Here is a 57,113-nt window from a genome sequence, read left to right on the forward strand (position 1 = left end):
AGGACTTCAGTCCTTCTAAAAAAGGATCGAGCGTGAGGACTTCAGTCCTTCTAAAAAAGGATCGAGCGTGAGGACTTCAGTCCTTCCTAAAAGGTTAGTAGTGAGGACTTCATTCCTTCCTAAAAGGATCGAGCGTGAGGACTTCAGTCCTTCTTGAAATTTTGTAATAAAGAAGGACTAAAGTCCTCACTACTAACCTTTTTTATTAAAGGTACTAACATAAATTTACCGTAATAAAAAGGACTGAAGTCCTCACTACGAACCTTTTTTGTGTAAGTTATTAACCTGAATTTACCGTAAGAAAGAAGGACTGAAGTCCTCACTACGAACCTTTTTTATGGAAGTTATTAACCTAAATTTACCGTAATAAAAAGGACTGAAGTCCTCACTACGAACCTTTTTTATGGAAGTTATTAACCTAAATTTACTGTGATAAAGAAGGACTGAAGTCCTCACTACGAACCAAGGTTATTAACATAGATTAACAGATATGGCTTGCAATTCTTTAGCCTTTTCTTCCGGTAAAGCATCGTTAGCAAACATTCCCGCGGCCAGTTCGGTTCCAGCTAGGTATTTTAGCCGATCGCTCGATCGATAGGGCGGATAAAACTCAGCGTGCAGATGCGCCTCCGGGTGAGGCTTTCCGTCTGTCGGCCCTTGAAACCAAGCCATCAAATAAGGGAAAGGGCGGTGCCACAAACCGTCGTATTTAAGGGTGACTGTTTTTAAGGCTTTGGCAAGCGATCGACGCTGTTTTTCGGTAAGATCGATAAATGTGGCTGCTGGTGCGATCGGCGCAATCCAGACTTCGTAAGGATAGCGGGCGCAAGCGGGGACAAAGGCGATCGCATCGGAGTCTAAATACAGAATGCGCTGTTTGTCGGCTATCTCTTTTTGAATCAAATCTTGCAGCAAACCGCTGTTATTTTTTTGATAGTAAACCGACTGACATTCTAACATCCGCGCCGGCACCGGAGGCACGAACGGATAAGCATAAATTTGACCGTGAGGGTGGTGCAAAGTTACTCCGACTTCGACACCGCGATTTTCAAAGGGCAAGACATATTCTATCTCGGGATTGCTGCCAATCGCGGAAGTGCGATCGGCCCACACTTCTAACAGTAATTCTAAGTGACTTAACTCCAAAGCACCTAACGAAGCCAGCGGATCTTGAGTAAAGACTACCACTTCGCAAATGCCCTTAGCGGGCAAAGTTTCCACAATATTTGTAGGTGCATTGTGTGCCTGCAAAGTCATCGAAGGAAAGCGGTTGTCAAAAACAGCTACGTCGTATTGGCCAGGGGGTAATTCTGTGGGAAACTTAGGGTTAATTGTCGCAGCCAGCGGGTTGTATTCCGGCGGCGGCATGAATGTTCTGCCCTGGCGGTGGCTGGCATATGCTACCCATTCCCCCCGCAAAGGATGCCAGCGAAAATGTGGGTTTGCCTTGACGGGTTCATTGCTGGGACTTACGGCCGCGATGCCTTCTGGGATTGGGTAGCGGCTGTACAGTGTCAGCGGGCGGCCGTCTGGTTTTTGCAATATTTGGGAGTGCATTTTGGTTGGGGCGGGCGATCGGCTTTTAAGAGATTTTAGAAGTATAACTTCGTTCTTTAAGGATTTGCCCCTACCTAAAGTCGCAAATTATATTGATAAGTCAAGTTAGGAGTGCCAACTTAGGGCGATTGTTCGGCAGGGGTAGAAACTCCTGCCAGACTGAAGGTTGAACATTAAGCTGATGCTTTAAAGCTGATTTTCCTTAATTTGCACCATTGCCATTGAGATCGAAGTTTTCTAGGATGGGAATTTCTGAAGGTGAGGATGCTACTATTCGCAGATTGATATCAACTATGATTTGATTTTTATCAAGAACTACATTGGCTTTTTTTATGATAAATTTTGCTGATAAACAATCACCTGATTCAGGTTCTGTCGGCTGGTATGTTTTATATCCTGCTTCCTCAAGCCATTCACAAATATTTCTCCAGTTTTCTACCTTTTCATCGCCCTTGCCTACAAGTTTTTTGACATATTGATAAATTGTATTGCAAAAGTCAACCGCAATTCCCTTAGCGTTTTTATTGAGTTGTTCGGCAATTTCGGCGGGACTGTGGCTGGAAAGCAAGCCGCGCAGGTGCAGCTTTTCGGTGGGGGTGAGGCGCTTGCCTTTAGCAGATGCGAGGTCTGTGTAGAGGGTTTCTAAATCCCAGTCGCGGGCAGCTTCGGGGAAGCGATCGCCGATCGTGCTCATAGGCGGAGTGTGTGTTTGGAGTTTTCCTAATGGGATTCTAACACGATTTCTAATGGTTATTAGTTTCTTAGCTAAGCTTGGTTAAGTTATATTAAAAAAAAGCAGGTTAATTCTCGATCTCTAGCTATCACGGAAAAGCTCACTTCTTGCGGGGTGTCGTTTTGTGCTGGACAGAGTTATCGACACAAACTCCTCATTATTACGGATTAACGAATAAATGTTTAAAGATGGATACAAGAAAGAGGCACTAGAAAGACTGCGCCTTGCAGTAGAAAATTACGAAAGATCGTGTCAGTATTTACAAAATTCCGCTGGAAGTCTTTATCAAACGCGAGTCAATCGTGGGGTCGAGATTATCCAACTATGCGAGAATTACATTAACACGCTGGCCAACTCACCAAAAGAATTTAGCAAAGTTGCTACAAAACTGAAGTTTCAGCTTAAAGAAATTACTGGGAAAGATTGGGATCTAGTTTATGCAGAACCCAATACCAATGTAGCAGGATCTACTGCTGGTGCAGGAGTCATGGCTGGAGCTGGAGTTGCCCTCTTTGGACCAACAGCAGCGATGGCAATTGCCACAACTTTTGGAACAGCCTCAACGGGTACTGCGATTGCTTCCCTTTCCGGTGCTGCTGCTACTAATGCAGCTTTAGCTTGGTTGGGAGGCGGTGCACTTACTGCAGGTGGTGGCGGTATGTTGGCTGGAAATGCACTGCTGGCACTAACAGGGCCGGTGGGCTGGGCGATTGGTGGTGTAGCTTTGGCAGGTGGTGGAATGATGCTAACTGAGCAAAATAAGAAAATTGGCAAAGAAGCTACTAACCATGCAATTGAAATTGAACGTGACACAGCTAAAGTCAACGCAACCAGGACAGAAGTAAACTTGCTGGAACAGGAAACTGTCAAACTAGCAAACCTTATTCAAAGTGAACTGCAATACTTCAAGCAGAATGCACCTTTGAATTACTTGGATTTTAGCCAAGGTCTCAAACAAAGGCTGGCGACTTTAATCAATTCCATTAATTCCCTGAGCAAGTCACTTAACAAGACCGTAGACCTGAAAATGTAATTATAATTTGGAGTGCAGCATTGTTCTCTAGCCATTGGGAAGCAATGCTGCTTTTTTTTAACATGGAAACAAGAGAAAACAGACATCAGACAACTCAATTTGTGGCTGTAATAGTAGCTGAGGAAAATCTGCGCGGTGCAGAACAGCTTGCAACGGAACTCAGTAAACAAGACCGAGCGTTTTTTTCAGCGGTCGGGGAGATTGATAAAGTTCGTGATTTTGTGGGTACTCCCGAAAACATTCTGGGAAACGCAAGCACGAAACACGGTGAAATAGCCGAGCAAGTAGAGGTTGGTATTCGCAATGCAAAATCTCTTTTGAAATCCTCTGAAATGCGCGCCACTTTTGAGGGAGTGGGTAGAACAGCACCCGAAGATTATTTAATTGATGGGGTTAAGGTACAGTCTAAATTTGTAAATGGGATGGGAAATAATTTAGACCACGTTCTCGACCACATGAAGAAATACGAAAACTTTGGTAGAGATGGGTCATATTACCATATTCCTAAAAACCAATATGAGACTATTGATAAAATATTGAAAGGGGAACAAGTCGAGGGAATAACAAGCCGTACCGCTCAAATAATACAAGAAAAAGCTCAAGAAATAGAGCAAATGTCTGGTCGTCCTTTCAATCATACTGTCAAATCTGCATCATCCAACTATGAAGATGTGCAAATAGGCAAAGTTGACGAGACGCTAGAGCGCAAAGAGCATGAATTAAAGCAAGAAAACAAACAAATTAAGGATGGGATACGCGACGACGCTCAGCCTACTCTGACTGATTTTGGTCATGTTGCTGTTAAAGGCGCGGTTATCGGAGGTAGCATTCGGTTTGCTACTAAGCTTTACGCTAAGCATAAGCAAGGTAAAAACGTTTTTAAGGGCGAGTTAACCCTTGAAGATTGGCAAGAGGTTGGACTTGATACCGTCAAAGGAGCAGCGCTCAGTGGTATATCGGCAACGGCTATTTATGGGTTAACCAATTTTGCCCAAATGTCTGCTCCTTTAGCTGGTGCTTTTGTTAGTGCAGGTATGGAAATTGCTAGTTTAGTTGGTAGTTTGAATCGAGGAGAAATTACTCGCGATCAATTCGTTGAGTTGAGTTTGTTCGCTTGTGCTGATTCAGCCATTGTTGCTGCTGGGGCTACTGTCGGACAAGCTTTGATTCCGATTCCTGTTGTTGGCGCAGTCATTGGTGCAATCGCGGGTCGAATCGTGACTGGTTTCTGTAAGCAATTCTTGGGAAAAGATACTCAAATTGCTCGACAAGTGGAACAATATTATCAACAGTCTCTGGCTAGAATTGACAGAGCTTATAAGGCAGCAGTTGCTAATCTTGTTGCTACCTATGAACGATTAGGGAACTTAGCTGAAGCAGCTTTTGATCCTAACTTAAACCTTGAATTGAAATTGCAAGCTAGTATCGAATTAGCTGAAGCTTATGGCGTTTCTGATTCCAAGATTATTCACAATGTAGATGAGCTTGACTCTTTTATGCTGGGTTGAGCGAATACAAAGGAAATCAAATTTAGTATTGTTAACGCACATTTAGTATAAGGTGCGCCGAAGCGCACCCTACAGAAGCACTTATCAAGTCTGCGGCTTCAGCAGCGGTTCAATCTGCTGTCTTTGATACTGCAATTCATCCGCTAAAGGCTGGTAAATTTCCCGATCGCCCGATTCATTGCAATAATCCCACAAACCATTGTAACAGTGCCTGTCATCGTCCCAACCCGGATGGTTGACGATCGGATACAAGCAAACTCCCTCGATCGGCACTCCTGCTTTCAGCGCCGCCGCTACCTGATTGCACACATAATTAAACCAGACAGGTCTAAAATCGTCTTCAGTGCCTGTTTCTGCGACGAATAAGGGGCGGCCGTAGCGATCGAACACTTCTTGCAGCATCTCGCCAAACGGGCGGTATAGCGGATCGGTGTATTTCATCGGGTGTTCGTTGTGAATCCACTGATTGCGATCGTAATAATTCACCCCAATAATATCGAGATATTTTTCCTGGCCGCCGAGCTCGGGGAGAAAGCGTCCCGCCAACATATCCCAAGCTTGATATTGAGATAAGCGATAACCTTCTGCAAGCTCTCGATCCTCGGGTTTGTCAGGAGCGGCAATAATATTAATTACGGGGTCGATTTGCACGATGCGGCTGCGGGGATTGATTTCCCAAACAGATTCTATCGCTGCGATCGCAGCTTTGACTAGCTGAATTTTTAGTTCATCTCCCCGCCCTCTAGCAAAGGGATTGATGTAAGCGACATCGCCGCCGCCCCAGGCAATAAATGAAATTTCATTGACAGGTGTCACGAAAGGTGTTTGGTCTGTTTCATTGGTTAGGACTTGCATAAAAGCGCCCGCCATCTTGGCAAACCTCGACACGAATTCGGGGCTGAAAATATCAATATCGTCCGGCCAGCCGTAGTGAAACAAATCCCAAATTACCTGCATTTTGGTATCGCGGGCGGCGCGAATTATGGGCAGGGCGCTGGAAAAATCGTATTGTTCCGGCGACTGTTCGATTAAGTGCCAGCGGAGGCCTTCGCGGACTGTGTAAATGCCTTGCTGTTGCAAGCGCTGGTAGTCGGCGATCGCAAATTTGTCGTGGCCGGTGGCGGCTGTGACATCAAGGCGTTTTCCCGATCGCAATTTGTGCGTAGAACATTCAAAACCGCCCATGAAAAAACTTTGAAACATCAATCTAATGGGGGATGGGGAATGGGGAATTGGGCATGGGGCATGGGGGATGGGGCATGGGGGATGGGGCATGGGGGATGGGGAATTGGGCATGGGGGATGGGGAATTGGGAATTAGCCAAACAGGGAATTGGGAATTGGCAAAACAGGGAATTGGCCAAACAGGGAATTGGTAATAGGTAATTGGTAATAGGTAATTGGCCAAACAGGGAATTGGGAATTGGCCAAACAGGGAATTGGTAATAGGTAATTGGCAAGATCTGAAAACTAAGAGCTAATCAAAAAAAGCACCAATGCCCAATGCCCATGCCCAATGCCCATGCCCAATGCCCAATGCCCCATTCCCAATGCCCCATTCCCAATGCCCATGCCCAATGCCCAATGCCCCATTCCCAATGCCCCATTCCCAATGCCCAATGCCCAATGCCCCATGCCCCATTCCCCATTAGCACTGAGTAATAGTTGGCGGCTGCGAACTTTCTTCGGGAATATCCCAGCCGAGAGTTGCCGCCGCGATCGCCTGTAGGGGAAACTTAGGAGTGCGATCGGCATACAGCAAACCATTAGCTTCTTGGAAAGTATCAGTCAACTGCGTGTAACAAAATCCGCTGAACATTTCCACTCGGTTTACCACGTGCAATAGCGCCGTGTAGCGCTTTTGCAGTTCTGATGTGTCGGACGCCCGCACGTAGCCCCAAACCCGGTGAAAATCGGGGTTTTCCCGCCCCGCGCAGGCGATACCGCCGAATTCCGTCAGCATCACCGGCTGTCCTTGGTGCGGGTGCCCGTCCAGAGTGAGGACGCGCCCTCCGGGACGCCCGCGATCGAACAAATCGACTAACTGGACTTCGGGCCCGTAGCGCTTGGCTACGGTTTGCGGGTTGTTGTCGTAGTCGTGAATCGCCAGGATGTCGGTATCTGTGCTTTCCCAGCCGTCGTTACCGATGACGGGGCGAGTCGGATCGAGGGTTTTGGTCAAGAAATACAGCGCTTGGACGTAGTTGCGGTGGGCGGGCGCTTCGACTAAATTGGGAACTCCCCAAGATTCGTTGAAGGGCACCCAGACTACGATACAGGGATGGCTGGAGTCGCGATCGATCGCTTCCGTCCACTCCCGCGTCAACCTGTCAACGGCCTTGGGAGTGAAGCGGTAGGCGCTGGGCATTTCTTCCCAAACTAGCAGCCCCAGCACGTCGGCCCAATACAAAAATCGCGGATCTTCGATTTTTTGGTGTTTGCGGACACCGTTAAAACCCATTGCTTTGACTAATTCGACATCGCGGCGCAAAGCTTCGTCGGAGGGGGCCGTCATCAGGGTGTCGGGCCAATAACCTTGATCGAGCACCAGTCTCAGGTAGTAGGGGCGGCCGTTCAGCATGAAGCGATCGCGCTGGATGCTGACTGTCCGCATGGCGGTGTACGATTTAATCTCGTCGAGCAGTTTGCCGTCGGCCCACAACTGCACTTGAGCGTTAATTAATGTCGGTTTTTCGGGACTCCACAGCAGTTCGTTGCGGTAGTCGTCGATCCCCGGGTCTGAAAGGGCGATGCGGCGGTGGATTTCGCCGTTGATGACTTCGTAGGTGTCGTTGACGAGCAGCAAACAGCCGATCGACAGTTTAACTTTAATTTGAATCCCAGATTGGCGATCGCCCGCCACAAACGCCTCAAAACCGATTTCCCAGCGTTCAAACTGCGGAGTCCAGCGGATGCGATCGATATAAGTGTGAGGCACCAATTCTACCCACACCGTCTGCCAAATGCCAGTCGTGCGCGGATACCAAATGCTGTGCGGTTCAACTTGCCAATCTTGCTTCCCGCGCGGTTTCGCCAAGTCTTGCGGGTCGTCCTGGGCCCAGACTGTCACCCGCTGCGGGCCTGTGGGGTTAATAACTGCTGTAATGTCTGCGGTGAAAGGAGTGTGTCCGCCTTCGTGTTCGATGACAAACTGACCGTTTACCCAGACGCGGGCGCGGTAGTCTACGGCGCCGAAGTGGAGGAGAACTCTGCTTTCTGTGTGGGGTACGTCAAATTCGCGATCGTACCAGCAGTTAGCGTGAAAATTCGTGTCGCCGATCCCGCTTTTTGGCGATTCCGGAGCAAACGGCACTTCTATAGTGCGATCCCACTCAGAAATGTCGATCGGCTGCACGCAGCCTCCCGCGTCGTCATAAGCAAACCTCCACTGACCGTTCAGACAAATCCAGTTGCTGCGGCGCAATTGGGGGCGCGGATAACCTGTTTTGCGCCCTTGAACAGTCATCTTGTTGTCTAGAGTGGAAGACTCTTCAATATCGCAATTTTCTAGTTCTCTACCTAACCAACTCATCGGCACATCTACCCGAAGTTATATTTATAGGTTAACGACAATTCCCCCGACTTTGACAAGTTTTTTGCGATCTAATTTATCCCTCAATAATTAAAAAGTTTCACTTCAAACAGCCTGAACTTTAAATCAAACAAACTGAGCCTTAAGCGAACAAATTATTCAGTCGTAGGGTGCGTCGCCGTTAAAAATCCCTAAAAAAAATCGACTTTTCGAGTAGCGACGCACCTGATTTCTTAAATGGTTCGTACCCAAAAATCCCACAATTATAGCCTTGCTCAAAAAGATGAGGTATGCTTGTTTTTTAAGTAATGAATTAAAAATAAAATCGGCAATCATAAAAAAGCTTGGGGTTTGAAAGCCCAGAAGCCCCTCACCAATTACCACAAGCGTGCCTCATCTATCTGAAAAAAGCTATAGGGATTGTCTGGCTTCGATGTACCCTAGAAATACTCCCGCTCTCTCCTAGCTGACAACACTTTGCAAACCTCCTAACGGTTCAGTTAGCTCACTTTTGATGGCAAGTTCTTCCGGAGGCGGCAAACACTGAAATATCTGTTCTAGTCCCGTGAGTTCAAATAGCATTCTAACTTGTTCGCTCATGGCAGACATCAAAAGTATACATCCGCTGTCTCTAACTAATTTCACGATCGCCACTACAGCCATTAACTCAGAATTTTTCAAGAACTTGATATTTGAGAAATCGATCATCAGAATTTTGCCGTCGCTTTCAATTAGGCGCTCTATTTCTTTCTGAAACTGAGGAAATTGAGAACCTTCCAAAACCTGATGAGACAAAATAATTTTCACGATCACGCTCATTTTTACCTCAACGCTTGCTTGAATTGTTAAAGAACTTTTGATGAAAACCAAGTAGGTGCGCACTGCGCACCTTACATTTTCAACTATCGCCGTAGACTTTTTGCCCCTTACAAACTCAAAGCTTCCAGCTACTTGCTAGCAAATTTCCCGTTCCCGTTGACAGCAGCGACTTCTAGAGAAGCGGGGGCTGGGTTCTCGGCAACTGCATTCGACGAGCTTAAATTAGAGGCCGACTCGTTAAGATTTGCCACCAATTCAATCACCGGCTTGGTCGTAATTTGAGTATAAGTTGTCAGAGCTTGAGCGACAACTTGATCCATGTTGTAATACCTGTAAGTCGCCAGCCTTCCCACGAAAGAAACTCCCGGAGTTGCATCAGCCAAAGCCTTATATTTCTTGTAAATTTCCGCATTTTCTGGACGCGGAACCGGGTAGTAAGGGTCTCCCTCAGCTTGGGGATATTCGTAGACAATGCTCGTTTTTAGATGTTCTTGTCCGGTGAGGTATTTAAACTCCGTGCAGCGAGTATATAAATGCTCGTTGGGGTAGTTTACTACTGGTGCTGCTTGATGTACCGGTACGTTCAGCGTTTCGTGCTTGAATTCCAAGGAACGGTAAGGCAGTTTGCCGTAGCAATAATTGAAATAGGAATCCACAGGCCCGGTGTAAATCATTTCACCGTAAGGAATAAAACCTTCAATCTCGCGGTAGTCGGTATTCAGCATCACCTTGATGTTTGGGTGATCGAGCATCTTTTCAAACATCCGAGTGTAGCCGTGCAGGGGCATTGCTTGATAGGTATCGGTGAAATAGCGATCGTCCCGGTTAATGCGAGTGGGTACGCGGGCAATCACTGATTTGTCGAGTTCCGACGGGTCCATTCCCCACTGTTTGCGGGTGTAGTTGCGGAAGAATTTCTCGTAAAGTTCGCGGCCGACTTTGCTGACAACGACATCTTCGGAAGTGCGAATATAATCCTTTGGTTCGGCTACCTTCGCGAAGAAATCTTCTACTTCAAATGATGTGAGATTCAGTCCGTAAAGTTTGTTGACGGTGTTGAGATTGATGGGAATTGGCAGCAGTTGACCGTCAACGCTGGCAAGGACGCGGTGTTCGTAAGGCCGCCACTCGGTGAACTGCGAAAGGTACTCGAAAACTTGGCGGGAATTGGTGTGAAAAATGTGGGGGCCGTATTTGTGGACGAGGATGCCGTGATTGTCGTAGTGGTCGTAGGCGTTGCCGCCGATGTGGTTGCGGGTATCAATTATCAAGACTGTTTTTCCCGCCTGATTTGCTAGTCTTTCGGCAATAACGCTACCTGCAAATCCTGCTCCGACAATTAAATAGTCAAACATTAAAACACCTCTGAATTTTGGTAATTGGTAATTGGTAATTGGTAATTGGCAAGCTAGTATTTTTGAGTGTTAAACCTCAAAAATCCTAACTTAAAACTTTCATCCTGCCTTCTGTTTTCTGGCTTTTGCCTGCGATCGCACTTTCGATCAACCCCAGCATTTCGCCCCAGGTATTGTCCCAAGAATTGTCTGCTAAAAAGGCATCTACTTCGCCCAGCCACTTGGCGCGTGCGTCCGAAGTTTCGCCCATGATTTCTTCAGCAGCAGCAACGAATTCTGCAACATTGCTCGCAATCCGAACCAAGCCGTTTTCTCCGTAGGGGCGCACCACGTCGCGGATGGGAGTAGAAATCACCGGTTTGCCGGCAGCAAGGTATTCGGGAGTTTTCGTGGGACTAATAAATTTAGTCGATTCGTTAATCGCAAAAGGCAGCATTGCTATATCCCACCCGCCAAGATACGCGGGCAATTCTTGATAAGATTTGCCGCCGAGATAGTGGATGTTTGGGTTAGTTGGTAGAGTTGCCGGGTCGATTTTCACCACCGGGCCAATGATGACTAAATGCCAGTCCGGCCTCGCTTCGGCAATCCCGCCCAGCAGTTCGATATCCATGCGTTCGTCTATAACGCCAAAAAATCCCAAACGCGGGTGAGGAATGTCTTTTTGATCCGCCGGTTCTTCAGAAAGATTCCTGGCTGTAGCAAAGTGTTCTTTTTCGATGCTGCTGGGGAAAGCATGAATGTTTGGGTGCTGGTGCTGTTTGGCTTCGTAGAGGCTGTGTCCGCCTGTAAATACGACGCTGGCGCGCTTTAATAGTTGGGTTTCATTTGCTTTTAAATTCGGGTGCGCGCCCTGAAAAGCTGACAGTTCGTCCATGCAGTCGTAGACTACAGCTAGCGGCTTTAAGTGGTTGGTGAAATTGACAGCCATTGGTGTGTAATACCAGAGGATGTACTGGCTAATTTCTGCTGCTTGAAACAAATCATCTAGCATGGCTTGCTGAGCAGTTTGCGCAGTTTCTTCGCTGATTCCTTCGCTCAGGTGCGGTACTATTATCCAGACTCCGGTTTCGTGAATGCTGACATCAAGCCGCCAATCTGTAGCCGAGCTGAAAACAGGTTCTTCTATAAAGAAGACGCGGCGATTTTTGGCACAGCGGCCTAAGAGATGTTGCGGACGCTGATAGACGAAATTCCACCGCAAATGAGACAGGCAAACTAAATCCGGTGCATCTAAAGCAGCAGCTTTTGATAAGTTAGCGCGCAATGCGGGTGAGGGTGCGAATTGAGAGGGAGATTTTGCGGGATCTATCGAGGTAAATCGGATCTCCCATGCTCGACCTTTATTGCTATAATTTTTGTTTACTGAGTTTTCTGGGGGGGACATAATTAGCCTCTGAAATTTGTCAATGAAAATTGGTCAATGCAAATTGATCCGGGAAATTTTGTCAATACGATATCCTTCCCAGCAGTCTCTTGCTGAAAGTCGCAAGCATCAATCTGAGAATTTTTAGGGGCCAGCAAGCGCCGCATTTATTGGCTCAAACAAAGCAACTGCTTAGGTGCGGAAAAACACGCTTATCTGCTTTTTTCAGAATTGAAACTGGAGATAAGTTAATATTCTTAGACTTGCTATTGTTGTTAAATCTAACTCATTTTTTCTGCGATTACTTCTATCTGAAGGATGACTTCGATCGCAGGGCGTGCCTCGCTTGCACGCTTTTCAAAAGCGGTTAAAATGCCGATCGCTCTTGTAAAATGACTCTTAACTGGCAGGTACGGGGATCTACCAGTTTAGATTTGAGATTTGAGATTGAAGAATTGAATAATTGGGAATGACTGATGAATTAAGGGTTTGAAGCTTGCCTACCGTTGCATTGTTTTTTTGAACAGGTGTTAAAACTGAGCGAGTTTTAGGGCTTTATTTGGAGAGGATAGAAAATTTGCGATCGAGCTTTTGTTGCCTTTTGATTTGACAAACCTCGCCTTTCTTACACTCATCCGATCGCAAATTTCCTAAATTTGTATCTGAATATACAAGTTTTTTGCCGAGATTTATGACTTCCGATAGATTAACAATTGACAGTTTATGTATTTGGGCTCAACCCACATCTGGTACCCTTCTCAACTATACCGGAGAAACCAGGTAACAGCCACGAGAAACCTAGGATTTTACGCGAGTCTGCTACAAGAAACCAAGGTGACGAGATTGGTGCAAGATGTGAGGTTAAACTGACACCCAGAGTACAAATCTCAATCATCCCTCTAAGGGCGGGTTTGCCCATATCTGCGATTCCCGCACCAAATATCGACGCAAACCCGCGACTAGAAGATAGCAGCAACTTTACAGTCGGCGGCTGTCTATTTTGGCGATTCCCCCTCCAAAGGCAAAATCTTGCACCATCGAACTCTTTAAGAAATCGTGGGGAAAACCCAATTCAATGGCACTTACTTTGTCTAGCTGCTGCATTTGTTCGGGAGTTAATTCAAACTCCAAACAAGCGAGATTTTCTTGAAGTTGCGAGAGTTTGCGGGAACCGACAATGGGAATCACATCGATTGGTTGCTGGCGCAGCCAATTTAGGGCTACTTGAGAAGGAGGTTTGCCAATTTCGGCTGCTATTCTACCAACTTCAGCAGCAATATTTAAATCGCGTTCGCTAATTTTTCCAGATTCAGGTGAATTAAGCCGTTTGGCTTCGCCGGCGGTTTCTGAAATGTTGTATTTTCCGGTCAGCAAACCGCCTGCTAGGGGGCTCCAAGCTGTGACGCCAATATCGAAGGCTTTTGCCATGGGGAGCAAATCCCGTTCGGGAGTTCGCTCTTTTAAAGAATACTCGATTTGCAAGCCGATAAATGGTGTCCAGCCGCGCAGGTTGGCGAGGGTATTTGCTTGAGAAACAATCCAAGCCGGTGTATCGGAAATGCCGATGTAGAGAATTTTGCCTGCACGTACCAAATCGTCAAAGGCGCGCATTACTTCTTCGACGGGTGTGGTAAAATCCCAAGCGTGCAGCCACAGCAAATCTATGTATTCAACTTGCAATCGCTTCAAACTTGCTTCTACTGCTTGTACCATATTTTTGCGGTGGTTGCCGAAACCGTTGATGTCGCCATTTTTCATGTTCAGGCTGTATTTAGTTGCAATTACCCATTTTTCGCGATCGCCTGCGATGAAGTCACCGACATATTTTTCGCTGGTACCGTTGGTGTAGAGATTCGCGGTATCAATGAAATTGCCGCCTGCTTCTGCAAAGGCGTCGAACATTTTCCGGCTTTCGTCGTAGGAACCGCCCCAACCCCAGTCTTCGCCAAAAGTCATGCTTCCGAGGCAGATTTCGGAAACGCGAAGTCCGCTGTGACCTAGTAGTTTGTATCTCATGTCATTTATCCGTTAGTTCTTGACGCTTAAGAGTCTATATCTGAATTTACCGTGCCCGCATCAGTCGGAGGTGAGGGGCTTTGGGGGTGCTGTCTTTGCGGAGCTCGATGTTGAATGTTTTGCCAATTTAGTCAAATTGTCGATCGCCCTGGCATTTTACTCTTGGCTGGTGATTAAACCAATATATCTTAAATGGGTTCTATCTGGATAATTTTTCCGACCTACCTACTTGATTGCTAAGTGCTAATTTATAATCGTATGATGTCCCGTCAATTACTCGTAATAAATCAGGTTTGTAGTGAGGAATGCGAGTCCTATTCATGGATGCGGACTGAAGTCCTCATAAATCAGGTTTGTAGTGAGGAATGCGAGTCCTATTCATGGATGCGGACTGAAGTCCTCACTACGAACTAATCTGGATGCGGACTGAAGTCCTCACTACGAACTAATCTGGATGCGGACTGAAGTCCTCACTACGAACCAATCTGGATGCGGACTGAAGTCCTCACTACGAACCAATCTAGATGCGGACTGAAGTCCTCACTACGAACTAATCTGGATGCGGACTGAAGTCCTCACTACGAACCAATTCGATCTCGGTCATTGAAACAAGCATAAATACGATGAATTATTTCAAGCCTTTGTTAATTTTTACAGCCTTTGCAGCGGTTCTCAGTTTGGGGAAAACTGGGAGCATAGCTGCTGTTTGGAATATCTCTGAGACTGAGCCAAGTTCGCAGCTTCACAGGGTGCAAATAGCAGCAAAGAGCGATCGCAATTTCAAGACTTCAAAAGGTACATTAAAAAAAGGCAGTGTCCTATCTGTCGATCCAGATGAGGTTACGGGCATACCAAAAGCTGACGCGCAGAAGCTTTTCATTCTGAATAAGATATATCGAGTTCAGGAAGGCACTACCGCTGACGATTTATTTATTGTGGATGAGAAAGCAAAAAAATGGGCTGTAGAGAATGTCTCTGACGCGACAGAGGGTGCTACCACTCGCAGCGTCGCCGAGATAGTCTCTGGTAAGGGGAAAGTCTGGGCGCTGATCCAGAAGTTCTAAACTCCAAAAAAACGCCGCTTTTAAGGGCGGCGTTTGTATCAATTAAAGATTTAAAATGGTATAATTCCCCTTTTAAATTTTTCAGCTATTCTGCATTTAAATTGTATGTCAATACATAATCAAACCATGAGTGGGGCGTTGCTCCGAAGCCGCCCCGAATATGCAATTTAAATGCACAACAACTTATCGATTAACAGTCGTAGTACAGAGCAAACTCGTAGGGGTGAGGACGCAACCGCATCGGGTTGACTTCGTTGTCGAGTTTGTAGGAAATCCAGGTTTTGATGAAATCTTCGGTAAAGACGCCTGTTTCAGTTAAGAAAGCGTGGTCTTTTTCTAAAGCTTCTAAAGCGCCTTCCAAGGAACCGGGAGTTGAAGGAACTTTGCTCAATTCTTCCGGAGAAAGATCGTAGATATCCACGTCCAAAGGTTCGCCCGGATCGATTTGATTCTTGATGCCGTCTAAGCCTGCGCACAGCATGGCTGCAAAGGCTAAATAAGGGTTGGATGTGGCGTCGGGACAGCGGAATTCTAAGCGCTTGGCTTTGGGGTTGGTTCCTGACAGCGGAATTCGCACTGATGCCGATCGATTTCCTTGAGAGTAAGCTAAGTTTACAGGCGCTTCAAAGCCCGGAACCAACCGCTTGTAGGAGTTGGTTGTGGGGTTGGTGATTGCCAAAAGTGCCGGGGCGTGCTTGAGAATGCCGCCGATGTAATGCAGTCCCATTTGGCTGAAACCTGCATATTGATCGCCTGCAAATAAGGGTTGGCCGTCTTTCCAAATCGACTGGTGAACGTGCATCCCGGAACCGTTGTCGTTAAACAGCGGTTTCGGCATGAAGGTGATGGTTTTGCCGTATTTTTTGCCGACGTTTTTGATGACGTATTTGTATGTCATCAAGTAGTCGGCGGCTTGGACTAATGTTGCAAAGCGGAAACCGAGTTCGCATTGACCGCCGGTGGCGACTTCGTGGTGGTGTTTTTCGATTGGTACGCCACACTTGGCCATTGTCAGCAGCATTTCAGTTCTCATGTCTTGAGAGGTATCGGTTGGTGCTACTGGGAAATAACCTTCTTTGTAACGGGGTTTGTAGCCGAGGTTGCCGCCTGCTTCTTCTTTGCCGGAATTCCAGCGACCTTCGATCGAGTCTACGTAATAGTAGCCGGAATTTTGGGTTTGGTCGAAGCGAACGTCGTCAAAAATGAAGAATTCTGCTTCTGGGCCGAAGAATGCTGTATCGCCGAGACCGGTGGTCAGCAGGTAGTCTATGGCTTTTTGGGCTATGGTGCGGGGACAGCGGCTGTACGGTTCGCCGGTGCGGGGTTCTTTGATACTACAGATGAAGCTGATGGTGGGTTCTGCCATGAACGGGTCCATCCACGCGGTGGTAGGATCGATGACCATTGTCATGTCTGATTCGTTGATGGCTTTCCAGCCCCGAATGCTGGAACCGTCGAAGGGTACGCCGTCGGTGAAGGCTGTTTCGTCGATTTGGTCGTGGTACAGGGAAAGGTGTTGCCAGATCCCCGGCATATCGATGAATTTCAGGTCAACGATCTGGATCTTATTTTCTTTTATGTAGTTTAAGGCTTCTTGGGGTGTCTGGAACATGACTTACTCCTGATATTGGTTGTGTCTTGGCGATCCTCTTCGAGGGCTTCGCTAACGGCAGATTTCAGACTGTTTGGGCGATCCTAGGCCTTCAGTACCCACATCTTTGTAGCAATAGATACAAAAATCTAAGTAAGCCCAGTGCGGCCGGGCAGTTCGTGATGCTTGCCCTGTCGATGTTTCGGCTGAAGATACAAGGTAAACCACCCTATTTTGGGGCTGTTTGCCGGAGATTGACTGCCGATCGTAAAATCCTATCTCAAATCTTAATCAAACACCGATTTGTAGTAGTCTACAATAGGCGGTCTGTCTCAGATAGCAAAGTATTGATAAAGATTTTTGGGAGAGAAACTTATGCGCGATGCAGTGACGAGTCTGATTGAAAATTATGATGTTGCTGGTAGGTATTTAGACCGAGATGGTATCGATCGGTTGAAGTCTTATTTTGCAACAGGCACAGCACGGGTACAAGCAGCAGCAGCGATTAACAGCAATGCTGCGGCAATTGTCAAGCAAGCTGGTATTCAGCTATTTGCTGAACAGCCCGAACTGATCCGTCCCGGTGGAAATGCCTACACGACTCGCCGCTACGCGGCTTGTCTGCGAGACATGGACTACTACTTGCGTTACGCTACTTACGCGCTGGTGGCTGGAAGTACCGATGTGCTTGACGAGCGCGTGCTGCAAGGTTTGCGGGAAACTTACAATTCTCTGAGCGTTCCCATTGGCCCGACGGTGATGGGGATCGGGATTATGAAGGAGATGGTTAAGGCTCAAGTGGAAGCTGCCGGCTTGTCTGTCGGGCCTTTTCTGGAACAGCCTTTTGATTACATGATTCGCGAATTGAGCGAACAAGATATTTAAGTCAAGCAAGCTGGTTCTTTTAGCAGCAAATTGCTTTTGTGGCTTGCAATTAGCAAGCAGGAGTTTGAGCGATCGCTTTTTTGCCTTCACAGCAGAAAAGCGATCTTTTTTTATGGGTTAAAAATCGCCAACGGCTCCCCAGACTAGGCATTTGTCCAAGGGATTTTTGGTTTGGCGGCGGTTGATTTGCTCGGCAGTTATTACTTCTACTTCGCCGTTGGGGTAAAGAATGTGGATGATGTTACCGCTGACGAAGGCGAGGGGATTTTCTTGACAAATGCCCGAATCTCTGATAGGAAAGTTAATTGTTTTCATGGTCGATCGCCCTGATTGTGTTTGTAGTGCATTCCCCTGTACTTACATAATCCGCTATTTGCCAAACTTTTTATGTGATTCTACGAATGTCGATCGGTGATCCAACTACACACGCAGAGCGATCTCAGTCACATAGTGTGAGGTAGGGGCGATCGGCTATCAAGGCTCAAAACACCAGACAAATGGGGATATTCGATCGCAGTACCTCGGAAAACCACAATGGTAGCCAAAATCCGCAGTCGGGTTTTTGCGTAAGTGGTAATCTGATACTGTCCTAAAACCTATCCGTACAGATTAAAAACCTTGGCTAAACAGCGACTAGACACTTTATTGGTAGACCTAGATTTGTGCACTTCCCGACAGCAAGCTCAGGCTTTGATTCGGACTGGGAAAGTCTCTATCGACCAGCAGGTAATTGACAAACCGGGGACTGAGGTTGACATTGCAGCAAACATTCAGATTAAAGAGCGATCGCGCTACGTTTCCAGAGGCGGGGACAAACTAGCCAAAGCTTTAGAAGTGTTTGCGATTCCCGTGGCGGGCAGAATTTGTCTCGACGGCGGCATTTCCACAGGCGGCTTTACCGACTGTCTGCTGCAAGCCGGCGCGGCCCTCGTGTACGGGATAGATGTGGGCTACGGGCAAGCAGATTGGGGCTTGCGCAACGATCCGAGGGTAATTTTGAAAGAACGCACCAATTTGCGGTACATGACTGCTGCGGAGCTTTACGGGGAGTCACCGCGAGCAGATTTGGCGGTAGTAGATGTGTCGTTTATTTCCCTAGATAAGGTTTTACCGGCGCTGTGGGAATTGCTGGCACCACCGCGAGAAGCAGTATTGTTGGTAAAGCCGCAGTTTGAAGTTGGGCGCGATCGCGTCGGGAAAAAAGGCGTAGTGAGAGACTCAGCAACTCAAGCCGATGCGATTTTTCAAGTGTGGAAGGCAGCCACAGCTTTAGGATGGCAGGAAAGAGGCTTAACCTGGTCGCCTTTACTTGGCCCGGCCGGTAATATCGAGTATCTTTTATGGTTGGGGATCGATCGCGAACAGGAATCAGAGCCAAGGGCGATCGAAGAAGGTGTTGTGAAGGAACGGATCGTACAAGTCGCGAAAGCGGCTGCGGGGGAACTTGTCAATCGATTTTAGATTTTCCATTTTTCGATTTTAGATTGACTTCAAAATGTCAAGCCTATCAATTTTAAAAGTCAAATTGGGAACTCCAGATTCATCTAAAATTTCAAGTTGTTTTGTCAATCAGACTCCTAAACTTTCACTTACTGAATAATTCCATGCAGTCATTCAAACAAGTCGGTTCGCTTTTACTGTACGTTCTAGGTGGCATCGGATATCTGGCGAGTGCAGCTACGATTGTAGGCGTTTCAATTCTGATCAAGTTCGCAGCTCTGCTACTAGCAGACAAACTATTATATACAATTCTGATTATAGGCGATTTGTTGAGGGGCATCGAAATTATTGAACTGTTAAATATATTGGTATTTGCTTTTATCGGCATGGGATTTGGGCTCGCCACAAAACTGCTACCCCCTAAATACTGCCGTCAAATTAGTGCGGCTTTGTTGATACCTATAGTTCCCTTAGTTTTCATGAGTACGCCAGCCATCAGATATAATTCTTGGCTGGAAAAAGTAGGAGAATCGGATAATTTATTGCCTGCGGAAACAGCAACATTAACTAACTCATTTTTGAAACGAAAGGTAGGAGTGCCGGGTTTTATCGGTTATTACGTATATACTGGGCAGTTTCCGGTGATTCCGACCAAACAATCTGAGATGAAAGACCTAGATAGCTTTGAAAAAAAAGTTAATTCAAAATTTGTGCAGTTAACAGGTGTTGCTCCGACGATTGTTACTTGGTCAATGCGGGTGTGTTTTTGGCTGATTAGAATATTTTACTTTTGTATCGCGGTAATTGCCACGATCGCGCATTTTAGAGAAGGTGTGAGAATCGCGGGACGATAATACGATTTGAGATTTGAGATTTGAGACTGGAGATTAAAGCCGTAGAGTGGGTCAAATCAGAGCCGATCAGGTTCGCTCCTGAGGACTGAGCGTCCGCATCAGGTTCGCTCCTGAGGACTGAGCGTCCGCATCTCTCAGGTTCGCTCCTGAGGACTGAGCGTCCGCATCTCTCATGACTAGGAATAAAGTCCGAACGCTCAAACCAAGTTGATGATAGCTCGACCGGAAATGGTATTATTTACGATAGCTGCTAGATCGCGATCGCCTTTTTTTAGCTAAAGCAATTTTTAGTTACCAATTTTGAATTCTTGCTGCAAGCGATCGATAATTGTATTGCGCTCGATGGTAGCGAGAATCTCTTGAATGACAGTATCCTGTCCCAGGGGGCCCCAAGTGCAGCCTTTTTCCAAATAAACTTGGGCAGCGCGACCGACAGCGTAGGTTCCGTAGGCTGCTAAACTAGCTTGAGTAACGGCGACTCCGGCGAAGGTAGAAAAGCCGATATGCGGCGCAGCAGCGGCTGCACTTTTGCCAAATCCCAAGAGAAAACTGCTACCTAATTCTCCCAAAAGCACGCCGCCAGCGCTGGAGAAAATAGTTTGCCAAAGTTTCCCAGCTTCGTAACCAGTCATCGGTAAACAGTAAAGTCTGGATAAAGAGCGAATTAAGGCTAAATCTGCGACTGTTGCGCCCATGACATCTAGGAAAGCAACAGGATTTAAGCCGACAGCCAAAGCTTTGTATTTTGCAAATTGCCAGATTAAATCTTCGGCTTCTGTTTGGCGCAATTTGAGAACTTGATGAGCAAGATTTGCTTCGGCATCTCTAGCTTCCACTAAAGCATTAAGTGCGAGGAGCGATCGTCCTTCTCTGTTAAGAATTGTCAAAATTGTGTGCTTGAGTTCATCTATTTGGGGGGGCGGCGACTCCCATTCGTGGGTAACACTTCCATCCGACCATTCTACCCGCACTTGCACCGGTGCGGGTTCGGCGGCTACCATGACTATTTCTAAGGATTTGGCAATTTTAGCGGGTGGTTTTGCTGTAGATTGATGAGGAGGGATGTTGTTTTGGCGATCGTCCAAATCGTCCAAATCTTCCTTATCTGTTACTGCCTCGGCTGCTGACTGTTCAGAATTTCCCAGCGCTTGCAAACTTTGGTAAATAGCTTTTCTGTCTAATTCTGGATACAGGTCAATTTTATTAAAAACTAAAATTAGCGGTTTTTGAGCTGTTTGCAATTCGCACAAAGCTTGATATTCAGTGCGAGTGATATCGCCAGCTACAACAAACAGAATTAAGTCAGCTTGGCGAGTTACTTGTTTCGCCATTTCGCCGCGCACTTCCCCGCCAACTTCATCAAGTCCGGGAGTATCAATTAACTCAACTTGAACCCCCCCCGGCCCCCCCTTACCAAGGGGGGGTTCCAGAAGCCCCCCCTTACCAAGGGGGGGTTGGGGGGGTTCTACGCTGTCAAGGAGGGGTAAAGGCACACTCCAACGTACCGAACGCGGCCACTGAGTCACGCCGTTGAGGGGGCCTGTTTGCAGGATTTTTTGACCTAACAGCGCGTTTAATACGGCTGATTTGCCGCGGCTGACAAGACCAAAGGTAGCAATGCGAATGACATTATGGTCTAGTTTTTCCGAGGTAGAAGTTAAAATATCTAATTGATTTTGCAGCGCCGCTTCTAATTCTGTGTTGTTGGAGTTTTTTTTGCCTTGGCGCAGGTAGGAGTACCGCGCGAGGGCTTGGCGCAAACTGGCGCGGGCTAGGGATAAGCGATTTTCTTGGATGGAATTGTCAGCCATTGGCGATCGGCTTTTTTAAGCTATGTAATTGAGCGTAGAAATATAACATTCTATTTCTTATTTTAATACAAATTTTGATAATTTTCTAGCTTTTATTTGGGAGTTAGGTAGGAAAACGGCCCTGCCAATATGTGTCAGCTTAAGACAAAAACTTTTGAGAAATCTCGTCTGTAGCCCAGGCCAGATCCCCCTCGCATCCCCCGAAAGCAAGGGGGACTTTGATGATGACTTCCGGTTCCCCCCTTGTTAAGGCTACCCTGTACACACAACTTGAAAAACTAACGTCATAGTCCTTCGATCCCCCTCGCATCCCCCTTAAAAAGACCCACTTTGATGATGATTTCCGGTTCCCCCCTTGCTTTCGGGGGGCGCCGGGGGGATCTAGGCCTAATCGTCCAACAGACAAGGTTTCTGGGCACCGGTGCGTCCAGAAGTATTTAATTTGCAGCAGAATTAACAGCCTGGGGCCCAGATGTCTGAGGCGAGAGACGACTTGCAATTTGGTTGACGAAAGATTGCAAGAAGGAAACTTGTTGATTTTGCTGAAATACTGCTTGCAAAGTCTTAGTCAATTGGTCGAGACTGAAAATGCCTTTGGCTGCATTATCCAGTTCTTGACTTTGGAAATATTCAATCAAACTCAGTCCGGCTATTCTGGTAAAATAGGCGGCACTAATTGCCTGGACTGCGCCTCCGGCGGCATAGGTAACAGCATTGCTTTTCAGCATTCCAGTAATAGTTTGGGTAGACAGTTCTACTAATCCGAGTTTGAACATTTGGGTTGCCAAAGTTCCTGCTACTGTCTTAGCTTGGTCTAAGGAAAACTGTCGCTGGTAGATAGCACCGAGGTCGATTACAAGTTGGGTGCTGATGGCAGTTGTTGCTAGCAAGTCTAAGGCGGGAACCGGGTTAGCAAAGACGGCGGCGGCGGCGATATACTGATATTGTTCGATGATAGGTATTGCCCGATCGCGCCTGACGCCATTTAATAAGGTTTTTGCTTCTAATTTAACCGTTGCAGCCTCGCGCACTGCACTCGCCCAGACCAACTGTTGCCGTTCTTCAGTTAAGATTTGAGTGAATCTTTCTGTCAGCGGTTCGAGTTGAGAAACTTGAGTTTCGATCCGTTCTTTAACAGTGCCGTCTGCTTGGTGCTGCCGCACTTTAATCGAATTCGGGGAAGCTGCGATCGCAATTATATCTTCTGTCCCCAATATTCCTTGCATTCTTTGGTGCAACTGCTGCAAAATTTGTGACTGCTGCGCTGGCAAATATTGGTCTAGTTTGTTCAAAACTAGCAGCACGCGCTGACCTGCGGACGCTAGTTGAGATAATGTTTGAAACTCGGAATCCGTGAGATCGCCCGCTGTGAGAAACAGCACTAAATCACCGCCGATTTTGGCATCGGAATTTGTGGTATTGGCAAACAGCGGTGCTGTTTCTGAGAAAATCTGCTGTTGTGGCTGTTGGGATGCCCAATGAGAGTTTAAAACTTGAATTAAGGCAGTTTTCCCGACTGATTTACCACCAGTTACGGTAATCCGCAAATCTTGTCTGTCTAATTCGGCTTTGAGTCGATCGAGCTTTGCCGTTAGATGAGCCGGATTTACCGAGTTTTGAGCTTCTGAGGCGAGCAGTTTAATTGCTGCTTCGGCAGTCGCGATCGCTTTTTCGGCTGCTTCCCGCTTGGCCAGGGGTTGCGGGAGTTCGAGTTCGAGTTTGGGGGATTGTTGTTTCCACCACCAATACCCCGCACCGGCAGCCGCCAAGCCGATGAGTGCCGTTTCGCCCATTTCTGAACCCGAATGCTGTACAGTTTCCAACAGCCACAGCGCTGCTGAAAGTCCTATTCCGCCTATCAAAATTGGTCGCCGCAAGTTAAGTGTCATTTTTCCCTTCCTGTGGGTATTATCGCCAAGCTTAACCTTACCGGGCTTGGCCTCCCTCCCTATATTCCATCGTACCTCTGCGACATCCAAACTGGCGATCGGGCGATCCCACTTTTGGTGCGGGATTTCCGGCCTGCTGTACAATAGACATCTCCATAAATTCTTGTGGAACAGGCAGGATGCCTGTTCAAAACAGACTTTTTTGCCAGAAATCTAATCTACTTTTTGCACTTTGAGAAACGGGGGGTATAGGACTGAAGTCCGAACGATCAAACGAAGAGGTTTTTCTATTAGATTTTTTATCTAAAATAGTTGATTTTATTGGTCGGTTAATTATTCTGGAAACTGCGCTTTAAAAACATCAATTATCTCTGCGGGAATTGCTCGCGGTCGCATTGTCGCAATTTCCACCCACACCCAAAGCGCCTCAGCTTTTAACAAGATTTCGTCACTCCCATTCGAGCGAATTTCGTAGCGGCGAACGGCCCGCGGCCCGCGCATCTGTTCGATCCAAGTCGAGATATCCAGTCTATCGCCTGCGGCTGCCGATCGCAAATAATCAATTTCTATCCGCCGCATTACAAATACCCCGCCCAATTCCCGGTAGCGGTTTAGTGTAAATCCCAAGTGTTCCAAATGTTCGATCGCAGCGTTTTCTAAATAATGCTGGTACACTGCATTATTAACGTGACCCAGGGCGTCCATTTCGTAATGGCGCACTCTAATTTGTGCAGTAAATGGTGTCAATTGCTCACCTTTCCACTTGTTGCGGTATTTTGGAGTTCCGACTGCGATCGAGAATTCCAGCCCAGACGCGATCGCAACTGATTGCACGTTACAGTAAAAAATAGTTGAAACGCTACTGCTTCCCGGTTAATCTTAGTAGGCGAGGGTAGGCACGGGGGCACTACCCCTACTACAAAACCTTCATTTCGAGAATGAAACAGCCCTGTAAATCTGATGGGTAATTATCTAATCTCCCAGACAAATTCCCAAACCGCGGGCCGTTTTAACCAGAGTACCGTCGAAGTCTACAGGTCTGTATTTGGCGATCGCATCTTCCAACGGAACACTCACAACTTCCCGCTGTTGCCAAGATACCATGCGGTCAAATTTCTCTTCGGCAACTAAATCAACTGCTGCGACGCCAAAAGCCGAAGCAATTAATCTTTCTAGGGGAGAAGGCATTCCCCCGCGTTGAGTGTGTCCCAAAACTGTGACGCGAGTTTCTGCACCGCTACAATCAGAAATTGTATCAGCTAAATACTGACCTATGCCGCCTAATCGACTTTGACCTAAGCGATTTGTGTGCATTACTAACTCGCCTGCTTCTGTCCGCACAGCCTCCGCTACTATAATTAAACAGTAGTTTTTTCCGCGTTGTTGGTGTTCTTGAACTTTCGCGCAGATTTCGGAAATTTTGTAAGGAATTTCGGGAATCAGAATGATATCAGCACCCCCAGCAATTCCGGCACTGATCGCAATATGTCCGGCATCGCGTCCCATGACTTCAACAATCATGACGCGGCTGTGACTCGCCGCTGTAAAATGTAAGCGATCGAGTGCTTCTGTGGCAATATTGACAGCAGTATCAAAACCGATCGAACGCTCGGTAATACCGACATCATTATCAATAGTTTTAGGAATAGCAACTAAATTCAAATTGCCTTCTTTAGCAATCTTCCTGAGAATGGCGAGACTGCCATCGCCACCAATGCCAATTAAAGCATCCAAACCTAGTTGATGATAGCCTTCAATAATATCATCAGAGCGATCGCGCAAACTGCCATCCGGCATCGGGAAAGCAAAAGGGTTGCCCTCATTTGTCGTCCCTAGCATCGTACCGCCAATGGTGAGCCAGGAGTCTACTTTCTCCACATTTAAGGCAATTGCTTCAGGAGGACGACTCATCAACCCTTTGGTGGCTTGACGAATCCCCATCACTTGCCAATTGTATGTTCCCGTTGCGCGGTAGACAACGGCTCGAATCACTGCATTTAATCCTGCACAGTCACCCCCGCTGGTGAGAATGCCGATACGTTTTTGTTCTCCCATAATTAAGCCAGACTTTTGTTCCTCAGAACATGGTTGATATTTTTAGATTCCGATTCGTCCAATCCTGATTTTCGACGTAAGTAGGTACAAATCAACTTTACTCTGTAACAGAATGTAAAGCTATAATAACCTTTGTGATTGCTTCGTTTCACTTTGTTTCACTGGCAATGACATACTTATGTATTTTCAAGCTTCAGCGACCTAATTGAGCAGCTCATCTCTGATGCACCCTACAAGTTCGATAGCCAACTTTCGTAGCGTCCCAAATCACCGTCTCAAATACAACATCAATTTTACTTGGGATTGAGGCGTTTAGAAACTTGGTTGATGATACCGCTGAGAATTGCACCGCCCATCAGAATACCGAGGGCGGGATTAAATACGGGCTGCCAAAGACTGTACCATAAATCGAAACCGAGATTCACGCCAGTCGATCGCCCTGCTACTGCGATCGCAAACCACGCAAAAATAGCCAAGACGAAAAACACATCAGCGACTAAAATCAAGTTGAGGAAGTTAAGAATTTTATCTTTCATGGTTGATGGTTCCTTTTTGAGTGTATATGTGTCAAGTTTTGGCAAGAGGTTGGTAAGGGAGCCGATGGATAGCTGCAACAGGCGATCGAATCAAGATAAAATAAAATATCATTCAATTGTTTTCGCATACTTGTGGTCAAAATATGGTTCGTTATACACTTCCTCAAAGCCCCGAAATTATTTTAACCGTCAAAGGGAAAGATTCAGCGAAAGCCCGCGAAGAAGCAATGGATCGGCTGATGCTGTTGATGGATGAAGGTAAGCTACCTACAGAGCTCGCAGAAGGATTTGGGCCCAAGCAGTTTGTTGAAGTTATCGAAGATGCTGCTGTGTCTGACGGCGACGACGCAATTACTGAAGCAGTGCAGATTTTGAGCAATTTGGCAAGTCTCAAATTGAAGGTGATGGAATCCCGGGAAGAAGCCCTAAAAATCCGGGAGGCGATCGATATTTTGTTTACAGATGAGCCTGTGAGTGCGGAGGAAATTGGTCGTCTGAAAGACGGTTTCAAGGTTCTCAAAAACTTCGCTCAAGCTAATGTTCGCTATCGAGAAGCTAGAGGTAAAGCTGAAGAAGCGCGGGCAATTCTCGACGAAGCTTTGCAATCTGTGGAAGCGGAAAAAAAGGCACAGAAGTCTGCAAAATAGTAGCTAACTTTAGGGTGCGGAGCGGGCGCAAATTCTTAGTTTGCGATCGTCATATTCTGACAGTACACGCACCCTACAATAACTACAATAAATTTAAAAAAAATCAGTCGTAGGGTGTGGATCCACAAACAATCTCTAGCTACCTCTCGACAATTTAAGAGATCCGCACCCGATCGCAATGGTATTATACACAAAGATAACATTTATTGTGTAGCAATTTTTGGTCAAAATGGTATAAATATTATGAGCGAACAACAAACAGGAATTGTCAGAAACACGATGACAGGCAGCTTAGTGCTGGCGAAAAAATTAGGTTTTGAGCCAAAAACTGTGATTGATGTCGGTGCAGCCTTGGGAACATTTAACCTTTACGAAACTTTCCCCAATGCGCGACATTTGCTAATTGAACCCATCGTCGAAAATGAACCTTACCTCGCCAAAATTTGCCGCAAGCTCAAAAGTGCAGAATACATTATTGCTGCTGCGGCCAAAGAATCAGGAGTTTTAACTCTCAGCGTCAGTCCCGGGATGTTGCACTCTTCGATTTCGGAAAATCCCATTACTGACAGCAGCAATCCTTTTTTGAGAAACATCCCAGCAGTTACCCTGGATGGAATATGCAGGGAAAGAAATTTGCCAGGCCCGTATTTAATTAAAGTTGATGTAGACGGTAAGGAATTAGATGTTTTAGCGGGAGCAACTGAGATTTTGCAGCAGACTGAATATGTAATTGTAGAAGTTACTTTGTTCGGTCAGATCTATGAGGTAATGAGTTTTATGAAGTCTCAAGGATTCGCAGCTTACGATATTGTTGATTTGGCATATCGCCCGGTTGATGCAGCTTTGTGGCAAATTGATATGGCTTTTGTTAAGGAATCTGGTCAATTTAGAAGAGATACCAGTTACGCGACAGGAGAGCAGGATATCGAAGCACTTAACTTGCATCTCAAAGCTTATCGTGAAGATTTTATTAAACATATTGATACTCATTACAGCGACCCTGTAGAGCCGGAACCGCAGGTGAGTCAAGCAGTTTTGAGCGATGATTGTGTCATTATTTGAGATGTTGAAAAAACACGCACTCTAGGTTCGTAGTGAGGACTTCAGTCCTTTGAGTGATGCGGACTGAAGTCCTCACTACGAACCTCTCTATCAACTTTAAAAAGGCTGTTAATTTTGTTTGAGTGATGCGGACTGAAGTCCTCACTACGAACCTCTATACTAACTTAAAAAAGGCTGGTTAGTCCTCTTGGAGTGATGCGGACTGAAGTCCTCACTACGAACCTCACTAGGAACTTATAGTTACAAATTTAAAAATGGTACGTTTACTATTTCTCCGGTAATTTCTCCCACCTGAACTTTTAACCCTTCGCCTCCGGCTTTGGTGCGGATGTAAGCAAGACCAAAAAAGCCGGATTCGGTTTCGGTAAAACTGGTGAGTTTGCCGACTTTTTCTTCTCCGATTGTGATGATTGTTCCGGGTTCAACGGCGCCGCTCAATTGCACGCCCCAAAGTTGCTGTTTGACTCCTTGGTAGGTGTTCAATCGGGCAATTGTTTCTTGGCCGATGTAGCAGCCTTTGTCATAAGTAATTGTGTGTAAAAGGCGGGCTTCTAGGGGGTTGTAATCGTCTGTGAGTTCAAAATCGGGTGCGGGGCGGCCTTGTTCGATGCGCAGTTGTTCCCAAATTCGATCGCCCATCGGTACGGCCCCAGCTTTCACTAACTCAGTCCACAAGCGGGCTGCGTCGCTAGCTGCTGCAATTAACGTGTATCCAGAAGTTGCTAAACCGCTACCAACAGCAACTCTAACCCCTCCTTCATCCCCCGAAAGAGGGGGGGTTTCGATCAATTTGTGAGTAGCGTAGGATTGATTTTCTAGTTCGGTAACTCCGAGTTTTTCTAGTAGTTGAGTGCTTTCCGGGCCGAGGAGACTGAAAGCAACGGTTGTATCGGTTAGATCTGTTAATTCTACGCGATCCATGGGGAAAATGTAGCGATCGAGCAATTCGAGCAATTGGCGGCGGCGGTTGGCTGAAACTAGCAATATGACAGCATCTTCTGTAGCATAGGCTGTCGCGAGGTCGATCGTCCTAGCCGTAGAGGTGACGAAAACGGTGTCGCAACCTTGACCGGGTTTGAGTATGTTAAAGTTATTGGTACTTTGATTGTGCAGGAACCGCAGGCGATCGCTATCGGAGATTTGAATCCGTCCCCAGTGAGTGCGATCGCACAAAGCCACACCTTGTTTAGTTGCTGCGATGGCTGCTGCGTCGTTACCAAAAGTGACTGGGACTTTTTCTGTGGTTGCTAACGAAGCAAAAGTAGCACCGGCGGCGGCTTGAATGTCGTGCAATTCTTGAATTAGCATAGGATTTGAGATTTAAGATTTGACCCTGTATTGAATAATTAATGCTTAGTTTTGAGTTTAAGTTGGCGATCGCACTCAGAGGCCAAGAAACCGGGTTTTTTACAGAATCTCCTCGCTACAACCAAGTATTCTCCCGAAAAAACCCGGTTTCCCATCCCCCATGCCCGATGCCCCATGCCCCATGCCCGATGCCCCATGCCCCATGCCCGATGCCCCATGCCCGATGCCCCATCCCCCATGCCCGATGCCCCATGCCCCATGCCCGATGCCCGATGCCCGATGCCCGATGCCCGATGCCCCATCCCCCATGCCCGATGCCCGATGCCCCATGCCCGATGCCCCATCCCCCATGACTACTGACTCAAATTAGCAAAAACTTCTTTTATTAATTGACTCGCTTTGGCATCAAGCCGATTCCAGTCTACATCGCCAGTGTCCTCGTCAATTAAACAAGTGTCAATTACAACTTCCTGGCTTTGCATTTGAGCGTGGGCTGGCTGGTAGTTGACAAAGCAGACTCGATAGCAAAGTTCCCAAATATCGACGGATCTGCGATCGCCTTGATGCTCTAAAATTAGTTGATAGCCGGGAATCGGAACCTGTACTTCTTGATAAGTTCCTGTCCAGACTGACTCCTCTAGTTGTTTGCGGATGTTGTCTAGCACTCGGATCATCGCCGGCTGCATGAGCAGTTCAGCTTGTTTCCAGGCGATCGGGCTAGTTATTTTAGGCTTCATATAGTAGACGATGTTAAAAAGGAAAATCAATCAATGAATTAATTTTCCAGCATTGAGTGCCTAGTTGTGGGACATCCGCCACAAAATGTTAAATTTCAGGGCTGTTTCATTCTCAGAAAAACGAGGGTTTTGTAGGGGCTAGTACCCCGTACCTACCCCCACCGTCAAAGAAACCCGGTTTCTCTCGATAAATCTTGGCTTAGCAAAGATCATCTACGCAGAAACCGGGTTTCTGGCCTCATGCGTGTGACTTGGACAAAGAAACCCGGTTTCTAGGATATATCTTGGCTAAAGCCAAGATAATCTATAAAGAAACCGGATTTCTAGTTCCGCTCGTAAGTCGGAAATTGACTTTTGTATGGGCGATGTAGGATTTGAACCTACGGCATCCTGCGTGTAAAGCAGGCGCTCTACCACTGAGCTAATCGCCCAATTGCGCTTACAGGGATTTATCATATCACAGTATCCCAGAAAGATCAACTAGAAAAATCATAAACTTTTAATGCCCTCTGGCCGCACGCACGATCGAATCACCCTATGGAGTTTGCCCCTGGTGGCAGGCGTCACCTTTGGCCACACTCAAAACAGCAATCTGACTTTGCTCGTTTCCGGCAGCTTCCTAGTCGGCGGACTGATGTTTGGCCCGGATTTAGATATTTACTCCTGTCAGTATCAGCGCTGGGGATGGTTCAAATTTATTTGGCTCCCCTACCAAAAAAGCCTGCGCCACCGATCTTTTTTGTCCCACGGGCCTCTGATCGGCACTGCTTTGCGAATCTTGTACCTCGCTATCTGGATCGCCGTTATAGGAGTCTTGGGATTGACGATCGCCGAAAAGATTGGCAACTTAGCCGGAAATTGGCAGGAAGCAGTTTTGGGTTGCGGTCGATCGCTCTTGGAACACTATATCGAATTTATAGCCATCTACGTCGGCCTGGAATTGGGCGCGATGAGCCACTATCTTAGCGATTGGGGTGGCTCAGCTTACAAACAGTTCAAAAAGAAAGGATTGAGCGGGCTGCGTCCTCCTAAGACTATTAAGAGGCGCAAAAGTAAAGCTCCCCGCCGCACGTCTAGCAAATCTAATAGGTGAATTTTAATGTCTAATTCCCACAGTCGATCGCTCGCAGCACTGGAAAACCTGATAGAAGTTGTGGCCTCATTGCGATCGCCCGACGGCGGATGTCCTTGGGATTTAGCCCAAACTCCCGAAACTCTGATTCCGCACATCATCGAAGAAGCCTATGAAACCGCCGACGCGATTCGTAAAGGAGACAAAAGTGCGATCGTTGAAGAATTGGGCGACTTATTATTACAGGTAATTTTGCAAGCACAAATTGCCAGCGAATCCGATCGGTTTACCTTCGCCGAAATCGCTGCGGGAATCACCGAAAAACTGATTCGACGCCATCCCCACGTTTTCGGGGATGCGGAAATTAACAGCGTGGATGAAGTGAACGAAAACTGGGAAAAAATCAAAGCAGCAGAAAAAGGCCTAACTGCGGAAAACCCGCCAACTTTAGCCTCAAAAATGAGCCGTTATGCGAGCACTTTGCCGCCCATCGCCGCGGCGGCGAAAATATCTCGAAAAGCTGCGGAGGTGAGTTTTGATTGGGACAGTGTAGATGGTGTTTGGGATAAGTTTCATGAGGAAATGGCGGAATTTGAACACGCTCTCAAACACGAGGATCGGGCGGCGCAGGAGTCTGAGTTGGGAGATATTATGTTTGTGTTGGTTCAATTAGCTCGCTGGTACGATTTAGATGCGTCGGCTGCTTTGCAGGGAACGAGCGATCGCTTTGTAGAGCGGTTTGCTAGAGTTGAGGCTGCGTGCGATCGACCTTTGTCGGATTATCCGCCAGAGGAGTTAGATGCTTTGTGGCAAAAAGCTAAGGCTTTACTGGCGAAACAAAAGGGCGGATAGTAAGTATTCGTAGGGTGCGTCGCCATAAACAATCCCTTGCATTAAATCGACAATCCGATCGCGACGCACCTTCAGGAGACCCGTGGAAACATACCCAAAATTTGTTTTGTAGTACAATTTTTGATAAATGGTATTAATTTAGTCGTAAAGCTTGGCATCGTTGTAAGGAGAATGTTCGCCAAAGAGGTAAAGAGCATTTGTCGGTTCGATATTCATAAAAACATCGCGTACAATTTGTATATGAATTACCAAAGAGTTTGTCAAACAATTGAGCCTGAATCCCTGGAAGTTCGCAAAGAAATCGCTCTATCTGTAGCGAAAGAATGTATCCAACTGCTCAAGGAAAATTACGCAGCAAAAGAGGTCATTTTATTTGGCTCTTTGGCGGGTGATAGTCCTTGGCATTGGGCCTCGGATCTAGATTTGGCCGTTGTAGGTATTTCAAACGCTCAATGGTGGAAGGCTTACGGTGAACTAGAATCTTTGTGCCCAGGTTGGCTGAAAGTAGATTTGGTACAGTTGGAAGATGCTTCACCCCAGTTGCGCTGTCGGATTTTGAAAGAAAAACCCATGCCAGATAATATGTATTTAGCTCTGAAAACTCGCATTGAAGATGAGATGATTAGAATCGACCAAACTTGGGCGGTTGTGGAAACAATCTTGGCACAAGCTGAGACTCTACCAGCAATAGTTCTAACCCCTAGTTTGGCTAGTTACGTCAGTGATTTGTATGCAGGATTTGAAAGAATTAGCGAGCGAGTGGCTGTTACCTTGGATGGAGGTATGCCCCGCGGCGAAAACTGGCATCAGGAGTTGTTGCGCCAAGTCGCTGAGCCTGGTGGCAAAAACCGTCCTCCGCTATGGCAGGGTTCTATATTGTTAGAACTGGATGATTACCGGAAATTTCGTCACTTAGTGGTGCACAGATATAAGGTGGATCTGCAAGGCGATCGCGTGTTAGAGTTGGCGCGGAATATGCAGCCATTGTTGGTGAGGGTGCGCGCAGCGGTGACGGTTTTTAATCAGTGGCTCGAAAGTCAGGCCGAAGAGTAAACTTTGTTGTAATCTACTCCTGGTAAAGCTTCGCGTCGTTGTAAGGCGGGTGTTCGCAAGCGATGTAAAGGGCGTTTGTTGGTTCGAGGGGTTGATTTGTCACCGGATCGATCGGCTTGAGGACAAAGCATAACAGAGAGAGCGATCGCCAATCCAAGCTTTCTAACTTCCCTCTTTCGTAGCGACTGACAGTCGCATTGCTAATACCGACATCTTTGGGTACAGGTTCTCCGGCTGTCCGAAACAAAGCCGCCTCGTATTCTTTTGTCACCATTTCAGTTTCAATAATTGACCAACCTCGAAGCTCTCTACCTGCTTTCAGAAGCTTTCCCAGTCTACCGCGTCCCGTATCGCTAAATCGCACAGGACGCAGCTTTTCCTGCTCGACTACGGCCTTAAAGTCAAGAAATCCCGGCATTTTACAGTCCTAATTTAATCCTTAAGCGAGCCGTACTCTTGCTCGACGAAAGGCAGCATACAAGATTTCAGCATTACACATCCGGTAAGTTTGTTGCAACTCGTCTGCATTCATGTAGAATGTTACAAGCACAAGTTAAAGAAAACTAACTCAAGCCCCAACTTCAGGAGTGACTCAGCCATGACAGCACTATTTCGCCGCATCGTGCCCTCGAAAAAACTCCGTATCACCGCCCGATCGATCGCCCAATTCCTGAAAATCAGTCAAAATCTGATTAAACGGGTGGAGTGCTGGGCTTACGTAGTGTTCGTGCACCATCATAAAGGCGGACAATTTCTTAGCTACCGGAAATTGGAAGAATGGCAAAATGCGATCGCGCATCAAATCCAAACTTGCTCCACCCTGTCGCAACTCTCGCAGCTCAAAACATCTATTCTGTACGACAGCCGGAAATTCAAAAAACAATATCTTCAAAAAACCCTTGACTTTTTAAATCAAATGTGCATTGATAGACAAGACATTCTAGAAATCTGGGAAAACTCAAACTGCATTGCTTCCTAGCAGAAACTCAGCAAAGTTGCTGGGGTTGCTTTCATAGGGGAATATCGGTATCATTTCTCAAAATTTAGAACTAGCCTTCGGCGTTTCGGCGGTCATTTAATACTTGCATTGAGCAACACCGCCAAAGCTGTAATTTCTCAACAATAAAGGCGGTCAGTATTAGTCTACTCCTCGTAAAGCTGCGCGTCGTTGTACGGCGGATGTTCGCAGGCGATGTAAAGGGCGTTTGTTGGTTCGAGGGGTTGATTTGTCACCGGATCGATCGGCTTGAGGACAAAGCACAATAGAGATAACGATCGCCAGTCTAGATTATCCAACTTCCCGCGTTCGTAACGGTTGACTGTGGCGGCGCTGATACCGACATCTTTGGGTACGGGTTGATTTGTCGCGATAAACAGCGCCTCTTCGTAACCTCTGGTTTTGAACTGCGTTTCGCTAACAGACCAACCTCTGATCTGTCTTGCAGCCTTTAACATCTTACCCAAACGCATCCGCCCCGTCTCCGTGAAGCGAACGGGACGCAATTCCTGCCGATTATCTACTACAGCGTTGTTAGAGAGTGCTGACATTTTTTCCACCTAGGTTAACTCTCAAACTAGCACAGCATCAATGATTGAGGGTTGTCCGAGCAACATTTGAGCTAAAATTAAATTTTGTTGCACAAGTGAGATAAGAATCTGAAATAGAGTAATATGTAATTGAGCCTAAACAGAAATTGCATCTCAAGCCCTGAGTATACAGCCATGACAGCACTCTTTCGCCGCATCGTACCCTCGAAAAAACTCCGTATCACCGCCCGATCGATCGCCCAATTCCTGAAAATGGGTCAAAATCTGATTAAGCGAGTGGAGTGCTGGGCTTACGTAGTGTTCGTGCACCATCACAAAGGCGGACAATTTCTCAGCTACCGGAAATTGGAAGAATGGCAAAATGCGATCGCGCATCAAATTCAAACTTGCCCCACCCTGTCGCAACTCTCGCAGCTCAAAACATCAATTCTGTACGACGGGCGGAAATTCAAAAAACAATATCTCCAAAAAACCCTTGACTTTTTAATTGAAATGTGCGTAGAAAGACAAGATATTTTAGAAATCTGGGAAAGCTCAAACTGCATAGCTTCCTAACAGAAACTCAGCACATTTCCTAACTAGAACAACCGCGCCCGACAGTCCCGACAGTGAGGACGCTGTTAATTGGTGAAACCCTTGCCTTCGATTTTGCCAACTGCTGCTTTCGGAGTCAACTGTCAACTGTCAATTGCTTTCCGAATCAACTGTCAACTGTCAACTGTCAACTGCCAACTGCCAACTGTCAACTGCCAACAGAAGCGAAACATTTGCGAGCAATTGCGAGACAAATGCGCCCCAAAACTGCCCGCGAATGCTCCGCCACATCCACAAAAGCGATCGCCTCTTCAATTAAGACATTGCTTGAGCGATATAATCAAAATAAGGAGCAGCTTCCCTAGCATCATCCTGATTGAGCAAAGCCAAAGAAGCTTCCTTCAAACAGCGGATAGCTTCAACCATGCCAGGAACAGGAACGCCCAGAGAATTGTACATTTCCCGAACGCCGATCAAACCGATACTTTCGATCGGCTCCTTGTCACCGGCCAAGATACCGTAGGTAATCAGGCGCAAGTACCAGCCGTAGTCGCGCAGACACAAAGCCCGTTCGCGTTGGCCGTAAGCATTGCCGCCAGGGGAGATAAAATCGGGGCGTTTTTTCCAGAGTTTTTTGCTAGCTTCTTCAACAATTTTTTTCTCACTGTCAGACAGCGCAGTAGCAATACGCACCCGCTGTTCTCCCGTCTTAAAAAAATCATTGATGCTTTGGAGTTCGCCGGTACTGGGATAACGAAGTTCGTCATCGGCTTGGAGAATAAATTGGCTAACTACGCTCATTGTTATTCAAATTTGAGGATATTTGAGGAAAAGATTCATGGACATTCTCATCTGTTAAAGATGAGATTCTTGCTTGGGCGACTTACCTTACTGCTAACATTAATCGATCTTAGAAGCAGGCGGTCAACCTCCGCAAGCGTTATGCTTAGTGACTAAGCCAGTTTCCTTGTGTCCCAAGGTACTCTAGGAAAAATTCAAAAACTGCGATCGAGAGTTTGGATGTCGGCAGACATTTAGACTGTTTGACGAGTTTTGGCCCATCAAGCCCCAATAGCATATCGCACAGGCTCGATCGGGCGAAATTTTCCCGGTGGAAGCTTTGGCTGTAACAGAAAGGGGTTCGGAAGCAGGAAGAATGCCTGCACTTGAGCTTGAGTGCGATGGCTTACGCCTCGCTTCGCTACGACCGATCTCTCAAAAGAGAGACCAATATTGCATTACCATATTAAATCCTACCACGACTACTTGTGACCAAATCTAAATTCCCCACCCCAAACTCGACGAAAGTGGCAAACCCTTGCCAGCAAGGTCAACTGATTGAGCTTGAGATTACCGACTTGGCAGACACCGGCGACGGAGTTGGCCGCTTCGGCGAGTTAGTGGTGTTTGTGCCCGATACCGTGACGGGCGATCGCATCCTCGCGCGCCTCGTGCAAGTCAAATCCACCTATGCTACAGGTAAGCTGGACACACTTCTGGAAGCATCCGAACACCGCATCCGAGCCAACTGCATTGTCGCCGACAAGTGCGGCGGCTGTCAGTGGCAGCACGTAGACTATGAATATCAGCTTACAGCCAAGCAAAATCAGATCGTGCAAGCCTTAGAACGAATTGGCGGATTTAGCAATCTGCCAGTCGATGAAATGTTAACGGGAAAAATCGAAGGATTTCCCCAATTTTTGGGATACCGCAACAAAGCGACGTATCCCGTGGCAATTTCTGCGACAGGTCAAGTCCAAGCAGGTTACTATCAAAAAAGCACCCACAAATTAGTCAATCTCAATCAGTGTCCGGTGCAAGATCCGCGCCTCAATCCTTTATTAAAAGAAATCAAAGAAGACATCCACTGGAGAGATTGGCCAGTCTACGACGAAAAGAAACATACAGGAGAATTGCGCCATTTATCCTTGCGAATCGGACGGCGCACGGGGGAGATGCTGCTAACTTTAATAGTTCGCACGGGAGACTTGCCGGGAATTGAAGCACAGGCGGCCCAGTGGCTGAAACAATATCCTCAACTTGTAGGTGTTTGTTTGAATGTGAATTCAGCTCAAACTAATGTAATTTTTGGTGCAGAAACTCGCTGCCTTGCCGGCCAGTCTTATCTGCGAGAAAAATTTGCTGGTTTGAACTTTCAGCTAAGGGCAGATACTTTCTTCCAGGTAAATACCGAGGCTGCTGAGGCTTTGTTGCAGGTGATTGTCGCGCAGTTGAATTTGCAGGGAAGCGAGATTTTGGTTGACGCTTACTGCGGAATTGGGACTTTTACTTTACCGCTGGCCAAGCAAGTCAAAATAGCGATCGGTTTAGAAGTGCAAGCGGCGGCGATCGAACAAGCCAGATTGAATGCTGAATTAAATGATGTGAAAAATGTCGATTTTCACGTAGGAACTGTAGAGAGTTTGCTGCCTTCCTTGGGATTGACACCGGATATTGTATTGCTAGATCCGCCGAGGAAAGGATGCGAGCGCGCGGTGTTGGAAACCATCAAGGAAATGAAACCGAATCGGATTGTTTATGTTAGCTGCAAGCCTGCGACTTTGGCTCGCGACTTGAAGATTTTGTGCGAAAATGGGGATTATAAGTTAGCGCGGGTGCAGCCTGCGGATTTCTTTCCTCAGACTTCTCATGTTGAGTGTGTGGCGTTTTTGGTCATTAGTCATTAGTCATCAGTCATCAGTCATTAGTCATTAGTCATTAGTCAGTGTAGGATTAATTATCTCGCAGTCCAGTAGCTTGTACAAGTTCCTTTGCCCAACCCAGATTTTGTTCTGACAGGGACGGTATCGGGTCTCGATTGTAATCGATGCGATAATCATAGCCAGCGCGATCGTAAACACCTGCGAACAATTCTGGTAAATTAACTATAGGTTCTACATCTTCCTCGCGCAGGGGAAGTAGAAATACAGGTAGAGAATCGGTCAGATTAAAAGCATAAAGTTCGGCAAGGGGACGGCGATTGCTGCGACTGACTAAAACGCGATAATCGCTTTGAATGGAATTGTTAAGTACGGGCATAGGTTCCCCTCTTCGCAGCAAGTCGATTTCAACTAAATGGGTTAAGCTACCTAAAATACTCTGGCGTTTTTTGAGATAAGTAATTCTGCCATCTCCACTGCGTTTGTTGACGGGAGAAAGAATTTCAATTGCGGTGACAACTTGTCTAGTTGCCATTTCTCGTACTTCTAGATAAGTCTGTTTAATTTTTTCGGGGGCTGGCACTTTGACGGTAGCGGGAACTGTGAGGGTTGCAGTAGCAATTGAACGGGTAGGATTATTGGGGGTATTGGGTTGACGTTTGATGGCTACATCGGGGATACCTACTAAAAGCGAGTCATCGTTATTGTGATTGGTGTCGTTAATTTGATAGATGCGTTTTTCGATCGCGATTTCATATTTGGGGCGAATTTGGGGGACTAAGGATTCTGCAATCAGGGAAATTAACCAATGGTGAGTTTCCTGCCAGAAATCGGGGTGTTCTAAGTAGGGGTCCATTCCGGGAAAGGGTGAGGGCATAGGACTTCATTGGGATTTGTTGATTTTAAAATCATTTTAGCACTGGGTGAATGTTGCGACAAGGGCGATTCCCTACGGGATAGCTGCGCTGCACGCGCTTATTTAATTACTCGCATTTTGGTTGAGTGCTATAATATTTATGCTAACCTTCTTGAGAGTACGATCTTGCTATCAATTGAGCAACTAATGAAAGAAGCTTTATCTTTGCCAAATGCGTTGAGAGCGCAGTTAGCAGAGAGGCTAGTTGAGAGTCTTGAATTTGATATAGACGGAACAGTACAAAAGCTGTGGACTGCGGAAGCTAAGCTGCGTCGAGACGAAATCCGCAGCGGTACGATCGAGCCAATTTCAGGAGAAGAAGGGTTAGCTCAGATTAGGCGAATTGTAGCACAATGAGGTACGTTTTTCACCCGGCAGCATTAACTCAATACGATCGCCAATTCTCTAATCGATGCCTGCGCTACCCTGATGGGAAACCGCGCTTGCGTCTGCGGCTATACAAGTTAGATTGGTGGGTGGAAGGGCGATCGCACTCCACTTACCGTTATATAATTATCAATACCGTTAACGGCGAAGCCAATGCGTTTTGATACATACATCCAGTCAATTCAGAACAATCTCCAGCGGGGCAGCGAGCGCACCCATTACCCAACTCTCAAGAATTTACTCGACAACCAGGCTGCTAGTCTCGAAGCAATCATCGAAGAAAAAGGTAATAAAGCAGGCGTTCCCGATTTTACCATCAGACGGCGCGATTTGCTCGTCGGTTATGTGGAAGCTAAAGATGTCGGATTAGATTTGAATCCCGTTGAAAAAACAGAACAGCTTCAGCGATATCGAGAATCTCTAAACGGTAACTTAATTTTAACCAATTATCTAGAATTTCGCTGGTATGTTGAGGGCAAAGTCAGATTAGCCGCAGTTTTAGCCGAAAGAATAGGTAACAAAATTACACTCTGCAACCCTGACAAAACCATTGAGTTGATTGAAGGATTTCTTAACTACAGCGGTGCTGCCATTAACAGTCCAGAAGACTTAGCCAAACAGATGGCGCGATTAACAAAATCAATTCTCCTCGCTACAGAATCAGCTTTGCAAATAGAAAATAAAAGCGGCGAATTGCATCAACTAAAACGCGGTTTTAATGAAATACTGCTGCCCGATCTCAACGATGCAGCTTTTGCAGATATGTACGCTCAAACTATTTCCTACGGTTTATTTGCGGCGCGAGTTGGTCACGCTCAAAATCCCAGAAATCAAGTTTTCGATCGCCGGACAGCGGGTACGTATATCCCAGCCACCAATCCGTTTTTGCGACGGTTATTTAACAGCATTATCGAAACAGATTTACTCGGTCAAATTAACTGGGCAATAGATGATTTAGTCGAGCTACTAGGGCGAGTAGACATGACTGTTATTCTCGAAAACTTTGGTCGTCGCACTCGCCAATCCGATCCAGTTGTTCATTTTTACGAAACATTTCTAGCAGCTTACAATCCTGCTTTGCGGAAAAGTCGGGGCGTTTACTACACTCCTGAACCCGTCGTCTCATTTATTGTTCGCTCTGTCGATTTTCTCCTCAAAAACCGTTTTAATTTGCCTTTAGGATTAGCCGACAATACAAAGAATCCAGACACGCAAAAGCCGCGAGTGCAAATTTTAGATCCGGCAACGGGTACGGGTACTTTTCTTTACGGAGTTGTCGATCGCATTTATCAAAATCTGGAAGATATGGGAATATCTGGGAGTTGGAATCAATACGTGCAGGAGAATTTGTTAAACCGATTATTTGGTTTTGAGTTGTTAATGGCTCCCTATGCTATCGCACATCTCAAACTCGGTTTACAACTGCAAAATCTCGGCTATGAGTTTAGCAGCAAACAGCGTTTAGGAGTTTATCTTACGAATACTTTAGATGAAGCTTTGAAACAATCGGAGGTTCTGTTTGCTCAATTTGTCGCACAAGAAGCTAATGAAGCCTCAGCAATTAAGCGGGATTTCCCGGTAATGGTTGTGTTGGGCAATCCGCCTTATTCTGGACATTCTGCTAATAAAAGTGAATGGATAGCAGGATTAGTAAAAGATTACTATTATGTTGATGGTGTGCCGCTCAAAGAGCGCAATCCCAAATGGCTGCAAGATGATTATGTAAAGTTTATTCGTTTCGGACAGTGGCGCATTAGTCAAACTGGGTTTGGTGTGTTGGCTTTTGTGACTAATCACGGCTATCTCGATAATCCTACTTTTCGGGGAATGCGTCAAAATTTGATGCATACTTTCACGGATATCTATGTTTTAGATTTGCACGGTAATTCTAAAAAGAAAGAAGTTTCTCCGGATGGTGCGCCCGACCAAAATGTGTTTGATATTCAGCAGGGAGTCAGTATTGGCATTTTTATCAAAGAGCCTGGTAAGTCTACGCCTGCAAAAGTTCATCATGCAGATTTGTGGGGTAGTCGAACTTCTAAATATGAAGCTTTAAATTTGCTAGATATTGATTCACTTGAATGGAAAAACTTTCAGCCTCAATCACCTTTCTATTTATTGGTTCCGCAAAATCGAGATTTACTTACTGAGTATAACGAAGGCTGGAAAATAACAGACATCATGCCTGTTCACTCTGTTGGTATTGTAACTGCTAGGGATTCCCTGACAATCAAATTTTTAGGTGAGGAAGTAAAAGACACTATTAAAGATTTTGTATCGCTTCCGGTTGAGGAAGCTCGTAATAAATATGATTTGGGGAAAGATGCGCGAGATTGGCAAGTGTCACTTGCTCAAGATGATTTACGCAGAAATAACCTTGACGATTCTAAGATTGTCCCTATCTTATACCGTCCTTTTGACAAACGCTACACCTACTATACAGGAAAGACGAGAGGCTTTTTGTGTATGCCTCGCTTTGAAGTAATGCGTCATATTCTCCAAGGAGATAACTTGGCTCTGGCTACTACACGTTCCGTTGAAATAGAAGAATGGACTCATTTATTTTGTACGGCACAAATTATTCAACATCATACAGTATCTCTCAAAGAAGTTAACTACTTGTTTTCTCTCTACCTTTACCCCGATACTGAAAACGAACAGGGTAATTTATTCACCGATCGCACTCCCAATTTATCCCAAAAATTCCTGATTGCGATTCGCGAAAAACTCGGCTATCTACCAACTCCTGAAGCAATTTTTTATTACGCATATTCTGTCTTTCACAGTCCTACCTACCGCCAGCGTTATGCAGAATTCCTGAAAATAGACTTTCCCCGCTTACCCTTAACTCGCGACAATGAAATTTTCACAGCATTAGCTAAAAAAGGTGAGGGATTGGTAGCATTGCACTTGATGAAATCGAAAAAAATAAATAAAGTCATCACTAAATATCCGGTGAGCGGTGATAATGCTGTTAGTGAAGTTACTTATAATGAATCTGAACGGCGGGTTTATATTAACAAACAGCAATACTTTGAAGGTATTGCCCCTGAAGTATGGGCGTTTAAAGTGGGTGGATATCAAGTATTGGATAAATGGCTAAAAGACCGCAAAAAAGCCAACCGAAGCTTATCTTTTGATGATGTGTTGCACTATCAGCGCGTCGTGGTTGCTTTGAAAGAGACAATGCAAATTATGGCTGAAATAGATGATGTGATACCGAGTTTCCCTTGGGAATAGAGGTCTAGATGTGGCGGCGAGATAAGCTGTTGTAGATTTAGTTTGTCTCTTTGGGTGCTGCTCAAAGCCCACCCGACAAGAGTTTTAATCGAAATAATCGATCGCCATCCTCAATCCAAAGTAGGCGCGGCGCAGCTATCCCGACCGGATTCGCCCCTAAAAACGAAACTACTCACAAATAGCATTAGTCGAACTCTAATTGATTGATAGTTGCTATAATACAATACCGTTCACTTAAGACCGATCCCCCCTAACCCCCCTTAAAAAGGGGGGAACAAGAAAGCTCTCTTTCGTCCCCCTTGCTTTCGGGGGATGCTGCAAGGGATCTCCGGGCATAAATAGTGTTAAGTAAACCGTATTGTGCTATAATATGCTTGACTAATAACTCAATAAGAGTATGAAAATTAGAGCAATCATCCATCCAGCAGAAGAAGGTGGCTATTGGGCAGAAGTTCCTGCACTTCCAGGCTGCATTACCGAAGGAGACACGATAGAAGAGGTGATGACTAATTTAAAAGATGCTATGGTCGGTTGGCTCGAAGTTGCTAATAGTCGTGAAGCAATTGCCTCCACCGATCAAATTGTGGAAATTGCTGTATGAAATCTATTTCAGGAAAACAACTGTGCAAAATTGTAAAGCAGAGAGGTTGGATTTTGAAAAGAGTTACCGGCAGTCATCATATCTATGAAAATTCAGAATTAGAACAAATTTTGTCAATTCCTGTTCACCGCAATCAAGACTTGAAAGTGGGAACGTTGAGAGCCAACCATGAAAATAGCCCAGCTATCTGAGGAAGATTTACTCTAATTGTCAATTCTTGTAGGTATGGAATGCGATCGCCCGCCCCATCACAATCCTAAGTCCAAAAGTGCGATCGCCTCTCTCCTCTCCCCAATTTCACGCGAGCGATCCTCTTTCCCATGCCTAACATCACGCGATCGCTCTTCCGAAAAAACATAAGGGTATGGGAAAATTGCTTGTTAATTCTTAAATTATTTTAGCATCTCAAGTTGAGATATTGAATTCAATCATCAGCATCAGTGAACAGGGCTGACAAATCTCGATAACCACTGACAACTCGAAAGATTTCTACATCTTGTCCGATCGCCATATAGAGTATGAGATAGTTATCCATTGAAAGACTGCGTAGACTTGGTAAAATCTCGTCTCGTTGTCGTCCCAGGTTGGGAAACTGAGCAATTTTGGCAAATTTTGCATCTAGCTTGCTTAAAAAACGATCGGCTGTATCGAGTCCTGATTGACGAGCGATATAGTCGGCAATTTGCTCGATGTCTTGAATTGCGGGTTCGGTGATGCGAAATTTGGGAGTCATGCTTCCGAGGAATTGTAGCGCGATCGCAGGTTGGCGCGGATTTCTGCTATGGCTGTAGCGCCATCTACAACTTCACCGCGTTGGGACGCTTCTTGACCAATCAGTGCGTCTTTTTGGAGTTCCAGGAGTCGCCCCTGATAAATATCTTCTTGCTGTTCAAGCAGTTGAATACCTGCTAGGATAACTTCGATCGCGCTTTTGTATTTGCCAGTCGTGAGTTGACGCTGCACGAGGGCTTCGACTTCAGGTGACAAAACAATTTGCATGGCATTTTAAAGGAGAATTGCTGGTTATATTATAGGCGATTTAATATAACCTAATTTTTACTTTTTAAGGTGATTTTACTATTTGGTCGCGATCGCCTTTTCTGAAGATTGCCTTTGACCGATAACTTCATCAAGTGTAGCAAATAAATTCTAGGTGCAAACGAGATCCTGTACGTGCTGAATGGGGAGTCGTGGAGGCGTACAGTATAGAAGTTGCCCAAGCGGCACATCGCGAGGTCGATCGCCCGCCAGCAATTTGTTACCCTAAAAGTAGAATCATCCCTCCCTCAACTGCATCCCATGAACAACGCCTCTCCCCTGATTCAAACCGTGACTCCAGAACGCTGGGCCGGGTTTAGCATGGACTTTATCGGGGCGGGTTACACAGGTTTGTTGGTCAAAAACGGCCGCGCCGTGCGTACCCTAAAATCCGGGCGGCATTTCAGCTTCGCCCTTCCCCTGCTGGAACAGTGTCAAATTGTTCTCGTAGATACCAAACTTCGCAACTTGGACGTGCAGTCCCACGGGGATTTCTTGTCTAAGGATAGATTTTTAATTGATGCGACTTTGACGGTTATTTATCAAGTTATAGATCCGAAACGGGTAGCTTTGGAATTGTCCGATCCGATCGCAGCTTTAGCAAGCGCAGTTAAAGATTGTATGGGATTGGCGATCGGGCAATTTTCCTTACAACAGCTTATCACCCAAGGCCGGCTGTTGCTGCGCCAAAATTTGCTCGATCGCGTCCAAGATTTTTATCCCCTAGGTTTTAATTTAGAAGACGTGCGAATTGGCGATGTCAGCTTCCCCGAAACCAACGGAGTGATTCGCCAAGTTGAGGGAATGAGTGCGCGACAGGAAGCCGAAAATTCCGCCGCCCTGCAAATGAGAATTGCTGAAGCCGGCCGCCCGATCGCACCTCAAGCTCCCGTCCAGCAGTTAAACTTAATTTCAGGTCATTCTCCGGCGAGTCTTCCAGCTTCTGAAACAGCAGCAGGGTTCGATCGCGATTTGCAACAACTGACGGAACAACTCGCTCAAAATAGTCTCCCGCCTGCGAGAAACTCACCTTCACTTGCACCGACGGTACTCGCCAGCAGCGATCGCAAAAATACCGCCTATTTAATCTACAAGTTTTCTGGACAGGCGATCGGTTTAACGGCCAATCCTTTTACAATTGGACGGGAACCGACGAACACTTTAGTATTGCAAGATCCGCAAAGTTCGCGCTACCACGCCCAAATCCGCCGCGCTACCGATGAAGTTGGGAAACAGCGATATCAACTTGTCGATAGCGGCAGTTCTAACGGCACTTTTGTGGGAGGCCAGAGGCTGGCTGCTAACGAACCTTTTTGGTTGGCCAATGGTTGCGAAATTGCGATCGGCGACCAAAAATGGGTGTTTCAAGACGGGTGAACTGTACCCTTTTTTCGATTGAACTTAACGCTCTGTCCAAACTCGGACTACGGGTATTTTATAATACTAAAATTGTTTTTGTGTACTTAGGCTGATTGTAGGGCGATCGGTGGAAATAGTTGCTGTTTAAATCGGATGCTCATACCCATACGGAGACATAAAAAGGCTGAAATTCATTAAATACAAAGGTTTGGGGAAAGTGACTACAGAATTAATGTTGGTTTTGACCGTCATCACAGGGGATTTAAGCCCCCACCTTTAGGTGGATTGTTTTTAGGCAGGGGCTTAAATCCCCTGCCTAAAAACTTCGCTGTCAACTGTCAACCCCTCGACTTCGCTCGGGGCAAGCTGTCAACTGTCAACTGTTAAGGACTTTTAATCATAAAAATGTCAGTAATTGGGGCGATCTGCCACATCATAACTATCAAAAATATAGGTGTAAAATTATACTAAAAAACTGTTCCTTACAGAACAGTTTTGTTTGTTCAAAATAGTAGCCCCCAACCAAAGTTACGGCGTTCAAAATAGCTCATCTACTAAGTAGATGAGCGGGAAAAAATCTATGTATGTCATGATGTATAGAACCCATTTGACATCTTTGAGTTTTTGGGTTGGGTGACGAGAAATACTCCTAGAAACCCGATTTCTGAGATTTACGCCCGGGGCAAGAAACCGGGTTTCTACGAGTTTTTGGGTTGGGTGACGAGAAATACCGAGAGAAACCCGGTTTCTGAGATTTACGCAGAATATATCTCAAATGGGTTCTATATTCTGTGATGTGTCAATGTTGATTTCCGCGTACCTGCTCAGACAGTCGCATCAAACCCCAGAAACCGGATTGAGCCGATAAAATCCCGGGTTGCAGCCTGCTGATTCCGCAAAAAACCCGGTTTCTGAACCCGCGCGATCGCAAGTCTCAACTCTCTCAATTCAACAGTAGCAATTCCAAATACCTGCGAGTAGCATTCTCTTCCCAACCCTAGGGGGGATATCTCCACAAGCGTTTCGAGCGAGAATTTGTCAAGATTGAAAATATAACGAGAGGACAACCCCATGAACTTTTCAATACAATCTGTTTACAACTGGTACCGCGAAACGCTCCGCAACCCCAAGTACCGCTGGTGGATTATTCTGGGAACGTTGGCATATTTGGTAAGCCCGATCGACATTGCGCCGGATTTTCTCCCAGTAGTCGGACAAATTGACGATGTGGCGATCGCAGTGTTGCTGATTTCCGAAGTGTCCCAAATGGCGATCGACTATTTTAAATCCCGCCAAACAGAGACAGCTTCAGCCTCCGAACCAACCAGCACCTATTCCGAAGGTACAGCCCGCACCGTAGATGTAGAAGCCTCTTCCGTGCAATAGTTGCAAATAATAACTTAATAGTGCAGATTTTTGAGAGTGAGTGGGAGCAGAAGACGATCGGCTCCCTTTTGCATTGCTACTGTTAAACTCATGGGTGGGCGATCGACTTTCGTTCGTAGTGAGGACTTCAGTCCTTCTTTGGGTTCGTAGTGAGGACTTCAGTCCTTCTTTGGGTTCGTAGTGAGGACTTCAGTCCTTCTTCCCAGGTTCGATCGTTCGGACTGAGCGTCCTCATAAGTTTTAGACAATAAAAACTGAGGACTAAAGTCCTGACTACAAACAATCGAACATGATATGATTTTCAGCTTGAGGAATCGGTGTTAAGAGCAAATTTTGATTTATGCAGTTTAGCGACATAGTAGAGAAACTGACTTTAGCCAACAGCCACAGCCTAAAAGCCTCCAGCGCGGACGATCGAGAAATTACAGGTGCAGCCCCAGTCGATGAAGCCGAATCCGGTACGATCAGTTACATAGAAGGAGCGAAATTTGCCGCTCATGCAGCCACTACAAACGCTTCAGCCTTAATTTTACCCTTAGATGAAAGCCTGCAAGCTCAATGCAGCGATCGCAACATTGCTTGGATAGCCGCAGCCGATCCCAGATTGCTATTTGCTCAAACGATCGGGCTTTTTTACCAACCATTTCGCCCAGCATCCGAAATTCATCCCTCCGCTATAGTTCACCCCGAAGCCGAAATTGGTGAAAATGTCAGTATCGGCCCCCACACAGTTATTCAAGCAAAAGTCAAAATCGGCAATAACGTTTGCATTCATCCAAATGTCGTAATTTACCCAGATGCAGTAATTGGCCAGAATACAGTTTTACACGCTAACTGCGTGATTCACGAACGTGCTCGCATCGGGGCAAATTGCGTCATTCACAGCGGTGCGGCGATCGGGAGCGAAGGTTTTGGGTTCGTGCCGACAGCCTCAGGATGGGTGAAAATGGAGCAGTCTGGCTGCACTGTATTGGAAGAGGGCGTTGAGGTGGGCTGCAACAGCACGATCGACAGGCCAGCAGTCGGAGAAACCCGCATCGGCCAGAATACCAAAATCGACAATTTAGTACACGTAGGTCACGGCTGTCAAATTGGGAAAAATTGCGCTTTTGCAGCCCACGTCGGCTTAGCGGGCGGCGTCCAAATTGGCAACAATGTAATTTTGGCGGGTCAAGTGGGAATAGCCAATCAAGCTAAAATCGGAGATGGGGCGATCGCCACAGCCAAAGCCGGAATTCACAGCGACGTGCCCGCAGGTGCGATCGTGACTGGAGTTCCAGCAATTCCCCACAAACTATTTCTCAAAGCCGCCGCCGTATACAACCGCTTACCCGAAATGTACCAATCTCTAAGACAAATTCAGCGCCGGATCGATCGTTAAGTTGACAGCGGACAGTTGACAGTTGACAGTTGACAACTGACAGCGGACAGTTTGCTGTTGACAGTTGACAGCGGACAGTTGGCCTGGGACAGGTAACGAATTTTATAGGGAATTCAACAGATGTTTAAGGAACTGATTCGAGGGAATTTCCGCAACGAAGAAGTCGAATTGAATTGAGTTGTATTTATTTGCTTTTTATTTTGTGAAATCATCTGCATTCATAGGTGTTAATCCGCTTTAAATCTGCGGTTTACATATTAATCCAATATTTTGAGACAATCGCTTAAATGTGGAATAGCCTAAATAACCTGCGACTGCTGTCGCCCTCAATACCAGCAATTGTCAAAGTAATTGTTTTTTTCTCAACTTGGATTTGTTTGTGGCTACCCATAGCAACTGTATTGGCGATCGCCCTAAAATGGCATCCGCCCCAACCTTTAGGCAACAAAAAACTGCCTTTACTCGCTTCCCTCTACTTAATTGTCCCCCTAATTTTGTGGGCGACAACTTGGATAGAAGGCGCATCTTTTGCAGATTGGGGTTGGAATTTGCAACCCACAACTTTGAGATCGGCGCTGTTAGGATTAACCTTAGCAGCAGTCAGCTTAACCATTTTGTTCGGTGTGCAATTAACCGCTGGTTGGATGGAACTACAAAACAGCAAAATTCAAACCGAAACAGGCGAAACAATCATTAATTTTCCAGCTTCAATCCTTCAACCTTCAACTCTGGTGACATTGTTATTAGCTTTGTGGATTAGCACCACAGAAGAGTTGATTTTTCGTGGCTGTTTGCAAAATCTACTCCAACAAGATTACTCAATATTAACCGCAAGTGCGATCGCCAGTTTCATTTTTGCGATCGCCCACCTAATTTGGGCCACAAAAGAAACTATACCGCAACTACCAGGATTGTGGCTGATGGGCATGGTTTTAACCTTAGCCCGCATCGCCGACAATGGCAGTTTAGGATTAGCGATCGGACTGCACGCCGGGTGGATTTGGGGTATAACTACCGTAGATACAGAAGGCATAATTAATCAAACAGGCCGAATACCCGAATGGATTACAGGAATAGGAGCAAAACCCCTAGCAGGTGCAGCCGGAATCCTATTATTGCTAGCAACAGCAGCCGTACTTTTATAAAAAAAAAGACGAAAAGCGGAAAACTCAGTGACTTCAGTCCTGAGATGCAAGCGAGGCGAGGGACTTCAGTCCCCTTCAGTCTTTCCTGTGAGCTATTGTAACAACTTCGTTCATTTTACTCCGAACTTGTTAGGATAAGAATATCGGTCTGGATGTCGAAGTCATGCTAGTTTTTGAATTCAAAGCATACGGAAAGCAGCAGCAATTTGATGCTGTAGATGAAGCAATTAGGACAGTGCAGTTCATCCGCAACAAAGCAATTCGCTTTTGGATGGAGAACGAAAAAGTCAATAAATTTGACTTGAACAAGTATAGCGCTGTCTTGGCAAAAGAGTTTCCGTTTTGTGATGAATTGAATAGCATGGCTCGACAGTCTAGCGCAGAAAGAGCGTGGTCTGCAATCTCCCGATTCTACGACAATTGCAGAAACAAGAATCCTGGCAAGAAAGGATTTCCTCAGTTCCAAAAAGATAACCGCTCAGTTGAGTACAAAACTAGCGGTTGGAAATTAGCAACAGACCGGAAATCCATCACATTCACCGACAAACAAGGAATCGGGAAACTGAAGCTAAAGGGGACACGCGACCTGCATTTCTATCAGTCCACTCAAATCAAACGAGTGCGATTGGTGAAACGTGCAGACGGGTATTACGTCCAATTCTGCATTCGAGTTGACCGCTCCGAAGCACTGGAAACAACAGGAAACGCCATTGGATTAGATGTCGGATTAAAAGAATTATACACAGATTCCAACGGTATTGCAGTTGAAAATCCACGATTCCTCCGCCAAGGAGAACGCAGACTAAAAAAAGCCCAGAGACAAGTGTCAAAGCGAGTCAAGGGTTCTAAAAACAGAGGCAAAGCTAGAGTGATTCTGGGTAAGCGCCATCTCAAAATAAGTAGACAACGTAAAGATTTTGCTGTGAAATTAGCAAAATGCGTCATCCAGTCTAACGACTGTGTAGCCTACGAAGACTTGAGGATTAAGAATATGGTGAAGAATCACTGTCTAGCAAAATCAATTAACGACGCTTCTTGGTATATGTTCCGAGTTTGGATGGAATATTTCGGCAAAGTATTCGGAAGAATTACGATTGCCGTCTCCCCTAATGGAACAAGCCAAGAATGCTCTAGTTGCGGAACAATTGTCAAGAAAAGTCTGTCAACGCGAACCCATACCTGTCGTTGTGGATGCGTTTTAGATCGTGATTGGAATGCAGCTAGAAATATCCTGAGTAGAGGATTAAGTACGGTAGGGCATACCGGAACTTGGGGTAATACCCATAACGCTTGTGGAGAATTGACCGCTACTGATGTTGAAGTAATTCTACGCCAGCAAGTCGATTCTATGAATCAAGAATCTCAGCGGCTTTAGCCCTGAGAGTGTCAATAATCTAAATCATGTTGATTGCTAACGATCAATCAAAGGTTCGTAGTGAGGACTTTAGTCCGCATAATCCAGCGGACTAAAGTCCTCACTACAAACCAATTTGATTGCGGTTGGTAGAGCAGGCGAGATATAATACAGCGATTCCTCTCCGGTTAAAATTAGAGAATTAATTCAAATGTCGATCGATCGTCACAATCGAAATTGGATTCAACGCATCAAAACGAGTCAAACTGCCCGCAGACACAGAGCGCGATAACTGCACCTGTACAATTCGGTAACTCCAGTGCGGTTCCCGGCGCACCCGATCGCCAATCCAGCTCAAAACAGTAGCAATATCCTCAAAAGCATCCAAAGCCAGCACGATCGAGCCTCCAGCGACCAGCCGCAGCGCGCAAACGCCCAAAATTTTAGTCAACCCTCCACCGCTACCGCCGATAAAAATCCGGTGTGGCGGACGCAAGCGGTGCAAGATTTCCGGGGCGGTTCCGTGAATTGAGAACACATTTTGCAACTCAAAACGGCGACAATTAAGTTCGATCGCATTCGTACCAGAAACCGTTTGTTCGATCGCATATACTTCAGACTGCGGGAATAAACGAGCAATCTCGATCGACACAGAACCATTACCAGCACCCACATCCCAGACAACTTGTTCCGGTTGCAAAGCCAATTGTGCCAGTACCAACACCCGCACCTCCCGTTCCACCGTCAAACCAGGCCTGTCGCCGCAACCGACAAAAGCTGCATCAGGAATGCCCAACAAAGGCAACTTTCCCAAATCCAAAGCTTCTGTCGCCGGCGGAAACTGCCGCAGCATCACCACCACGCTCAGCGGTGCAAAAGACTGTCCCAGCAAAGCTTCCAGAGAACGGAGACCCACGCGCTCTTCGGCGGATCCCAAATTTTCGCAAACCCAGAATTGGTAGCGTGCGGGCAAATCTAGAGCTTGTACCAAACTTGCGATCGCCGCCGGAGTGCGAGTTTCGTCCGCGAGCACGGCAATTTTCTCAACACCGAGCTTGAGTTTAGCCGTCAGTTCCTCAAAAAAACGTCCCTGAGAGCCTACAAAATGAGCATCTTGCCAAGGGATGTGCAAGCGGTTAAACGCCAATTGCACGGAGCTCACATGGGGGTGAAATGTCAATTTATCCGGCGGCAGTTGAGAAATTAGCAACTTTCCCCAGCCGTGGAACAGCGGGTCTCCGGCTACTAAAATTACAATCAGTTGATGCGAGGGGGTGGAGGGGGGCGAAAAAGTCCCTGCATCTGGCTCTAAATTCGCATCTGCGGCCAACCAACGCCTAATTTCCAGAATTGCTTCGGTTAAATCTTCCAAGACCCAGCGTTCGCAAGATTGCTGGGGAAAATAACTCAAATGGCGATCGCTCCCGACGAGCAGAGCGGCCATTTCTACAACCTGCCGCGCCTTTGAGCTCAGCCCAGCAGCTCCATCTAAACCAATACCAACAACGTGTACAGTCACTTTTTAATCAAAAATTTAAAAACCAGAATTACTGATTTTTCCTGGTTTCTCATAAATTTTTTACTTGATTTTGTTATCAAGTCAGAATAATTAAAGCATTTTACAGGCAGTATCTTGACGGTTGGCACAGATGAGATGGGGAGAGCGGGAGAGGGAGAGACTTGGAGAGGAGAGGAAGATAGGAGGAGTGGGAAAATCCGCCTTCTTCCCTCTTCCTTCGTTGTCAAAACTCAAAAACAGGCCAATCCGGTTGCCGCACGTAGCTAGTCATGTCGTCAAACTTCCGCAGTTCGGCTCGGTGCACGCACAGATCCTGCGGTGTGTCGAGCCATTGATCGTTTAACTCCGACATCACGGCACAAAAATGACCGCGGTCTAGGTTCGGCCCGGTGTCCCCAAAATAAGCCAGAGTAATGTGTGCCGTAAAATGATATTGCTGTTCAATTCCCAAAGCCATTAGATCGGGATTTTGATAGATCGATCGACGAAACTCCAGAATTTGCTTGTAAGAGTTTTCGTCCGTCGGTGCCAAACACACACCTACAGCTCTAGTCATCACCATCAACCCCAGCACTGTCCAGCGAATGGGAGGGCCGCCCGCCAAGGGTTTGCAGGCCGCAAAACCATCTTTCATGCGATCGCGCAGTTGTCCCTCAAATTCTGGATTTTTCTCAGAGGCATCTCGAAAAGCGCTGCTCCAAATCAGATCGGCCACGGTGACATGGAAGCTATCAGGAGGCAGTGCTACTAGCGCACCGTCCGCGATTTCCTGCAATAGCCTTTGTTGGACTGAGTTTAAATTACTATAAAGTGCAGTATTTTCTGCATCTTCCCCCGCAGGTGGCGTAATCACCGAATAACCCGGAAAAGGTACAGGATTTCTGTGACCGGCTTCATCAGGCTTAAATTTTGGAGATTCCTGAATGTGTTCCACCTGGGACTTATAGGAGTCCAGCAGCGTCATTCGCGCCACCCGATTTACGTAAGCTTGATAAGTGTCATCCAATCTTGATTTCCTCGCGGTGAAATACTCCCACACCAAATTTTATATTATGGTGCGGGCTTCCAACAGTCTGATTCAGGATATGTTGGACTTGAAGATCGTGCAAATCTAATTTTTTTTGGCTCCTGGGCTTGAAATATGCCAATTTACCTGTTTTGGGGAGAAGACGACTTTGCGATCGCGCAAGCAGTCACAAGTTTGCGCCAAACAGTCCTCGACCCCAATTGGGCTAGTTTTAACTATGACAAGATTATTGCCGATCGACCTGACGCTGTGGTCGAAGGACTCGATCGAGCTTTAACTCCACCCTTCGGCACCGGCAGCCGTTTTGTCTGGCTGGCAAATACGACTGTAACGCAGCAGTGCTCTGCGGAACTTTTAGCCGAATTGGAACGGACGCTGCCGGTGATTCCCCCTACCACAGTTTTGCTGCTGACATCCGTCAAAAAACCCGACAGTCGGCTCAAATCTACCAAGTTACTCAATAAGTCCGCTGCTGAATTTCGAGAATTTTCACCGATTCCACCTTGGAATGACAAAGAATTAGCCCAGCGAGTGCGCCAAGTCGCCGCCGAAATGAATGTCAAATTGACCGCTACGGCGATCGAACTTTTGGCCGAATCCATCGGTAGCGATACGCGCCAGCTATACAGCGAACTGGAAAAATTGCTGCTGTTTGCCGGCAATCGCAGTCAACCTCTGAACCCCGAGGAAGTCGCCGCACTGGTGCACTGTCACGCCCAGAATACCTTCCAGCTAGCCGATGCGATTCGCGAGGGCAATACCTCCGGTGCTTTAGAGTTATTGGCGGGCTTAACGGCCCGGAGCGAGCCTGGTTTGAGGATTGTGGCGGGTTTGACTGGTAAGTTTCGGATTTGGCTGTGGGTGAAGGCGATGATCCAAGCGGGCGATCGCGATGATAAAATTGCCCAAGCTCTAGACCTGGGCAATCCGAAGCGAGTATACTATTTTCGCCAAGAAGTCAAGAATGCCAGCTTAGAAAAACTGCAAAAAAGTTTGCCTTTGCTGCTAGACTTGGAAGCTTCTTTAAAACGGGGCAGGGAAGAAGTCTCAACCCTACAAACCAAAGTTATAGAACTTTCTAGCTTGTTTCGCTGATGAGAGAGGGCCCAGCAGGAGCGGGGCGTGACTGTAAATTTTTACAACAAATTGCGCGATCGGATATATCCTTGATGTCCGATCGCGCGCAAAAAGCTCAATAGCTACGAGAAATAATCTCAGAATGCCACAGTAGAAGTTAATGTGTTGACATACTCCCCACCCTAAAGGCATGGGATTCTGGATTCAAACAGCTTTCTTCAAGCACAGCTTGTCTGATATTGCCGAGCATCGTCGGTTGATGCCCCAACCTATAATATTTTTTTGGACTATAGAGTTGAGACCGGATTTTTACATCTGGCGAATCAACAATATATGATTCTATCATGAAAGCCGTCTTATCAGGACGGGGTTCCTACCCCAAATTTTCGGTAAATAAATATTGTCCGCCGCCGAACGCCGATCGATTAATATTATTTGTCGGCTCTCCACCCCCCCCAAAAAAAAAGAGCGCTACCATGACACAACAGAACCTGCGAGAACTTCTGAAGCAGGGCGATCCAAAAGCGATCGCATCTAGCATCAACCGTACACTCAAACCCAAAGGCATCAACGCCGATGTAACGCGGGACAATGGCTGCCTCCACATAACTCTGGAGTCAGGCAAAGTACCGAGTCAAATGGCATTGGTAGATTTCATCCGCAGCGGGATGACGAATTTGGGAGTCGAATCAATTCACACTGTCAAGGTTTACGGGCGTCGAACAGGTGACAGCTCGCCTGCGTGGGAAGATGAAATAGATCTGATGCCTGCGGAGCCACTTTACGCCTCGGAGAGTGGAATGCCTGACGACTCTGTAGGTTTAGATGATGACGAGCCAGAAGGCGAAGACTATTATCAAGAGGGAGAATTCGATCGAGAAGACGAAGACGAAGACGAAGACGAAGACGAAGATCAAGCCCCGCCTCCGAAAAAACAATTCCCCAAATGGGTAATACCTGTGGCTATCTTAGTGCCTCTCGGGGCGATCGCAGGGCTTTACTTGACTGGAAATTTCCCCGGGGGCGGCGGCTCGAACCCAGAACCGAGCGCCCCGCAAGCTGCTTCCCCCTCGCCCAAAAAAGCCACATCTCCATCTCCAGCCACATCTCCATCTCCAGCCACATCTCCATCTCCAGCCGCATCTGGGGCCGCCCCCCAGGCAGCCTCTCCTGCACCAAAAGCCGCTCCCACTACTGCTGCTGCGCCCGCCAGCCCAGTTCCCACACCTCCAGCGCCCACAGCAGCACCGACATCTGGGGCCCCCAAGGCAGCATCTGGGGCCCCCAAGGCAGCATCTCCTGCACCAAAAGCCGCCGCGCCTAAGCCTGACTCTTGGAGGGAAGGCGTGAACAACGCTCAGAAGGCAGCAATTTTGGCCCAGACAGCTCAATCTCAAAATGAGTGGATTGCAGTAGCAAGCGAGTGGCAGAAAGCGGTTCAGCTTATGAGAGCAGTGCCGTCAACTAGCCCGAATTATCAAAAGGCTCAGCAAAAAGCGGCAGAGTATCAGGCTAATCTGATTGTTGCCAACCGCAGGGCGGCAGCAGCGCCTTAAGAGTTTTGAGTTTTGAGTTTTGAGTTGAATACTCGATGTCCTAAAAAGTCAAAAGTCAAAAGTCAAAAGTAAAAAATCTTGTTTTTACTGAAAGCTTTCTTACTTTTGACTTTTTAGAATTTGACTAAAAAATCCCAAGAATTTAGGTGGTGTCCCCTAGCTTCGTTGTTATACAAAAAGATGGGATGCAGTTTAAAAAAAAGAATGCAACTGTAGACTCGCGATCGAAACCCTGATAGTCATATAGGGCTTATGTTGTGAGTTTTGTCAAGCGCGAGCGATTGCTTTCTTGCCTTTTTCCCAATTACCTTTTTCCCGATCGCCCATTACCCATTACCCATTACCTGACATACCTCACCGCTCTTGAGAAGGGCTATAAGTCTTTCCCAATTATTCAATTATTCAATTATTCAATTATTCAATCTTTAATGCTATTACTGTCGGATTCTGGTTAGTGTCTATTCCGAATTCACAAATATTGCAGTATGTCAAGCGCTGGTGGGTGAGGGAAAATTAGTATTGGGTCGGGAAAAGTCCACCGGGCGCACGGGAGGAGCTGTGCCGTTGGTCTTGGTTGTGGCAGAGTCTGCCTGGTAAACTTGGATGCGATCGCGCCCTGCGTCTTTGGCTTGGTACAGCGCTGCATCGGCTGCGTCAATCAAAATCGAGGCTCCGGATTCAGATGGAGGAACCATACTCGCTACGCCCAGACTGACAGTGACGTACTGGCTCACCTGAGAACCAGCGTGAGGAAGCTGCAAAGCTGCGATTTTGATCTGTATGTGTTCGGCTACCAGCTCAGCCCCTTGACTCGCGGTATTCGGCAAAATAACGGCAAATTCTTCGCCTCCGTACCGAGCTACTAAATCGGCGGGGCGATTGACTGCATTGCCGATCGCCCGGGCGACTTGCCGCAAACAGTCATCTCCCCCTGGATGTCCGTAGGTATCGTTATAACTTTTAAAAGAATCAATATCGCACAGAATTAGGGATAGAGGCGTTTGTTCCCGCGCTTGTCTGCGCCACTCCATTTCTAAATACTGATCGAACCGGCGGCGGTTTGCTAGCTGCGTCAGTTCGTCTAAAGTTGCTAACCGCTCTAACTTGAGGTTGGCTGCTTGCAACTGCTGGTAGAGTTCTGCTTGCTTGATCGCGATCGCCAACTGGGCGGCCAGATTCGACAGCAACTCTACTTCCAACTGCATCCACTGGCGGGGAGTACACTGGTGGGCCATCAGCAGCCCCCACAAGTCGTCCCCTTGCACTAAAGGGACTACCAAATAAGCTTTCACCTCAAATTGTGCGAGCAAATCAATTTGGTTTTGGGGTAAATCGGCGGCCGAGACATCGGCGATCGGCCTGATCGTCCGGTGTTGGTACGCTTCGAGATAGAACTCGTCAAAACAGAAATTTTCCAGGGTTTCTCCCAGCATCGGCCGACAGTTGGGTGCTACAGATTCCACAGTCACCGCCCCCGTCGCGGGTGCAGCGCAGAGACTGCCCGTACAGGGGTTAAAGCGGACGATCATCACTCGATCGGCTTGAAGGAACTGGCGCACTTCTGTCACTGTCGTGCTGAGCACTTCGCCCAAATCCAGAGACTGGCGGATG

56 protein-coding genes and 1 tRNA gene (1 of these 57 cut by a window edge) are annotated in these 57,113 nt (G+C 46.6%); 28 read left to right on the top strand and 29 right to left on the bottom strand.

The genetic code is table 11. The annotated features are described in order from the left end of the window. Positions 1-471: 471 nt before the first annotated feature. Together galT and QUB64_RS05835 are read right to left on the bottom strand one after the other, a co-directional pair. Positions 472-1,557: a galactose-1-phosphate uridylyltransferase gene (gene galT, locus QUB64_RS05830; protein ID WP_333265796.1), complete on the bottom strand. Its 1,086-nt coding sequence runs from the start codon at positions 1,555-1,557 to the stop codon at positions 472-474. Positions 1,558-1,759: 202 nt separating this feature from the next. Then, positions 1,760-2,251, bottom strand: a complete 492-nt coding sequence (locus tag QUB64_RS05835) for a helix-turn-helix domain-containing protein (RefSeq protein ID WP_333265797.1) — start codon at positions 2,249-2,251, stop codon at positions 1,760-1,762. A 217-nt stretch (positions 2,252-2,468) separates the two neighbouring features. Here QUB64_RS05835 and QUB64_RS05840 point away from each other — a divergent pair, with 217 nt between their 5' ends. After that, the gene (locus tag QUB64_RS05840; protein ID WP_333265799.1) at positions 2,469-3,323 is read left to right on the top strand and encodes a hypothetical protein; all 855 of its coding nucleotides are present in this window, start codon (positions 2,469-2,471) and stop codon (positions 3,321-3,323) included. Between the two features lie 44 nt (positions 3,324-3,367). Further along, positions 3,368-4,831: a hypothetical protein gene (locus QUB64_RS05845; protein WP_333265801.1), complete on the top strand. Its 1,464-nt coding sequence runs from the start codon at positions 3,368-3,370 to the stop codon at positions 4,829-4,831. A gap of 84 nt (positions 4,832-4,915) precedes the next feature. Here the strand turns inward: QUB64_RS05845 and QUB64_RS05850 are convergent, their stop codons facing one another. Next, entirely contained in the window at positions 4,916-6,034 is a 1,119-nt protein-coding gene (locus QUB64_RS05850; RefSeq protein WP_333265803.1) for a beta-glucosidase, read from the bottom strand. 35 nt (positions 6,035-6,069) lie between these two features. Here QUB64_RS05850 and QUB64_RS32895 point away from each other — a divergent pair, with 35 nt between their 5' ends. Then, positions 6,070-6,216 carry a hypothetical protein gene (locus tag QUB64_RS32895; protein WP_442921631.1) on the top strand — a complete coding sequence of 49 codons (147 nt, stop codon included), beginning with the start codon at positions 6,070-6,072 and terminating at the stop codon, positions 6,214-6,216. A gap of 95 nt (positions 6,217-6,311) precedes the next feature. Here the strand turns inward: QUB64_RS32895 and QUB64_RS05860 are convergent, their stop codons facing one another. The 6 genes from QUB64_RS05860 to QUB64_RS05885 all read right to left on the bottom strand — a co-directional run bounded on the left by QUB64_RS05860 (position 6,312) and on the right by QUB64_RS05885 (position 13,918). After that, entirely contained in the window at positions 6,312-6,479 is a 168-nt protein-coding gene (locus QUB64_RS05860; protein WP_333265807.1) for a hypothetical protein, read from the bottom strand. Then, entirely contained in the window at positions 6,479-8,362 is a 1,884-nt protein-coding gene (locus QUB64_RS05865) for a glycoside hydrolase family 2 protein (protein WP_333265809.1), read from the bottom strand. The genes QUB64_RS05860 and QUB64_RS05865 overlap by 1 nt, the downstream gene beginning before the upstream one ends. Before the next feature lie 462 nt (positions 8,363-8,824). Further along, positions 8,825-9,181: an STAS domain-containing protein gene (locus QUB64_RS05870; RefSeq protein ID WP_333265811.1), complete on the bottom strand. Its 357-nt coding sequence runs from the start codon at positions 9,179-9,181 to the stop codon at positions 8,825-8,827. A gap of 128 nt (positions 9,182-9,309) precedes the next feature. Beyond that, positions 9,310-10,536 (bottom strand): UDP-galactopyranose mutase, encoded by a 1,227-nt coding sequence (gene glf / locus QUB64_RS05875; protein WP_333265813.1) that lies wholly within the window; start codon positions 10,534-10,536, stop codon positions 9,310-9,312. Between the two features lie 85 nt (positions 10,537-10,621). Continuing rightward, complete coding sequence (locus QUB64_RS05880) at positions 10,622-11,923, bottom strand: glycosyltransferase family 1 protein (RefSeq protein WP_333265815.1); 1,302 nt, start codon at positions 11,921-11,923, stop codon at positions 10,622-10,624. A gap of 957 nt (positions 11,924-12,880) precedes the next feature. After that, positions 12,881-13,918 (bottom strand): aldo/keto reductase, encoded by a 1,038-nt coding sequence (locus QUB64_RS05885; protein WP_333265818.1) that lies wholly within the window; start codon positions 13,916-13,918, stop codon positions 12,881-12,883. Between the two features lie 623 nt (positions 13,919-14,541). On the opposite strand from QUB64_RS05885, the gene QUB64_RS05890 reads away from it, so the two are divergent. After that, complete coding sequence (locus QUB64_RS05890; RefSeq protein ID WP_333265820.1) at positions 14,542-14,982, top strand: hypothetical protein; 441 nt, start codon at positions 14,542-14,544, stop codon at positions 14,980-14,982. Between the two features lie 190 nt (positions 14,983-15,172). Here QUB64_RS05890 and glnA read toward each other — a convergent pair whose 3' ends face one another. Next, positions 15,173-16,594: a type I glutamate--ammonia ligase gene (glnA, locus tag QUB64_RS05895; RefSeq protein WP_333265822.1), complete on the bottom strand. Its 1,422-nt coding sequence runs from the start codon at positions 16,592-16,594 to the stop codon at positions 15,173-15,175. A 354-nt stretch (positions 16,595-16,948) separates the two neighbouring features. On the opposite strand from glnA, the gene apcB reads away from it, so the two are divergent. Then, positions 16,949-17,458, top strand: a complete 510-nt coding sequence (gene apcB, locus QUB64_RS05900) for an allophycocyanin subunit beta (protein ID WP_333265824.1) — start codon at positions 16,949-16,951, stop codon at positions 17,456-17,458. A gap of 117 nt (positions 17,459-17,575) precedes the next feature. Here the strand turns inward: apcB and QUB64_RS05905 are convergent, their stop codons facing one another. Further along, entirely contained in the window at positions 17,576-17,773 is a 198-nt protein-coding gene (locus QUB64_RS05905; protein WP_333265826.1) for a hypothetical protein, read from the bottom strand. A 303-nt stretch (positions 17,774-18,076) separates the two neighbouring features. On the opposite strand from QUB64_RS05905, the gene QUB64_RS05910 reads away from it, so the two are divergent. Continuing rightward, entirely contained in the window at positions 18,077-18,919 is an 843-nt protein-coding gene (locus QUB64_RS05910; RefSeq protein ID WP_333265828.1) for a TlyA family RNA methyltransferase, read from the top strand. 143 nt (positions 18,920-19,062) lie between these two features. Further along, positions 19,063-19,752, top strand: a complete 690-nt coding sequence (locus QUB64_RS05915) for a hypothetical protein (protein ID WP_333265831.1) — start codon at positions 19,063-19,065, stop codon at positions 19,750-19,752. A 287-nt stretch (positions 19,753-20,039) separates the two neighbouring features. Here QUB64_RS05915 and QUB64_RS05920 read toward each other — a convergent pair whose 3' ends face one another. From QUB64_RS05920 to QUB64_RS05940, 5 genes are all read right to left on the bottom strand, one after another. Further along, positions 20,040-21,563 (bottom strand): GTP-binding protein, encoded by a 1,524-nt coding sequence (locus QUB64_RS05920; protein WP_333265833.1) that lies wholly within the window; start codon positions 21,561-21,563, stop codon positions 20,040-20,042. A gap of 437 nt (positions 21,564-22,000) precedes the next feature. Then, entirely contained in the window at positions 22,001-23,596 is a 1,596-nt protein-coding gene (locus tag QUB64_RS05925) for a YcjF family protein (RefSeq protein ID WP_333265836.1), read from the bottom strand. Positions 23,597-23,785: 189 nt separating this feature from the next. After that, entirely contained in the window at positions 23,786-24,199 is a 414-nt protein-coding gene (locus tag QUB64_RS05930) for an acyl-CoA thioesterase (protein WP_333393986.1), read from the bottom strand. Between the two features lie 225 nt (positions 24,200-24,424). Then, positions 24,425-25,507, bottom strand: coding sequence for an ATP-dependent 6-phosphofructokinase (locus QUB64_RS05935; RefSeq protein ID WP_333265839.1), 1,083 nt, complete (start codon positions 25,505-25,507; stop codon positions 24,425-24,427). A 293-nt stretch (positions 25,508-25,800) separates the two neighbouring features. Next, entirely contained in the window at positions 25,801-26,043 is a 243-nt protein-coding gene (locus QUB64_RS05940) for a hypothetical protein (RefSeq protein ID WP_333265841.1), read from the bottom strand. Positions 26,044-26,186: 143 nt separating this feature from the next. On the opposite strand from QUB64_RS05940, the gene QUB64_RS05945 reads away from it, so the two are divergent. Further along, positions 26,187-26,690: a hypothetical protein gene (locus QUB64_RS05945; protein WP_333265844.1), complete on the top strand. Its 504-nt coding sequence runs from the start codon at positions 26,187-26,189 to the stop codon at positions 26,688-26,690. Between the two features lie 243 nt (positions 26,691-26,933). Next, positions 26,934-27,752 (top strand): FkbM family methyltransferase, encoded by an 819-nt coding sequence (locus QUB64_RS05950; RefSeq protein WP_333265846.1) that lies wholly within the window; start codon positions 26,934-26,936, stop codon positions 27,750-27,752. A gap of 240 nt (positions 27,753-27,992) precedes the next feature. Here QUB64_RS05950 and ygfZ read toward each other — a convergent pair whose 3' ends face one another. From ygfZ to QUB64_RS05970, 4 genes are all read right to left on the bottom strand, one after another. After that, a complete protein-coding gene (gene ygfZ / locus QUB64_RS05955) occupies positions 27,993-29,060 on the bottom strand; it encodes a CAF17-like 4Fe-4S cluster assembly/insertion protein YgfZ (protein ID WP_333265848.1) in 1,068 nt (355 codons plus the stop codon). Positions 29,061-29,159: 99 nt separating this feature from the next. Beyond that, positions 29,160-29,411: a hypothetical protein gene (locus tag QUB64_RS05960; protein ID WP_333265850.1), complete on the bottom strand. Its 252-nt coding sequence runs from the start codon at positions 29,409-29,411 to the stop codon at positions 29,160-29,162. A 2-nt stretch (positions 29,412-29,413) separates the two neighbouring features. Beyond that, entirely contained in the window at positions 29,414-29,797 is a 384-nt protein-coding gene (locus QUB64_RS05965) for a hypothetical protein (RefSeq protein WP_333265852.1), read from the bottom strand. Between the two features lie 359 nt (positions 29,798-30,156). After that, positions 30,157-30,228: transfer RNA gene (locus QUB64_RS05970), tRNA-Val, on the bottom strand. 71 nt (positions 30,229-30,299) lie between these two features. Here QUB64_RS05970 and QUB64_RS05975 point away from each other — a divergent pair. The 3 genes from QUB64_RS05975 to QUB64_RS05985 all read left to right on the top strand — a co-directional run bounded on the left by QUB64_RS05975 (position 30,300) and on the right by QUB64_RS05985 (position 32,774). Continuing rightward, on the top strand, positions 30,300-30,890 hold the full coding sequence (locus tag QUB64_RS05975; RefSeq protein ID WP_333265854.1) for a metal-binding protein: 591 nt from the start codon (positions 30,300-30,302) through the stop codon (positions 30,888-30,890). Between the two features lie 6 nt (positions 30,891-30,896). Next, a complete protein-coding gene (mazG, locus tag QUB64_RS05980; RefSeq protein WP_333265856.1) occupies positions 30,897-31,721 on the top strand; it encodes a nucleoside triphosphate pyrophosphohydrolase in 825 nt (274 codons plus the stop codon). Positions 31,722-31,961: 240 nt separating this feature from the next. Next, the gene (locus tag QUB64_RS05985; RefSeq protein WP_333265858.1) at positions 31,962-32,774 is read left to right on the top strand and encodes a nucleotidyltransferase family protein; all 813 of its coding nucleotides are present in this window, start codon (positions 31,962-31,964) and stop codon (positions 32,772-32,774) included. 13 nt (positions 32,775-32,787) lie between these two features. On the opposite strand, the gene QUB64_RS05990 is transcribed toward QUB64_RS05985, so the two are convergent. After that, on the bottom strand, positions 32,788-33,192 hold the full coding sequence (locus tag QUB64_RS05990; protein ID WP_333265860.1) for a helix-turn-helix transcriptional regulator: 405 nt from the start codon (positions 33,190-33,192) through the stop codon (positions 32,788-32,790). Positions 33,193-33,372: 180 nt separating this feature from the next. On the opposite strand from QUB64_RS05990, the gene QUB64_RS05995 reads away from it, so the two are divergent. Then, on the top strand, positions 33,373-33,753 hold the full coding sequence (locus QUB64_RS05995; protein WP_333265862.1) for a hypothetical protein: 381 nt from the start codon (positions 33,373-33,375) through the stop codon (positions 33,751-33,753). A 164-nt stretch (positions 33,754-33,917) separates the two neighbouring features. On the opposite strand, the gene QUB64_RS06000 is transcribed toward QUB64_RS05995, so the two are convergent. Continuing rightward, positions 33,918-34,322, bottom strand: coding sequence for a helix-turn-helix transcriptional regulator (locus tag QUB64_RS06000; RefSeq protein WP_333265866.1), 405 nt, complete (start codon positions 34,320-34,322; stop codon positions 33,918-33,920). A gap of 174 nt (positions 34,323-34,496) precedes the next feature. Here QUB64_RS06000 and QUB64_RS06005 point away from each other — a divergent pair, with 174 nt between their 5' ends. Further along, positions 34,497-34,877: a hypothetical protein gene (locus tag QUB64_RS06005; protein WP_333265868.1), complete on the top strand. Its 381-nt coding sequence runs from the start codon at positions 34,497-34,499 to the stop codon at positions 34,875-34,877. 294 nt (positions 34,878-35,171) lie between these two features. Here QUB64_RS06005 and QUB64_RS06010 read toward each other — a convergent pair whose 3' ends face one another. Further along, the gene (locus QUB64_RS06010; RefSeq protein WP_293143458.1) at positions 35,172-35,657 is read right to left on the bottom strand and encodes an allophycocyanin subunit alpha-B; all 486 of its coding nucleotides are present in this window, start codon (positions 35,655-35,657) and stop codon (positions 35,172-35,174) included. A 467-nt stretch (positions 35,658-36,124) separates the two neighbouring features. Between QUB64_RS06010 and rlmD the strand changes: the two genes are divergently transcribed. Beyond that, positions 36,125-37,543: a 23S rRNA (uracil(1939)-C(5))-methyltransferase RlmD gene (rlmD, locus tag QUB64_RS06015; RefSeq protein ID WP_333265872.1), complete on the top strand. Its 1,419-nt coding sequence runs from the start codon at positions 36,125-36,127 to the stop codon at positions 37,541-37,543. A 46-nt stretch (positions 37,544-37,589) separates the two neighbouring features. On the opposite strand, the gene QUB64_RS06020 is transcribed toward rlmD, so the two are convergent. Then, positions 37,590-38,393, bottom strand: a complete 804-nt coding sequence (locus QUB64_RS06020) for a DUF4058 family protein (RefSeq protein ID WP_333265874.1) — start codon at positions 38,391-38,393, stop codon at positions 37,590-37,592. A 186-nt stretch (positions 38,394-38,579) separates the two neighbouring features. Here QUB64_RS06020 and QUB64_RS06025 point away from each other — a divergent pair, with 186 nt between their 5' ends. The 6 genes from QUB64_RS06025 to QUB64_RS06050 all read left to right on the top strand — a co-directional run bounded on the left by QUB64_RS06025 (position 38,580) and on the right by QUB64_RS06050 (position 43,020). Beyond that, complete coding sequence (locus tag QUB64_RS06025) at positions 38,580-38,789, top strand: addiction module protein (protein ID WP_333265876.1); 210 nt, start codon at positions 38,580-38,582, stop codon at positions 38,787-38,789. After that, positions 38,786-38,983, top strand: coding sequence for a hypothetical protein (locus QUB64_RS06030; RefSeq protein ID WP_333265878.1), 198 nt, complete (start codon positions 38,786-38,788; stop codon positions 38,981-38,983). The genes QUB64_RS06025 and QUB64_RS06030 overlap by 4 nt, the downstream gene beginning before the upstream one ends. Next, the gene (locus QUB64_RS06035; RefSeq protein ID WP_333265881.1) at positions 38,973-42,059 is read left to right on the top strand and encodes a type ISP restriction/modification enzyme; all 3,087 of its coding nucleotides are present in this window, start codon (positions 38,973-38,975) and stop codon (positions 42,057-42,059) included. Before QUB64_RS06030 ends, QUB64_RS06035 begins: the two co-directional genes overlap by 11 nt. Before the next feature lie 397 nt (positions 42,060-42,456). After that, a complete protein-coding gene (locus QUB64_RS06040) occupies positions 42,457-42,660 on the top strand; it encodes a type II toxin-antitoxin system HicB family antitoxin (RefSeq protein ID WP_333265883.1) in 204 nt (67 codons plus the stop codon). Beyond that, on the top strand, positions 42,657-42,851 hold the full coding sequence (locus QUB64_RS06045; RefSeq protein WP_333265884.1) for a type II toxin-antitoxin system HicA family toxin: 195 nt from the start codon (positions 42,657-42,659) through the stop codon (positions 42,849-42,851). Before QUB64_RS06040 ends, QUB64_RS06045 begins: the two co-directional genes overlap by 4 nt. A 16-nt stretch (positions 42,852-42,867) precedes the next feature. After that, positions 42,868-43,020 (top strand): hypothetical protein, encoded by a 153-nt coding sequence (locus tag QUB64_RS06050; RefSeq protein WP_333265886.1) that lies wholly within the window; start codon positions 42,868-42,870, stop codon positions 43,018-43,020. Positions 43,021-43,084: 64 nt separating this feature from the next. Here the strand turns inward: QUB64_RS06050 and QUB64_RS06055 are convergent, their stop codons facing one another. Both QUB64_RS06055 and QUB64_RS06060 read right to left on the bottom strand, forming a co-directional pair. After that, on the bottom strand, positions 43,085-43,393 hold the full coding sequence (locus QUB64_RS06055) for a type II toxin-antitoxin system RelE/ParE family toxin (protein WP_333265888.1): 309 nt from the start codon (positions 43,391-43,393) through the stop codon (positions 43,085-43,087). Continuing rightward, positions 43,390-43,659: a ribbon-helix-helix domain-containing protein gene (locus tag QUB64_RS06060; RefSeq protein ID WP_333265889.1), complete on the bottom strand. Its 270-nt coding sequence runs from the start codon at positions 43,657-43,659 to the stop codon at positions 43,390-43,392. The genes QUB64_RS06055 and QUB64_RS06060 overlap by 4 nt, the downstream gene beginning before the upstream one ends. 213 nt (positions 43,660-43,872) lie before the next feature. On the opposite strand from QUB64_RS06060, the gene QUB64_RS06065 reads away from it, so the two are divergent. The 5 genes from QUB64_RS06065 to QUB64_RS06085 all read left to right on the top strand — a co-directional run bounded on the left by QUB64_RS06065 (position 43,873) and on the right by QUB64_RS06085 (position 50,344). After that, positions 43,873-45,075 carry an SPFH domain-containing protein gene (locus QUB64_RS06065; protein ID WP_333265890.1) on the top strand — a complete coding sequence of 401 codons (1,203 nt, stop codon included), beginning with the start codon at positions 43,873-43,875 and terminating at the stop codon, positions 45,073-45,075. A gap of 1,053 nt (positions 45,076-46,128) precedes the next feature. Then, positions 46,129-46,443, top strand: coding sequence for a YkvA family protein (locus QUB64_RS06070; RefSeq protein WP_333265898.1), 315 nt, complete (start codon positions 46,129-46,131; stop codon positions 46,441-46,443). 340 nt (positions 46,444-46,783) lie between these two features. Continuing rightward, positions 46,784-47,824, top strand: coding sequence for a UDP-3-O-(3-hydroxymyristoyl)glucosamine N-acyltransferase (lpxD, locus tag QUB64_RS06075; protein ID WP_333265900.1), 1,041 nt, complete (start codon positions 46,784-46,786; stop codon positions 47,822-47,824). Between the two features lie 287 nt (positions 47,825-48,111). Continuing rightward, a complete protein-coding gene (locus tag QUB64_RS06080; protein ID WP_333265902.1) occupies positions 48,112-48,969 on the top strand; it encodes a CPBP family intramembrane glutamic endopeptidase in 858 nt (285 codons plus the stop codon). A 163-nt stretch (positions 48,970-49,132) separates the two neighbouring features. Next, a complete protein-coding gene (locus QUB64_RS06085) occupies positions 49,133-50,344 on the top strand; it encodes an RNA-guided endonuclease InsQ/TnpB family protein (protein ID WP_333265905.1) in 1,212 nt (403 codons plus the stop codon). A gap of 181 nt (positions 50,345-50,525) precedes the next feature. Here the strand turns inward: QUB64_RS06085 and cbiE are convergent, their stop codons facing one another. Beyond that, positions 50,526-51,842 (bottom strand): precorrin-6y C5,15-methyltransferase (decarboxylating) subunit CbiE, encoded by a 1,317-nt coding sequence (gene cbiE, locus QUB64_RS06090; RefSeq protein ID WP_333265907.1) that lies wholly within the window; start codon positions 51,840-51,842, stop codon positions 50,526-50,528. Between the two features lie 223 nt (positions 51,843-52,065). Continuing rightward, positions 52,066-52,806, bottom strand: a complete 741-nt coding sequence (locus tag QUB64_RS06095; RefSeq protein ID WP_333265961.1) for a DUF1868 domain-containing protein — start codon at positions 52,804-52,806, stop codon at positions 52,066-52,068. Positions 52,807-52,983: 177 nt separating this feature from the next. Between QUB64_RS06095 and holA the strand changes: the two genes are divergently transcribed. Together holA and QUB64_RS06105 are read left to right on the top strand one after the other, a co-directional pair. Then, positions 52,984-53,964, top strand: coding sequence for a DNA polymerase III subunit delta (gene holA / locus QUB64_RS06100; RefSeq protein WP_333265909.1), 981 nt, complete (start codon positions 52,984-52,986; stop codon positions 53,962-53,964). A 458-nt stretch (positions 53,965-54,422) separates the two neighbouring features. After that, the gene (locus QUB64_RS06105; RefSeq protein ID WP_333265912.1) at positions 54,423-55,502 is read left to right on the top strand and encodes a hypothetical protein; all 1,080 of its coding nucleotides are present in this window, start codon (positions 54,423-54,425) and stop codon (positions 55,500-55,502) included. A 488-nt stretch (positions 55,503-55,990) separates the two neighbouring features. On the opposite strand, the gene QUB64_RS06110 is transcribed toward QUB64_RS06105, so the two are convergent. Continuing rightward, a protein-coding gene (locus QUB64_RS06110; protein ID WP_333265914.1) for a sensor domain-containing diguanylate cyclase crosses the window boundary here: on the bottom strand, positions 55,991-57,113 show its 3' portion. It continues 1,073 nt past the right edge of the window; 1,123 of the gene's 2,196 nt are visible here — the last part of the coding sequence; its start codon lies beyond the right edge, outside the window — the gene reads right to left on this strand; it ends in the stop codon at positions 55,991-55,993.

Source organism: Microcoleus sp. Aus8_D2, assembly GCF_036702665.1.
GTDB lineage: Bacteria > Cyanobacteriota > Cyanobacteriia > Cyanobacteriales > Microcoleaceae > Microcoleus.

Excerpts from the sequence above, each read along its gene's own strand:
- glnA (WP_333265822.1), bottom strand. The coding sequence starts at position 16,594 with ATGTTCCAGACACCCCAAGAAGCCTTAAACTACATAAAAGAAAATAAG.
- QUB64_RS05845 (WP_333265801.1), top strand. The coding sequence starts at position 3,368 with ATGCTGCTTTTTTTTAACATGGAAACAAGAGAAAACAGACATCAGACA.
- glf (WP_333265813.1), bottom strand. The coding sequence starts at position 10,536 with ATGTTTGACTATTTAATTGTCGGAGCAGGATTTGCAGGTAGCGTTATT.
- QUB64_RS06045 (WP_333265884.1), top strand. The coding sequence starts at position 42,657 with ATGAAATCTATTTCAGGAAAACAACTGTGCAAAATTGTAAAGCAGAGA.
- QUB64_RS06000 (WP_333265866.1), bottom strand. The coding sequence starts at position 34,322 with ATGTCAGCACTCTCTAACAACGCTGTAGTAGATAATCGGCAGGAATTG.
- QUB64_RS06095 (WP_333265961.1), bottom strand. The coding sequence starts at position 52,806 with ATGACGCTGCTGGACTCCTATAAGTCCCAGGTGGAACACATTCAGGAA.
- QUB64_RS06035 (WP_333265881.1), top strand. The coding sequence starts at position 38,973 with ATGCGTTTTGATACATACATCCAGTCAATTCAGAACAATCTCCAGCGG.
- QUB64_RS06040 (WP_333265883.1), top strand. The coding sequence starts at position 42,457 with ATGAAAATTAGAGCAATCATCCATCCAGCAGAAGAAGGTGGCTATTGG.
- QUB64_RS05960 (WP_333265850.1), bottom strand. The coding sequence starts at position 29,411 with ATGGGGGATGGGGCATCGGGCATGGGGCATCGGGCATCGGGCATGGGG.
- QUB64_RS05935 (WP_333265839.1), bottom strand. The coding sequence starts at position 25,507 with ATGGGAGAACAAAAACGTATCGGCATTCTCACCAGCGGGGGTGACTGT.
- QUB64_RS05985 (WP_333265858.1), top strand. The coding sequence starts at position 31,962 with ATGAATTACCAAAGAGTTTGTCAAACAATTGAGCCTGAATCCCTGGAA.
- QUB64_RS05860 (WP_333265807.1), bottom strand. The coding sequence starts at position 6,479 with ATGGGGAATGGGGCATGGGGCATTGGGCATTGGGCATTGGGAATGGGG.
- QUB64_RS05835 (WP_333265797.1), bottom strand. The coding sequence starts at position 2,251 with ATGAGCACGATCGGCGATCGCTTCCCCGAAGCTGCCCGCGACTGGGAT.
- QUB64_RS05865 (WP_333265809.1), bottom strand. The coding sequence starts at position 8,362 with ATGAGTTGGTTAGGTAGAGAACTAGAAAATTGCGATATTGAAGAGTCT.
- holA (WP_333265909.1), top strand. The coding sequence starts at position 52,984 with ATGCCAATTTACCTGTTTTGGGGAGAAGACGACTTTGCGATCGCGCAA.
- QUB64_RS05995 (WP_333265862.1), top strand. The coding sequence starts at position 33,373 with ATGACAGCACTATTTCGCCGCATCGTGCCCTCGAAAAAACTCCGTATC.
- QUB64_RS05945 (WP_333265844.1), top strand. The coding sequence starts at position 26,187 with ATGGTTCGTTATACACTTCCTCAAAGCCCCGAAATTATTTTAACCGTC.
- QUB64_RS05870 (WP_333265811.1), bottom strand. The coding sequence starts at position 9,181 with ATGAGCGTGATCGTGAAAATTATTTTGTCTCATCAGGTTTTGGAAGGT.
- QUB64_RS05940 (WP_333265841.1), bottom strand. The coding sequence starts at position 26,043 with ATGAAAGATAAAATTCTTAACTTCCTCAACTTGATTTTAGTCGCTGAT.
- QUB64_RS05905 (WP_333265826.1), bottom strand. The coding sequence starts at position 17,773 with ATGAAAACAATTAACTTTCCTATCAGAGATTCGGGCATTTGTCAAGAA.
- lpxD (WP_333265900.1), top strand. The coding sequence starts at position 46,784 with ATGCAGTTTAGCGACATAGTAGAGAAACTGACTTTAGCCAACAGCCAC.
- QUB64_RS06020 (WP_333265874.1), bottom strand. The coding sequence starts at position 38,393 with ATGCCCTCACCCTTTCCCGGAATGGACCCCTACTTAGAACACCCCGAT.
- QUB64_RS06010 (WP_293143458.1), bottom strand. The coding sequence starts at position 35,657 with ATGAGCGTAGTTAGCCAATTTATTCTCCAAGCCGATGACGAACTTCGT.
- QUB64_RS05850 (WP_333265803.1), bottom strand. The coding sequence starts at position 6,034 with ATGTTTCAAAGTTTTTTCATGGGCGGTTTTGAATGTTCTACGCACAAA.
- galT (WP_333265796.1), bottom strand. The coding sequence starts at position 1,557 with ATGCACTCCCAAATATTGCAAAAACCAGACGGCCGCCCGCTGACACTG.
- QUB64_RS06030 (WP_333265878.1), top strand. The coding sequence starts at position 38,786 with ATGAGGTACGTTTTTCACCCGGCAGCATTAACTCAATACGATCGCCAA.
- QUB64_RS05915 (WP_333265831.1), top strand. The coding sequence starts at position 19,063 with ATGCAGTCATTCAAACAAGTCGGTTCGCTTTTACTGTACGTTCTAGGT.
- QUB64_RS06005 (WP_333265868.1), top strand. The coding sequence starts at position 34,497 with ATGACAGCACTCTTTCGCCGCATCGTACCCTCGAAAAAACTCCGTATC.
- QUB64_RS05880 (WP_333265815.1), bottom strand. The coding sequence starts at position 11,923 with ATGTCCCCCCCAGAAAACTCAGTAAACAAAAATTATAGCAATAAAGGT.
- QUB64_RS06085 (WP_333265905.1), top strand. The coding sequence starts at position 49,133 with ATGCTAGTTTTTGAATTCAAAGCATACGGAAAGCAGCAGCAATTTGAT.
- QUB64_RS05840 (WP_333265799.1), top strand. The coding sequence starts at position 2,469 with ATGTTTAAAGATGGATACAAGAAAGAGGCACTAGAAAGACTGCGCCTT.
- QUB64_RS05950 (WP_333265846.1), top strand. The coding sequence starts at position 26,934 with ATGAGCGAACAACAAACAGGAATTGTCAGAAACACGATGACAGGCAGC.
- QUB64_RS05975 (WP_333265854.1), top strand. The coding sequence starts at position 30,300 with ATGCCCTCTGGCCGCACGCACGATCGAATCACCCTATGGAGTTTGCCC.
- QUB64_RS06060 (WP_333265889.1), bottom strand. The coding sequence starts at position 43,659 with ATGCAAATTGTTTTGTCACCTGAAGTCGAAGCCCTCGTGCAGCGTCAA.
- QUB64_RS06070 (WP_333265898.1), top strand. The coding sequence starts at position 46,129 with ATGAACTTTTCAATACAATCTGTTTACAACTGGTACCGCGAAACGCTC.
- QUB64_RS05990 (WP_333265860.1), bottom strand. The coding sequence starts at position 33,192 with ATGCCGGGATTTCTTGACTTTAAGGCCGTAGTCGAGCAGGAAAAGCTG.
- QUB64_RS05890 (WP_333265820.1), top strand. The coding sequence starts at position 14,542 with ATGAATTATTTCAAGCCTTTGTTAATTTTTACAGCCTTTGCAGCGGTT.
- QUB64_RS05965 (WP_333265852.1), bottom strand. The coding sequence starts at position 29,797 with ATGAAGCCTAAAATAACTAGCCCGATCGCCTGGAAACAAGCTGAACTG.
- apcB (WP_333265824.1), top strand. The coding sequence starts at position 16,949 with ATGCGCGATGCAGTGACGAGTCTGATTGAAAATTATGATGTTGCTGGT.
- QUB64_RS05920 (WP_333265833.1), bottom strand. The coding sequence starts at position 21,563 with ATGGCTGACAATTCCATCCAAGAAAATCGCTTATCCCTAGCCCGCGCC.
- QUB64_RS05885 (WP_333265818.1), bottom strand. The coding sequence starts at position 13,918 with ATGAGATACAAACTACTAGGTCACAGCGGACTTCGCGTTTCCGAAATC.
- QUB64_RS06055 (WP_333265888.1), bottom strand. The coding sequence starts at position 43,393 with ATGACTCCCAAATTTCGCATCACCGAACCCGCAATTCAAGACATCGAG.
- QUB64_RS06025 (WP_333265876.1), top strand. The coding sequence starts at position 38,580 with ATGAAAGAAGCTTTATCTTTGCCAAATGCGTTGAGAGCGCAGTTAGCA.
- QUB64_RS06105 (WP_333265912.1), top strand. The coding sequence starts at position 54,423 with ATGACACAACAGAACCTGCGAGAACTTCTGAAGCAGGGCGATCCAAAA.
- mazG (WP_333265856.1), top strand. The coding sequence starts at position 30,897 with ATGTCTAATTCCCACAGTCGATCGCTCGCAGCACTGGAAAACCTGATA.
- ygfZ (WP_333265848.1), bottom strand. The coding sequence starts at position 29,060 with ATGCTAATTCAAGAATTGCACGACATTCAAGCCGCCGCCGGTGCTACT.
- QUB64_RS06080 (WP_333265902.1), top strand. The coding sequence starts at position 48,112 with ATGTGGAATAGCCTAAATAACCTGCGACTGCTGTCGCCCTCAATACCA.
- QUB64_RS32895 (WP_442921631.1), top strand. The coding sequence starts at position 6,070 with ATGGGGCATGGGGGATGGGGCATGGGGGATGGGGCATGGGGGATGGGG.